Origin of the sequence: Nonomuraea indica (genome assembly GCF_002850745.1) — a bacterium.
GTDB classification, from domain to species: Bacteria; Actinomycetota; Actinomycetes; order Streptosporangiales; family Streptosporangiaceae; genus Nonomuraea; species Nonomuraea indica.
In genome coordinates this window covers 167943-225613 of sequence record NZ_PJOK01000049.1, presented here as the reverse complement: position 1 = coordinate 225613, position 57671 = coordinate 167943, and the positions used below count along the sequence as shown (strand labels likewise).

Annotated in this window: 51 protein-coding genes and 2 riboswitches (2 of these 53 cut by a window edge); of the genes, 38 read left to right on the top strand and 13 right to left on the bottom strand. The window is 71.0% G+C overall.

Going from position 1 to position 57671, the window contains the following annotated elements; translation table 11 throughout:
- The 12 genes from CXR44_RS36000 to CXR44_RS35945 all read left to right on the top strand — a co-directional run.
- A protein-coding gene (locus CXR44_RS36000; RefSeq protein ID WP_180903874.1) for an ROK family transcriptional regulator crosses the window boundary here: on the top strand, positions 1–725 show its 3' portion. Its footprint begins 418 nt before the window's first position; the window shows 725 of its 1143 coding nt (coding positions 419–1143); its start codon lies beyond the left edge, outside the window; its stop codon occupies positions 723–725.
- A 56-nt stretch (positions 726–781) separates the two neighbouring features.
- Complete coding sequence (locus CXR44_RS35995; protein ID WP_101790607.1) at positions 782–1735, top strand: carbohydrate ABC transporter permease; 954 nt, start codon at positions 782–784, stop codon at positions 1733–1735.
- Positions 1732–2652 carry a carbohydrate ABC transporter permease gene (locus CXR44_RS35990; RefSeq protein ID WP_101790606.1) on the top strand — a complete coding sequence of 307 codons (921 nt, stop codon included), beginning with the start codon at positions 1732–1734 and terminating at the stop codon, positions 2650–2652. The genes CXR44_RS35995 and CXR44_RS35990 overlap by 4 nt, the downstream gene beginning before the upstream one ends.
- Before the next feature lie 48 nt (positions 2653–2700).
- Positions 2701–4056, top strand: a complete 1356-nt coding sequence (locus tag CXR44_RS35985; RefSeq protein WP_101790605.1) for an ABC transporter substrate-binding protein — start codon at positions 2701–2703, stop codon at positions 4054–4056.
- Positions 4057–4390: 334 nt separating this feature from the next.
- A complete protein-coding gene (locus CXR44_RS35980; protein ID WP_101790604.1) occupies positions 4391–5338 on the top strand; it encodes a phage baseplate protein in 948 nt (315 codons plus the stop codon).
- 38 nt (positions 5339–5376) lie between these two features.
- Entirely contained in the window at positions 5377–5589 is a 213-nt protein-coding gene (locus tag CXR44_RS35975; RefSeq protein ID WP_101790603.1) for a hypothetical protein, read from the top strand.
- A complete protein-coding gene (locus CXR44_RS35970; protein ID WP_101790602.1) occupies positions 5582–6022 on the top strand; it encodes a type II toxin-antitoxin system VapC family toxin in 441 nt (146 codons plus the stop codon). The genes CXR44_RS35975 and CXR44_RS35970 overlap by 8 nt, the downstream gene beginning before the upstream one ends.
- A gap of 125 nt (positions 6023–6147) precedes the next feature.
- Positions 6148–7758, top strand: a complete 1611-nt coding sequence (locus tag CXR44_RS35965; protein WP_101790601.1) for an ABC-F family ATP-binding cassette domain-containing protein — start codon at positions 6148–6150, stop codon at positions 7756–7758.
- A 64-nt stretch (positions 7759–7822) separates the two neighbouring features.
- Positions 7823–8623, top strand: coding sequence for a hypothetical protein (locus CXR44_RS35960; protein ID WP_101790600.1), 801 nt, complete (start codon positions 7823–7825; stop codon positions 8621–8623).
- Positions 8624–8795: 172 nt separating this feature from the next.
- A complete protein-coding gene (locus CXR44_RS35955) occupies positions 8796–10271 on the top strand; it encodes an RNA polymerase sigma factor (RefSeq protein ID WP_101790599.1) in 1476 nt (491 codons plus the stop codon).
- A gap of 6 nt (positions 10272–10277) precedes the next feature.
- On the top strand, positions 10278–10931 hold the full coding sequence (locus CXR44_RS35950) for a hypothetical protein (RefSeq protein WP_101790598.1): 654 nt from the start codon (positions 10278–10280) through the stop codon (positions 10929–10931).
- 82 nt (positions 10932–11013) lie between these two features.
- Positions 11014–12189, top strand: coding sequence for a C40 family peptidase (locus CXR44_RS35945; RefSeq protein ID WP_245899849.1), 1176 nt, complete (start codon positions 11014–11016; stop codon positions 12187–12189).
- 4 nt (positions 12190–12193) lie between these two features.
- On the opposite strand, the gene CXR44_RS35940 is transcribed toward CXR44_RS35945, so the two are convergent.
- Complete coding sequence (locus tag CXR44_RS35940) at positions 12194–12694, bottom strand: inorganic diphosphatase (RefSeq protein ID WP_101790597.1); 501 nt, start codon at positions 12692–12694, stop codon at positions 12194–12196.
- Between the two features lie 85 nt (positions 12695–12779).
- Between CXR44_RS35940 and dacB the strand changes: the two genes are divergently transcribed.
- The 11 genes from dacB (at position 12780) to CXR44_RS35885 (ending at position 23468) form a co-directional block, all read left to right on the top strand.
- Positions 12780–14201 (top strand): D-alanyl-D-alanine carboxypeptidase/D-alanyl-D-alanine endopeptidase, encoded by a 1422-nt coding sequence (dacB, locus tag CXR44_RS35935; RefSeq protein ID WP_101790596.1) that lies wholly within the window; start codon positions 12780–12782, stop codon positions 14199–14201.
- Between the two features lie 352 nt (positions 14202–14553).
- Positions 14554–15741, top strand: coding sequence for a zinc-dependent metalloprotease (locus tag CXR44_RS35930; protein WP_180903873.1), 1188 nt, complete (start codon positions 14554–14556; stop codon positions 15739–15741).
- Positions 15742–16006: 265 nt separating this feature from the next.
- Positions 16007–17008, top strand: coding sequence for a tRNA lysidine(34) synthetase TilS (gene tilS, locus CXR44_RS35925; RefSeq protein WP_101790595.1), 1002 nt, complete (start codon positions 16007–16009; stop codon positions 17006–17008).
- Between the two features lie 10 nt (positions 17009–17018).
- Positions 17019–17570, top strand: coding sequence for a hypoxanthine phosphoribosyltransferase (hpt, locus tag CXR44_RS35920; RefSeq protein ID WP_101790594.1), 552 nt, complete (start codon positions 17019–17021; stop codon positions 17568–17570).
- Positions 17571–17807: 237 nt separating this feature from the next.
- Entirely contained in the window at positions 17808–19805 is a 1998-nt protein-coding gene (gene ftsH / locus CXR44_RS35915) for an ATP-dependent zinc metalloprotease FtsH (protein ID WP_101790593.1), read from the top strand.
- Complete coding sequence (folE, locus tag CXR44_RS35910; RefSeq protein ID WP_101790592.1) at positions 19798–20412, top strand: GTP cyclohydrolase I FolE; 615 nt, start codon at positions 19798–19800, stop codon at positions 20410–20412. The genes ftsH and folE overlap by 8 nt, the downstream gene beginning before the upstream one ends.
- 454 nt (positions 20413–20866) lie before the next feature.
- Complete coding sequence (gene folP / locus CXR44_RS35905; RefSeq protein WP_101790591.1) at positions 20867–21718, top strand: dihydropteroate synthase; 852 nt, start codon at positions 20867–20869, stop codon at positions 21716–21718.
- Positions 21715–22161: a nuclear transport factor 2 family protein gene (locus tag CXR44_RS35900; RefSeq protein ID WP_101790590.1), complete on the top strand. Its 447-nt coding sequence runs from the start codon at positions 21715–21717 to the stop codon at positions 22159–22161. Before folP ends, CXR44_RS35900 begins: the two co-directional genes overlap by 4 nt.
- Positions 22151–22516 (top strand): dihydroneopterin aldolase, encoded by a 366-nt coding sequence (gene folB, locus CXR44_RS35895; protein ID WP_101790589.1) that lies wholly within the window; start codon positions 22151–22153, stop codon positions 22514–22516. Before CXR44_RS35900 ends, folB begins: the two co-directional genes overlap by 11 nt.
- Positions 22513–23016 (top strand): 2-amino-4-hydroxy-6-hydroxymethyldihydropteridine diphosphokinase, encoded by a 504-nt coding sequence (gene folK / locus CXR44_RS35890; protein WP_101790588.1) that lies wholly within the window; start codon positions 22513–22515, stop codon positions 23014–23016. The genes folB and folK overlap by 4 nt, the downstream gene beginning before the upstream one ends.
- On the top strand, positions 23013–23468 hold the full coding sequence (locus tag CXR44_RS35885) for a DUF3180 domain-containing protein (protein WP_101790587.1): 456 nt from the start codon (positions 23013–23015) through the stop codon (positions 23466–23468). The genes folK and CXR44_RS35885 overlap by 4 nt, the downstream gene beginning before the upstream one ends.
- Here CXR44_RS35885 and CXR44_RS41875 read toward each other — a convergent pair.
- From CXR44_RS41875 to CXR44_RS35865, 5 genes are read right to left on the bottom strand one after another with little or no spacing between them, the layout of a single operon-like run.
- A complete protein-coding gene (locus CXR44_RS41875) occupies positions 23453–23602 on the bottom strand; it encodes a hypothetical protein (protein WP_281260322.1) in 150 nt (49 codons plus the stop codon). The genes CXR44_RS35885 and CXR44_RS41875 overlap by 16 nt on opposite strands.
- 60 nt (positions 23603–23662) lie before the next feature.
- Positions 23663–23770 (bottom strand): type II toxin-antitoxin system PemK/MazF family toxin, encoded by a 108-nt coding sequence (locus tag CXR44_RS41870; RefSeq protein WP_281260321.1) that lies wholly within the window; start codon positions 23768–23770, stop codon positions 23663–23665.
- Positions 23767–23964, bottom strand: coding sequence for a hypothetical protein (locus CXR44_RS35875; RefSeq protein WP_101790586.1), 198 nt, complete (start codon positions 23962–23964; stop codon positions 23767–23769). The genes CXR44_RS41870 and CXR44_RS35875 overlap by 4 nt, the downstream gene beginning before the upstream one ends.
- A gap of 23 nt (positions 23965–23987) precedes the next feature.
- Positions 23988–25112 (bottom strand): acyltransferase family protein, encoded by a 1125-nt coding sequence (locus tag CXR44_RS35870; protein WP_101790585.1) that lies wholly within the window; start codon positions 25110–25112, stop codon positions 23988–23990.
- Positions 25109–26254: an NADH-quinone oxidoreductase subunit D gene (locus CXR44_RS35865; RefSeq protein ID WP_101790584.1), complete on the bottom strand. Its 1146-nt coding sequence runs from the start codon at positions 26252–26254 to the stop codon at positions 25109–25111. The genes CXR44_RS35870 and CXR44_RS35865 overlap by 4 nt, the downstream gene beginning before the upstream one ends.
- A gap of 123 nt (positions 26255–26377) precedes the next feature.
- On the opposite strand from CXR44_RS35865, the gene CXR44_RS35860 reads away from it, so the two are divergent.
- Positions 26378–26953 carry a DoxX family protein gene (locus CXR44_RS35860; RefSeq protein WP_101790583.1) on the top strand — a complete coding sequence of 192 codons (576 nt, stop codon included), beginning with the start codon at positions 26378–26380 and terminating at the stop codon, positions 26951–26953.
- A 6-nt stretch (positions 26954–26959) separates the two neighbouring features.
- Here the strand turns inward: CXR44_RS35860 and CXR44_RS35855 are convergent, their stop codons facing one another.
- Complete coding sequence (locus tag CXR44_RS35855) at positions 26960–28297, bottom strand: aminotransferase class V-fold PLP-dependent enzyme (protein WP_101790582.1); 1338 nt, start codon at positions 28295–28297, stop codon at positions 26960–26962.
- 46 nt (positions 28298–28343) lie between these two features.
- Positions 28344–28459: riboswitch (SAM riboswitch) on the bottom strand.
- 110 nt (positions 28460–28569) lie between these two features.
- On the opposite strand from CXR44_RS35855, the gene CXR44_RS35850 reads away from it, so the two are divergent.
- A complete protein-coding gene (locus CXR44_RS35850; RefSeq protein WP_101790581.1) occupies positions 28570–29301 on the top strand; it encodes a TerC family protein in 732 nt (243 codons plus the stop codon).
- 1 nt (position 29302) lies between these two features.
- The gene (locus CXR44_RS35845; protein ID WP_101790580.1) at positions 29303–30502 is read left to right on the top strand and encodes a cytochrome P450; all 1200 of its coding nucleotides are present in this window, start codon (positions 29303–29305) and stop codon (positions 30500–30502) included.
- 116 nt (positions 30503–30618) lie between these two features.
- On the opposite strand, the gene CXR44_RS35840 is transcribed toward CXR44_RS35845, so the two are convergent.
- On the bottom strand, positions 30619–31581 hold the full coding sequence (locus CXR44_RS35840) for an SAM-dependent methyltransferase (protein WP_101790579.1): 963 nt from the start codon (positions 31579–31581) through the stop codon (positions 30619–30621).
- A gap of 459 nt (positions 31582–32040) precedes the next feature.
- On the opposite strand from CXR44_RS35840, the gene CXR44_RS35835 reads away from it, so the two are divergent.
- From CXR44_RS35835 to CXR44_RS35820, 4 genes are all read left to right on the top strand, one after another.
- Positions 32041–32931 carry a Rossmann-like and DUF2520 domain-containing protein gene (locus CXR44_RS35835; protein WP_101790688.1) on the top strand — a complete coding sequence of 297 codons (891 nt, stop codon included), beginning with the start codon at positions 32041–32043 and terminating at the stop codon, positions 32929–32931.
- Positions 32922–33749, top strand: a complete 828-nt coding sequence (gene panC / locus CXR44_RS35830) for a pantoate--beta-alanine ligase (RefSeq protein WP_101790578.1) — start codon at positions 32922–32924, stop codon at positions 33747–33749. The genes CXR44_RS35835 and panC overlap by 10 nt, the downstream gene beginning before the upstream one ends.
- A gap of 77 nt (positions 33750–33826) precedes the next feature.
- Positions 33827–36343, top strand: coding sequence for an L-aspartate oxidase (locus CXR44_RS35825; RefSeq protein ID WP_101790577.1), 2517 nt, complete (start codon positions 33827–33829; stop codon positions 36341–36343).
- 4 nt (positions 36344–36347) lie between these two features.
- Complete coding sequence (locus tag CXR44_RS35820) at positions 36348–37130, top strand: type III pantothenate kinase (protein WP_101790576.1); 783 nt, start codon at positions 36348–36350, stop codon at positions 37128–37130.
- A gap of 54 nt (positions 37131–37184) precedes the next feature.
- Here CXR44_RS35820 and CXR44_RS35815 read toward each other — a convergent pair whose 3' ends face one another.
- Positions 37185–37691, bottom strand: a complete 507-nt coding sequence (locus tag CXR44_RS35815) for a hypothetical protein (RefSeq protein WP_101790575.1) — start codon at positions 37689–37691, stop codon at positions 37185–37187.
- Between the two features lie 159 nt (positions 37692–37850).
- On the opposite strand from CXR44_RS35815, the gene lysX reads away from it, so the two are divergent.
- On the top strand, positions 37851–39332 hold the full coding sequence (gene lysX / locus CXR44_RS35810; protein WP_281260320.1) for a bifunctional lysylphosphatidylglycerol synthetase/lysine--tRNA ligase LysX: 1482 nt from the start codon (positions 37851–37853) through the stop codon (positions 39330–39332).
- Positions 39333–39382: 50 nt separating this feature from the next.
- Here the strand turns inward: lysX and CXR44_RS35805 are convergent, their stop codons facing one another.
- Positions 39383–40426 carry a C40 family peptidase gene (locus CXR44_RS35805; RefSeq protein WP_101790686.1) on the bottom strand — a complete coding sequence of 348 codons (1044 nt, stop codon included), beginning with the start codon at positions 40424–40426 and terminating at the stop codon, positions 39383–39385.
- A gap of 5 nt (positions 40427–40431) precedes the next feature.
- A riboswitch (cyclic di-AMP (ydaO/yuaA leader) is annotated at positions 40432–40581 on the bottom strand.
- Between the two features lie 265 nt (positions 40582–40846).
- Here CXR44_RS35805 and CXR44_RS35800 point away from each other — a divergent pair.
- The 6 genes from CXR44_RS35800 to CXR44_RS35775 all read left to right on the top strand — a co-directional run bounded on the left by CXR44_RS35800 (position 40847) and on the right by CXR44_RS35775 (position 50313).
- Positions 40847–41416 (top strand): amino-acid N-acetyltransferase, encoded by a 570-nt coding sequence (locus tag CXR44_RS35800; RefSeq protein WP_101790574.1) that lies wholly within the window; start codon positions 40847–40849, stop codon positions 41414–41416.
- 85 nt (positions 41417–41501) lie between these two features.
- Positions 41502–43808, top strand: a complete 2307-nt coding sequence (locus CXR44_RS35795; protein ID WP_101790573.1) for an RDD family protein — start codon at positions 41502–41504, stop codon at positions 43806–43808.
- 110 nt (positions 43809–43918) lie between these two features.
- Positions 43919–44401 carry an RDD family protein gene (locus CXR44_RS35790; protein ID WP_101790572.1) on the top strand — a complete coding sequence of 161 codons (483 nt, stop codon included), beginning with the start codon at positions 43919–43921 and terminating at the stop codon, positions 44399–44401.
- A 514-nt stretch (positions 44402–44915) separates the two neighbouring features.
- Entirely contained in the window at positions 44916–45248 is a 333-nt protein-coding gene (locus CXR44_RS35785) for a histone-like nucleoid-structuring protein Lsr2 (RefSeq protein ID WP_101790571.1), read from the top strand.
- 1048 nt (positions 45249–46296) lie between these two features.
- Positions 46297–48801, top strand: coding sequence for an ATP-dependent Clp protease ATP-binding subunit (locus CXR44_RS35780; RefSeq protein ID WP_101790570.1), 2505 nt, complete (start codon positions 46297–46299; stop codon positions 48799–48801).
- Between the two features lie 573 nt (positions 48802–49374).
- Positions 49375–50313, top strand: a complete 939-nt coding sequence (locus tag CXR44_RS35775) for a TIM barrel protein (protein ID WP_101790569.1) — start codon at positions 49375–49377, stop codon at positions 50311–50313.
- 13 nt (positions 50314–50326) lie between these two features.
- Here CXR44_RS35775 and CXR44_RS35770 read toward each other — a convergent pair whose 3' ends face one another.
- Positions 50327–50794: a MarR family winged helix-turn-helix transcriptional regulator gene (locus tag CXR44_RS35770; protein WP_180903871.1), complete on the bottom strand. Its 468-nt coding sequence runs from the start codon at positions 50792–50794 to the stop codon at positions 50327–50329.
- A 60-nt stretch (positions 50795–50854) separates the two neighbouring features.
- Here CXR44_RS35770 and CXR44_RS35765 point away from each other — a divergent pair, with 60 nt between their 5' ends.
- Entirely contained in the window at positions 50855–51235 is a 381-nt protein-coding gene (locus tag CXR44_RS35765; protein WP_101790568.1) for a cupin domain-containing protein, read from the top strand.
- A 6-nt stretch (positions 51236–51241) separates the two neighbouring features.
- On the opposite strand, the gene CXR44_RS35760 is transcribed toward CXR44_RS35765, so the two are convergent.
- Both CXR44_RS35760 and CXR44_RS35755 read right to left on the bottom strand, forming a co-directional pair.
- Positions 51242–53599: a SpoIIE family protein phosphatase gene (locus CXR44_RS35760; protein WP_101790567.1), complete on the bottom strand. Its 2358-nt coding sequence runs from the start codon at positions 53597–53599 to the stop codon at positions 51242–51244.
- A gap of 59 nt (positions 53600–53658) precedes the next feature.
- Positions 53659–57671, bottom strand: the 3' portion of a protein-coding gene (locus tag CXR44_RS35755; RefSeq protein WP_245899846.1) for a HAMP domain-containing protein. Its footprint extends 310 nt past the window's final position; 4013 of the gene's 4323 nt are visible here — the last part of the coding sequence; its start codon lies off the right edge, out of view; it ends in the stop codon at positions 53659–53661.

Here is a 57671-nt window from a genome sequence, read left to right as displayed (position 1 = left end):
TCGGCATCAGCCTGGCCGGCACCGCCACCCCGAGCGACCCCGTCGTGCACACCTCCCCGTTCCTCGGCTGGAGCCAGTTGCCGCTGGGCAGCCTCGTCGAGGAGGCCGTCGGCGTGCCGACCGTGCTCGACAACGACGTCCGCGCGCTGACCCGGGTCCAGCAGTGGTTCGGCGAGGGCGTCGGCCACTCCTCCTTCGCGCTGATCACCGTCGGCGCGGGCATCGGCTGCGGCCTCGTCATCGGCGACCGCCTGGTGACCGGGCAGGCCGGAGCCGCCGGGCTGGTCGGTCACCTGGCGATCGACGACCGGGGCCCCATGTGCGAGCTCGGCCACCGCGGCTGCGCGCGCGCCTACGTCAGCTCGCCCGCCATCCGCCGCTCCGTGGCCGGGACGCTCGACCGGCCCGACCTCACCTTCGACGACTGCCTCGCCCTGGCCCGCGACGGCCATCCGGTCGCCCGCCGCGTGTTCGACGAAGCCGGATCAGCCCTGGGGCAGGTGGTGGCCACCGTCGCCAACATCACCGGCCCCGAGCTGGTCATCCTCTCCGGCGAGGCCGTCCACATGTACGCGGTGTGCGCCGACGCCTTCCAGACCGCGCTCGCCCGCCACACCCACTGGACTTCCACTCCCGTCCGGGTGGTGGTCAAGCCGTTCGCCTTCAACGAATGGGCCAGGGGAGCGGCGGTCACCGCTCTCCAGCACCAACTGCTGCACGGCTGATCGGGCGCGGCCGGGCCCTGGTCCCGGCCGGTGACCGACCGGCACGAGGAGGTCAAATGACCAGCGAGACCGTCAACGCCGCGGCTCCCCCGACCGTCGAGGCCGCGTCCCGCGGAACCCCGCCGCCCCCCACGAGACGCCTGGGTGACCTTCCCGTCGCGGTCCTGTTCGTCCTGCCGGCGGCCATCGGCTTCGTCGTCTTCTACCTGTGGCCGGCCCTGCGCGGCCTGTACCTCAGCCTGACCAAGTACAACGTGCTGACCCCGCCCCGCTTCGTCGGCACGGCGAACTACGAACGGCTGCTCGGCGACCACCTGTTCTGGAACGCGCTCAAGGTCACCGCCGAGTACGTCGTGATCAACATCGGCACGCAGACCGTGGCCTCCGTCCTGCTCGCCGTCCTGCTGCACCGGCTGACCAGGTCGCTGCTGGTGCGCGGCGTCGTGCTGCTGCCCTTCCTGGTGGCCAACGTGGTCGTCGCCCTCTTGTGGTTCTGGATGCTCGACTACCAGCTCGGCGTCGTCAACCACGCCCTCGACTGGCTCGGGCTGGAGCGGGTGGCGTTCTTCGGCGACTCCGACCTCGCCATCCCCACCGTCGCCCTGGTCAACACCTGGCGGCACCTCGGCTACACGGCCCTGCTCATCTACGCCGGGCTGCAGATGATCCCGCCCAGCGTGTACGAGGCCGCCGCGCTCGACGGCGCCTCCGAGTGGCGGATGTTCTGGCGGGTCACCCTGCCCCTGCTGCGCCCGGTCATGGCGATGGTGATGGTGCTGACCGTCATCGGGTCCTTCCAGGTCTTCGACACCGTCGCCGTCACCACGGCCGGCGGGCCCATCAACGCCACCCGGGTCATCTACTTCTACATCTACGACCTGGCCTTCAACCGGTTCAACTTCGGCTACGCCGCCGCCCTGTCGTCCGTGCTCTTCGTGATCCTGGCCGGCGTCGCCTACCTGCAGCTTCGCCTCACCCGGGCGGGCGAGTCCGACCTGAAGGGAGCATGATGGCCGCCACCACCGCCCTCGTCGGCCGGCCCCGGCACGGCCGCGTGATCCCCTGGGGACGGATCGCCGGCTGGGCCGTGCTCGTCCTCGTCATGGCCGCGACGCTCTTCCCGTTCTACTGGATGCTGCGCACGTCCTTCTCCAACACCCGCTCGCTGGCGGCCGGGGCCGCCGACCTGCTGCCGGCGGACTTCACGCTCGGGGCTTACCGCCGGGTGCTCGGCCTGTCGAGCACCGCCGAGGCCGTCGCCGAAGGCGGGTCGGGCGGCTCGGTGAACTTCTGGCTCTTCCTGCGCAACTCGATCGTGGTGGCGACCAGCGTGACCGTCGGGCAGGTGTTCTTCAGCGCGATGGCCGCCTACGCCTTCGCCCGGCTGCGCTGGCCCGGCCGGGACGCCGTCTTCCTGCTGTTCCTCACCGCGCTGATGGTGCCGCCGATCTTCACGACGCTGCCCAACTTCGTGCTGATCAAGGAGCTGGGGCTGCTCAACACCTACCTCGGCATCGTGCTGCCCCACCTGCTCATGACCCCGTTCGCGGTGTTCTTCCTGCGGCAGTTCTTCCTCGGCGTCAACGCCGGCCTCGAAGAGGCCGCGCGCATCGACGGCGCGGGGCACGTGCGGATCTTCTTCCGGATCATCCTGCCGGTCAACCGGGGACCGATCACCACCCTGGCCATCCTCACCTACATCACGAGCTGGAACGACTACTTCTGGCCGCTGCTCGTCGGCAAGGACGAGAGCGTGCGGGTGCTCACGGTCGCCCTCGGCATCTTCCGCTCCCAGACCCCGCAGGGCAGCCCCGACTGGGCCGGGCTCATGGCCGCCACCCTGTTCGCCGCCCTGCCCATGATCATTCTCTTCGCCGTGCTCGGCCGCCGGATCATCGACTCCATCGGCTACACCGGCGTCAAGTAAGGCCTCCCCCCTCCCCCCACCTCTCGCAACGCAAAGAAGGTCGCTGTGATGAAGAGTCCCCTGCGCTCCCTCGCCGCCGCCGCGGCGGCGACGCTGCTCCTGTCCGCCTGCGGCGGCGGCCAGGACGCCGGCGAGGGCGCCGCCGCCGGACCCGTGACGATCGACTACTGGCTCTGGGACACCGCCCAGCAGCCCCAGTACCAGGCCTGCGCCGACGCCTTCACGAAGGCCAACCCCGGCTACACGGTCAAGATCACCCAGTACGGCTGGGACGACTACTGGAACACCCTCACCACGTCCTTCGTCTCCGGCACCGCCCCCGACGTCTTCGTCAGCCACCTCTCGCGCTACCCCGAGTTCGCCGCCCAGGGCCAGCTGCTGCCCATCACCGACCGGGTGACCACGGACAAGATCGACCTGTCCCAGTACCAGGACGGCCTGGCCGACCTGTGGGTGGCCAAGGACGGCCAGCGCTACGGGCTCCCCAAGGACTTCGACACCGTCGCCGTCATCTACAACACCGACAAGCTCAAGGAAGCGGGCATCAAGCCCGAGGAGATGACCAAGCTGACCTGGAACCCGCAGGACGGCGGCACCTACGAGGACGTCATCGCCCGGCTGACCGTGGACGTCAACGGCAAGCGCGGTGACGAGCCGGGCTTCGACAAGAAGCACGTCGCCACCTACGGGCTCGGACTCGCCGGCAGCGGCGCCGGCTTCGGCCAGACCGAGTGGAGCATGTACACCATGAGCAACGGCTGGCAGTACGGCGACCAGAACCCGTGGCCGACGACGTTCAACTACGCCGACCCCAAGTTCAAGGACGCGATCAGGTGGTTCACCTCCCTGATCGACAAGGGCTACATGCCCACCATGGAGATCGCCTCCGCCGGCACCGGCCAGATCGACGCCTACGGCGCCGGCAAGTACGCGATGGTCACGGAGGGAAGCTGGAACACCAAGACCTACTGGGGGCTGAAGGGCGTCAAGTCGGCCCTCGCCCCGACCCCGATCGGCCCCACCGGCAAGCGGGCCAGCCTGCTGAACGGCCTCGCCGACAACATCTCCGCGGGCACGGACAACCCCGACGCCGCGTGGGCCTGGACGAAGTTCCTCGCCTCGCCGGCCTGCCAGGAGGAGATCGTGGCCAAGGAGGCCGTCGTCTTCCCGGCCATCAAGAGCGCCAAGGCCAAGGCGGAGCAGGCCTTCGCCGACGCGGGCATCGACGTCAAGCCCTTCACCATGCACGTCCAGGACGGCACGACCCATCTGGCGCCCATCGCCGAGCACTGGGCCGACATCACGGCGATCATGACCGAGACGATGGACTCCGTCTTCTCCGGCAAGAGCGACGTCAACGCCCTCGACGAGGCCAACACCAAGGTCAACGCCCTGCTCGGCTAGCTGTACTGCCCATAGAGGTTGAGTACGGGGGCGACACGGAGCGGATGATCGTGTGAAGGGGTGAGGGCCTTCAGCCTGGTGTGGATCGCGACATCTACCCGCCAACCCGAAAGGCCCTCACGCCCCGCCGTGACGCGCCGCTGACCGAACTCCGCCGCCCTCGCCCTGCTCGCGTCCCTGCGCCGCCCGTCAGCAGGGCTTACCGCTCGGTGCCGCGATGGTTCACGAGGCCGCCGCGCCCGCCGGGCCGCCTGATCGCGGGCTTGGCCGCTCCACGTGCGGCCATTAGGGTGTGGGCTTCCCGGGACCACTGTGAAACAGGAGCATTCCTGAGATGTCGCCACTCATCACCCGGCGCGGCCTGCTCGTGGCCGGCGCGGGAGCCGCCGCCACCGCGCTCGTCGGCGGCGAGCCCGCCGCTGCCGCCGCGGGCCGGTTCGACCTGACGGCGCCCGCCACCGGCCTCATCTGGAAGAAGGCGCTGCGCGACGAGACCGTCCTGCAGTCGTTCGCCTTCGACAACGCGCACGGCCACATCTACGCCGTACAGGTCAAGAACGGGTCCGGCTCCGCGGCGGCGGGCCACCTGTGCCTGACCAAGCTCAGCCTCGGCGGCGCCGTCCTCGGCCACATGTACCTCATGGGCTTCGGGCACGGCGTCTCGATCGGCGTGGAACGGTCGGGCGGCACGACGTACCTCTGGACCGAGACGAACGCGGTCAGGGACGGCGCGAACGCCTGGGGCAACAGGCTGGCCAGGTTCGCCTTCACCAACGGCCGGACGATCACCCCGTCGTCCAGCGGCGTGACCCGGTACGCCCCCGTGACCGGCGCGACCAACACCACCTGCGCGATCGACCCCTCCACCAACCGGCTCGTCATGCGCTACCACAAGGGCGGCGGCTTCCGTTACGCGGTCTACACCCTGTCGGCGGTCAAGTCGGGCTCCCGCCGCCCCCTGTACGACGTCGCCCAGCCGTCCGGCCTGGGCGTCTTCCAGGGGTACGCGTCCTACGGCGACCACCTCTACCTGCTGGAGGGCAGCGCCTACGGCCCGTCCAACCCGGCGCCGGGCAACACCTACATCACCAGCGTGGACCTGCGCACCGGCCGCAGGGTGCAGCGCGCCCTGACCCAGGCGGGCAAGTCGCTCGACTACCGGGAGCCGGAGGGCATGGCGATCCAGCTCGCCGGCGGCAGACCCCGGCTCTGCCTCGGCCTCGCCTCCGGCGGCTCCGGAGCCAGGAAGGCCAGCATCTTCTACAAGTCCGCCCTCGTCTGACACCCGTGCCGATCACCGCTGGAACGTAGACTGCGTGCATGAGTGAGATGCGTGCCGAACTTCACTCGTTGGTGGACCAACTGCCCGAGGATCAAGTGGTGCCGGTGCTCGCGCTCGTTCGGGAGAACGTCCTGTCATCGCGCCGGCGCGAGCGGGCCGTTGCCTCTCTGGCGAGGGTCCGGGAGCGGATGCGTGGAGTGACCGGCGTGGACGAGGAACTGGACAGGCTCCGGGAAGGGTCGCGTGGCTGACGCCTATCTCGTCGACACCGGCGTCTTTCTGCGATGGTTCGTCGATCAGCCTGGATTCCAACATGCTCAGGAGGTCCAGGAGGCGTTCCTGAACGGCCGGGTCCGATTGGAGACGGCGGACTTCGCCCGCATTGAGGTGGCTGGGGTCCTACGGAAGAAGGGACTTCTCTCAGGCCGCCTGACACCCGAGGAGTTCGTCTCGGCTGTCCGGGTCATCGACGAATTCGGAGTGAAGGTTCATCAGGTCGACGCGGATCGGTTGGAGGGGGCTGCCGCTCTGGCGGTCCGCCTGTCGCTGCGCATGTATGACGCGGTCTTCGCCCACCTGGCCCTCGTCCAGGGGATTCCCCTCCTGACGACGGACGCCAAGCTCTGTCACGCCGTCGAGGGAGTCGTCGAGGCAGAGCTGCTCCGAGGAGTCGCACAGAGCTGAACGTGGCGGCGGTCACGTCGGGCTTCCGGCAAGTCCTGTACGACAGACGCCTCCCGCGGAAAAGCGGATGCCGGCCCGCGAGACCGCCGGGTACCCTTCGCGAGAATCGCAGGAGGGGAAGAACCGTGGCACACGTCGAGATCGCCCATCTGACCTACGTGCTGCCCGACGGGCGGCCGTTGCTCAACGACGTGTCGTTCCGGATCGGCGACGGGGTCAAGGCGGCGCTCGTCGGACCCAACGGAGCCGGCAAGACCACGCTCCTGCGGCTGGTCGCGGGCGACCTGCGGCCCGTCGAGGGGTCCGTCACCAGCTCCGGCGGGCTCGGTGTGATGCGCCAGTTCGTGGGCGGGCTGCGCGACAGCAGCACCGTGCACGACCTGCTGCTCAGCGTGGCGCCCCCGGCGGTGCGGGAGGCCGCCGGGCGGCTGGAGCAGGCCGAGCTGGTCATGATGGAGCGCGACGACGAGAAGGCGCAGATGCGCTACGCGCAGGCCATCACCGACTACACCGACGCCGGCGGCTACGACATCGAGGTGCTCTGGGACACCTGCACCGTCGCCGCTCTCGGCGCGCCGTACGACCGGGTGAAGTACCGCGAGGTGTCCACGCTGTCGGGCGGCGAGCAGAAGCGGCTCGTCCTGGAGGCGCTGCTGCGCGGCCCCGACCAGACGCTCCTGCTGGACGAGCCCGACAACTACCTCGACGTGCCGGGCAAGGAGTGGCTGGAGCAGCAGCTCAGGGAGACGTCCAAGACGGTCCTGCTGGTCAGCCACGACCGCCAGCTCCTGGCCAACGCCGCCGACCGCATCGTCACGGTCGAGTCGGGCGACGTCTGGATCCACGGCGGCGGCTTCGCCACCTACGCCGAGGCGCGCCGGGCGCGCAACGAGCGCCTCGACGAGCTGCGCAGGCGCTGGGACGAGGAGCACGCCAAGCTCAAGGCCCTGGTCAACATGCTGAAGAACAAGGCGCGCTACAACGACGGCATGGCCGCCGCCTACCACGCCGCCCAGACGCGGCTGCGCAGGTTCGTGGAGGCGGGCCCGCCGCAGGAGGCGCCGAGCGACCAGCACATCAGCATGCGGCTCAAGGGCGGCCGCACCGGCAAGCGCGCGGTCATCTGCGAGCAGCTGGAGCTGACCGGTCTGATGCGGCCGTTCGACCTGGAGATCTGGTACGGCGAGCGGGTCGCCGTGCTCGGCTCCAACGGCTCCGGCAAGAGCCACTTCCTGCGGCTGCTCGCGGGCGAGCCCGTCGCCCACAGCGGGGCCGGCCGGCTCGGCGCCCGCGTCGTGCCCGGGCACTTCGCGCAGACGCACGCCCGGCCCGAGCTGCTCGGCCGCACGCCGGTCGACATCGTGATGTCCGAGCACGCCCTGGACAAGAGCCAGGCCATGAAGCGGCTGGCCCGCTACGAACTGGCCGGGCTGGTCGCCGAGCAGCGCTTCGACACGCTGTCCGGCGGGCAGCAGGCGCGCCTGCAGATCCTGCTGCTGGAGCTGTCGGGCGCCACGCTGCTGCTGCTCGACGAGCCGACCGACAACCTCGACCTGGCCAGCGCCGAGGCGTTGCAGGCCGGGCTCGACGCCTTCGACGGCACGGTGCTCGCCGTGACCCACGACCGCTGGTTCGCCGCCGACTTCGACCGCTACCTGGTCTTCGGCTCCGACGGCCGGGTCTACGAGTCGCCACATCCGGTCTGGGACGAGTCCAGGGTCGTCCGCGCGCGTTAAAGAGTTGGTACGGCTGGCGCGTGTCCCGTGCCAGCCGTGCCCATGCACGGGCTATCACGGCAAAGTGATCCCGCGTAGCCTTACCGTCGGCCTCCTCGCACTCGGCGCGACCTGCCTGGCCGGGTGCTCGACCGAGGAGCAGCCCCAGCAGCAGCTCAAACCGCTCGCGCTCAAGGAGCAGGTGTCCCACGTCGTCAAGTCGTCCGACGGGTACGTCGTCAACTGGGCGGGCGTCCTCGCCAACGGCAACCCGTGGCATTTCGGCGAGCACGTGGTGGCGACCGTGGTCGCCCGCGACGCCGGCGGCCGCGAGGTCGTCCGGCTGGACCAGCCCCTGGACGCCGTGCCACCGGGCGGCTCGCTGCCCTTCACCGGGCAGGCCACCGCCGCGCAGAAGCCCGCCAAGGTGACGATCGACTACCGGCCCGCCCAGTGGCGGCCGGCGGCGCGCATCGCCTCGGCCTTCCAGCAGTTCCCGGTCTCACGGGTGCAGACGCTGCGCCAGAAGGACGGCTCCTACCTCGTCACCGGCTACGTCGCCAACCCGTACCAGCTGCCGGCGAGCAGCCTGGTGGTGAACGCGCTGCTGCGCGACGCGGCGGGCAAGCTGCTGGGCGGCGCGAGCACGTTCGTGGACGACGTGCAGGCAGGCCGGCCGCCCCGGTTCATCCTGACCGTCGAGGGGCTGCCGGACCGGGCCAAGGTCGCCAGGACCGATGTGACGGCCCGTACGTGGGGCTCCACGGCGCGGCCGTACGAGGAGCTGGCGCTGGGGGGAGCCGTGCCGTTGCACACCGTCAAGCCGACCACCCAGCCGTTCGCCGTGGACCGGGGCAGCGCGATCCTGACGGGCCGCCCGCAGTGACCGTACGGACCTGAAAGTAATTCAAATAGGCCGATAAATCGGGCAGGGTGTGAAATTTCGCGCCCGATGCCCGGCGGAAAGGCGCGACGATATCGCGCCGCCTGACGGCAAGCGATGGCATTCACGCAGAATCGGTAGAACTACTAGTTACCAATCCATTACATTCGGTCACATGAATGACCGCGTCCTGGTCCAGGCGCTGCGCGCCGACGACCCGGGTGCCCTCGCCGAGCTGTTCGACTCGCACGCCGAGAGCATCTATAGATACTGCTGGTCCCTTCTTCACCATTCCGACAACGCGCAGGTGGCCCTTCGCGACACTTTGATCGCGGCGCACGCCCACGCCGGTTCGCTGTCCGATCCCGGCCGGCTGCGGCCGTGGCTCTACGCGCTCGCCAGACGCGAATGCCTGCGCCGCCGGCTGGGCGCGCCCGCCGGCGACGCGGGCGCCGCGGAGCCGCGGCCGGGCACCGGCGCCGACGCCGACCTGCGCGTCATGGCCTGGAACGCCACCCGGAGCCTGTCCGCCGCCGACCGCGAGATCCTGGAGCTGTCGGCCGTGCACGGGCTGTCCGTCCGGGAGATCGCCGCGGTGCTCGGCCTGCCGTCACGCCAGGTGGAGGCGGCCCGTGACGAGGCCCGCGGGCGGCTGCGCGACGCGATCACCGCCGAGGTCCTGGCCGCCAAGGGGCCCTACGACTGCAAGGTCAGGGCCGCCGTCCTCACCGGCTTCACCGGGCGGCTGACACCGCGGATGCGCGAGGAGCTCGTCCAGCACCTGCCGGGATGCGCCACCTGCTCGCCGCACCGCTCACGCCAGGTCTCCGAGGCCAAGGTCTTCGAGCTGCTGCCGCAGGTCACCCCGCCCGGCGCGCTCAAGGTCAGGGTGCTGAGCTACTTCGCCGACCCCGAGCTGACCCCGTACCGGCGCTACGTCGCCCGCCGCTCCGGGGCGCTCGACTCCGGCGGGTTTCCCCTCGCCGCCGACCAGAAGGCGCGCCGCTGGCCGCACGCCCTGGCGTGCGCGCTGGCGGCGGTCGCGACGGTGGTGGCGATGGGAGTGATCTTCACCAGCTTCGGGGGCGGGGCGGGCGGCCTGCCGGGCGTCGCCTCCGCCGCCCTGCCCACGGGCCCCGTCGTCCACCCACCGGGCGGGCCGCCGACCGCTCCGGACGCCAGGGCGCAGGGCCGGCGGCCCGACGGCTCGCAGGCCGAGGTCCTGCCCGTCGCCAACGCCTCACCGGCCTACCCCGTCGGCATGGTGCACCCGAGCACCCCGGCCAGCGCCCCCGTGGCCTGGCCCACGCACGGCGCCGCCACCACGGCCGCCACCACGGGCGCCGCCACGCCGCCCCGCACCCCGGCGGGCAGCGGCACGCCGTCGCTCACCCCGCCCGCCCACCCGGGCGGCCCGCCGGACGACCGTCCCCGCGAGCACCAGAGCCGCGGCCCCGGCGCCACGCCCTGCCCCACCGGCAAGCCGACCCGCACGCCGCCGCCCCGGCCGACCCGCACGCCCCGGCCCACCTCCAGCGCCACCCCGCCCGCGTCGGCCACGCCGACCGTGACGCCCACCCCCACCCCGACGCCCACCACCCCGGCGACCGGCGCCCCCGCGCCCAGCTCGTCCGGGTCGGCCGCCCCCTGACCCCGGATGCGGGCCTACGAGCTGCGCGAGGACCCCCTCCTCGGATGCCGCGTCTGCCCGCTGCCGGTCCGCGGCGACCTGGCCGACCTCGTGACACGGAGCCACCGCGTCGCCTGGCCCACCTGGCTCGACCGGGGGCCGCGGATGCTCCGCCACATGCTCGACCTCTGCCGCCTGCGCACCGCCCGCGGCCTCGCCCTGCTGTCCTGGCTGGCGGTGGGCGAGCCGCCCGGCGACCTCGACTGGTTCTGGACCGCCCGCCGCCTGACCGGGCCGCGCCAGGACCGCATGTACGGCGCGGCGGCCGAGGTGCCCGACCCCGTGCTGGGGCTCGTCCTGGCCAACTGGACATGGGCGCTCGGGAGCTGCCACGCCGGCCGCGTCACCGCCCCCTACCTGGCCGGCACCGCCTACCCCGGCGACGGCTACCAGGCGGCCGACGCCACCATGACCCTCTACCAGACCTACGACCGGCACCCCGAGGCCCGCCCGGCGATCGCGGCCGCCTGGGCGACGGCCCGCGTCGGGGCCGACTGGTGCAAGGCGGCCGACCTGCGCGCCGCCTACGGGGCCGGGACGCCGGTCTTCACCTACCCGCGGGGCCCCAGGCCCGCGGTGGCCGGCGTCCGGCCGTGGATCGAACGCCTCTTCCGCCTGTGATGACTACGCTGCGTGAGTGAAAGGTGTGCGAACTGTAACTGCTGGGAAAGGTGTGCACAGAGTCGCCTTGTGAGGGGGATCCATGCGCACCGTCTCCATGCGCACCGTGAGGGCGGGCGTGGCCGCCTGGCTGGTCCTCGCCCTGTGCTCGCCCGCCCACGCCGATCCCGGCCACCGCGACGGGCCGTCCAAGCACGACGTGCGCGAGGCCCGGCAGACCGCGCGCGAGCGCACCAAGGAGCTCGGCGTGGCCAGCGCCGCGCTCGCCACCGCCGAGTCCCGTCTCGACGACCTCACGGCGGGCGTCGAACGTCTCGTGGAGGCCTACAACGGGGAGCAGGTCCGGCTCGCCCACGCCCAGCGCGCCTACGAGCAGGCCCAGGCCAGGCTCGCCGCGGCCGACACCGAGGTGGAACGGGCACGGCAGGCGGTCTCCGTCGTCGTCGCCGAGACCTACGCCGGCGTCGACCTGCGCCACCCGTACATGCTGATGATGAACGACACCGGCGGCCCCGACGGCTATCTCCACCGCGCCGGCGTGCTGGAGCAGCTCGCCGGCGAACGCATCGGCGTCCTCGACCGCGTGCGCGACGCGCAGGAGGTCTCCGCCATCCTGCGGCGGCAGGCCGCCGACGCCTACGCCGACCACCAGGCGGCAGCCGAACGGGCCCGCCTCGCCAAGATCGCCGCCGAGGAGGCCGTGGCCGGCCAGCAACGCCGCACCCGACTCCTCGAACGCCGGCGCGACGCGCTCGAAGAACGCGTCGACGCCGCGCGCACCAGAGCCCAGCGCCTGGCCCGGGCCCGCGAGGAACGCCGGCAGGCGAGGCTCGAACGGCTGGAGGCGCTCGGCGGCTACAGCCAGGAGGAGCTGACGGCCAAGGGCGCGACCGGTGGCGACGCCGCGGCCAACTGGGCGCTCACCCAGCTCGGCAAGCCGTACGTGTGGGCGGCCGACGGCCCCGGCAGCTACGACTGCTCAGGGCTGACGATGCGCGCCTGGGAACGCGTGGGCGTGCGGCTCGACCACTGGACCGGCACGCAGTGGACCTCGGGCCCGCACGTGCCGCTCGACCAGCTCCGCCGCGGCGACCTCGTCTTCTTCGGGCACATCAGCGACGACCCGGGCACGATCCACCACGTCGGCATCTACGTCGGGGAGGGCATGATGGTGCACGCCCCGCAGACCGGCGACGTGGTGCGGGTCGCCTCGATCCACCGGTCGGACCTGGTGGGCGCCACCAGGCCCGCCGCCTGACCCGTCAGTGGCCGTGGCCGTAACCCTGGTCCTTGGCCCGCTGGAACGACCGCTCGATCTCGGCCTCAGCCTCCATGCGGCCCACCCAGTTGGCGCCCTCGACCGACTTGCCCGGCTCCAGGTCCTTGTAGACCTCGAAGAAGTGCTGGATCTCCAGCCGGTCGAACTCTGCGACGTGGTGGATGTCGCGGATGTGCTCCATCCGCGGGTCCGTGGCGGGGACGCACAGGACCTTGTCGTCGCCGCCCTTCTCGTCGGTCATCCGGAACATGCCGACCGCCCGGCAGGTGATGTAGCAGCCCGGGAACGTCGGCTCCTGCAACAGCACCAGCGCGTCGAGCGGGTCGCCGTCCTCGCCGAGGGTGTTCTCGATGAAGCCGTAGTCGGCGGGGTACTGCGTGGAGGTGAACAGGAGCCGGTCAAGCCTGATCTTCCCGGTCTCATGGTCCACTTCGTACTTGTTCCGTTGTCCCTTGGGAATCTCAACGACAACGTCGAACTCCACCGCGGTTCCTCCGCTCAACCCACCGGGCACCCCCGGCTGGGCGTTAATGTCTCGTAGGCGAACACCAGGAGAGAGGGCAGGCGACGTGGCGCGGCACGAGCGGTGGGTGATGCTGACCACTCTCGCCCTGCTGCAGATCGTCACCATCGTCACCGGCGTCTACCTGGTGAGCGACGACGCGAACCTGAGCGCGTTGACGAGGCAGTCGTCACCGAACGAGCCGGCAGCGTCTCCTGCGGAGCCTCCGTCCGCCCCCGTGGTCACCGCGGGCCCTGTGCTGGCCGGGCTGCCGGCGAGGGCCGGGGGAGGACCTCTCCCGACTAAGGGTACTTTGACGCGGCAACTCACCGTCGCCCTGGGTGACAAAGCGCTCGGAAGCCGGGTCGGCGCGATCGTCCTCAACGCCGCCACCGGCGAACGCCTCTTCGCCGCCGGCGCCGACACCGGCATCACGCCCGCCTCCACCACCAAGGTCGTGACGTCCGTCGCCGCGCTCGCCTCGCTCGGCCCGGACACTCGGCTGGCCACACGGGTCGTGCAGGGCGCCTCACCCGGCGCCGTCGTGCTGGTCGGCGGGGGCGACCCGCTGCTGGCCGGCCCGTCGGCCAGACCCGGCGCCTACCCCAAGCAGGCGTCGCTGGCCACCCTCGCCTCGCGCACCGCCGCCGCGCTGAAGGCCAAGGGCGTCACCAAGGTCACGCTCTCCTACGACGCCTCCCTCTACACCGGATCGCCGATCTGCTCCTGCTGGAAGCCCAACTACGTGCCCGACGGCGAGATCGCGCCGGTGTCCGCCCTGGCGATCGACGAGGGCCGCCGCTACCCCGGCCAGCCCGCGCCGCGCGTCTCCGACCCGCCGCGGTTCGCCGCCGCCGCCTTCGCCCGGCTCCTCGCCCGCCACGGCATCGGGGTGGCCGGGGCCGTCCGGTCGGCCAGGGCCCCTGCCGGGGCCGCCGAGCTGGCCCGCGTCGAGTCGGCGCCCGTGTACGCCCTCGTCGAGCACACGCTGACGCACAGCCACGACGACCTGGCCGAGGCGCTGGCCCGGCAGGTGGCGGTCAAGGAGGGTCAGCCCGCCTCCTTCGACGGCGCCGCCGCCGCGACCCTGAAGGTGCTCGAACGGCTCGGCCTCGCACGCGGCGTCCACCTGCGCGACGGCAGCGGCCTGTCGCCCCACAACCGCATCAGCGCCGACGCGATGGCCCGGGCCATCGCCGCCGCAGGCGACCCCGCCCGCCCCCACCTGCACGCGGTGGCCTCCGGCATGCCCGTCGCCGGCTTCTCCGGCACGCTCGGCAACGGCAGGCGCTTCACGGGCGCCGACAGCAGGGGCCAGGTCGGCCTGGTCCGTGCCAAGACGGGGACGCTCAACAACGTCAACACGCTGGCGGGGCTGGCGACCACCAAGGACGGCCGGCTCGTCACCTTCGCCTTCATGGCCGACCGCGTCCCCCTCAACGCCGAACCCGTCCTCGACCGCCTGGCAGCCATCGTCGCCCGCTCCTGACAACCCGCCCCCACCCCGCCGTCCGGCCGCTCCTCCCTCACCGTCCGGTCGCTTCGCTCCCTCCCTCACCGTCCGGTCGCTTCGCTCCCTCCCTCACCGTCCGGTCGCTTCGCTCCCTCCCTCACCGTCCGGTCGCTTCGCTCCCTCCCTCACCGTCCGGTCGCTTCGCTCCCTCCCTCCTCAGTCCGGAAACCGGCGCTTCTTCGCGTTCTTCCGGCGATCCTGCGGATCGCGGCTCCGTCGCTGGATCCGGTGTCCTCCCTCGTCGTCCGGTCGCTTCGCTCCCTCCCTCCTCAGTCCGGAAACCGGCGCTTCTTCGCGGGGCGGAGGTGGAGCACGTACGGTGGACGGTATGCAGGTGATCGACTGGGATCTGGCCGTCACGACCGGCACGCGCCTGGTGCGCTCCGGTCCTCAGGTGAGCCGGGAGGAGGCCAGGCAGGCCGTCACCGAGCTCCGCACCCTGTCCCGCGAGGCCGAGGGGCATGTGCGGGAGTTCACCAGGATTCACGCCGAGGCGGCTCCCCAACCGGCGACCATCGTCGACCGGCCGGGCTGGATCAGGGCCAACGTCGAGGGATTCCGCGTCGTGCTGGAGCCGCTGACCCAGCGGGTCGGCAACGGCGCCAACCCGCCGCCGCCCATCGTGGCCGCCGTGGGTTCCCGCATCACCGGCGTCGAGGTGGGGGCCGTGCTGGCCTTTCTCGCCTCGCGGGTGCTGGGCCAGTACGAGCTGTTCCTGCCGCCCGACCCGACCGGCCGCGAGGCGACGGGCCGCCTGACGCTCGTCGCCCCCAACATCGTGCACGCCGAGCGCGAGATGAACGTCAACCCGCACGACTTCAGGCTCTGGGTGTGCCTGCACGAGGAGACCCACCGGGTGCAGTTCACCGGGGTGCCGTGGCTGCGCGAGTACATCCGCTCGCAGATGACCGAGTTCCTGCTGGCCTCCGACCTCGACCTCACCACCCTCCTCGAACGGCTGCGCAGCGCCGCCGACACGGTGGCCGAGGTGGTGCGCGGCGGCGACGGCAACCTCATCGACGCCATCCAGACGCCCGGCCAGAAGGCGATCCTCGACCGGCTGACGGCCGTGATGACCCTCGTGGAAGGCCACGGCGACTACGTCATGGACGCCGTCGGGCCGTCGGTGGTGCCCTCGGTGGCCGACATCCGCGCCAAGTTCGCCGCGCGCCGCGAGGGCGGCTCCCGCCTCGACCGCACCGTCCGCCGCCTGCTCGGCATCGAGCTGAAGATGAAGCAGTACGCCGAAGGGTCCGCCTTCGTCCGCACCGTGGTGGGCAAGGTCGGGATGGATGGCTTCAACCGGGTCTGGACCTCGCCGGAGACTCTCCCGACGAGCGCCGAGATCTCCGACCCGGACTCCTGGATCCGCCGCGTGATCGGCTCGCCCGCCCTGCCCGCCGCCGACACTCCCGCCGACCAGAGCTCCACCGGCGAGAGCTCCACCGACGAGGGCCCGACCGGGCAGGGCGCCGCCGGCCCGTCTGCTGCCGAGGAGCCCACCGACCCGGCCTGACCGGCAGGCCTCGCCCGGCACCGGCAGGCCTCGCCCGGCACCGGCAGGCCTCGCCCGGCACCGGCAGGCCTCGCCTGGCACCGGCACGCTGCGTCCGGCACCGGCACGCTGCGTCCGGCGACGACGCGCCGCCCACCGGTGCACGGCGCCACGCCACGGTCCGGCGCGGATCGCCTCTCATCGGCGGACCCGTCACACCCCGCGCCCGCCACGGCCGAGCACCCGGCAGGTCCGGCGGGGCCGGAGGCGGGTGCGGCGGTGGACAATGGGGCCCGTGGGTCCGCATCCAGCCGTAGCCGACGTCCGCAGGGCCGTGCGTGAGGCGCTGGCCGACGTCCCCGAGGGCGGGCTGGTGCTGGCCGCGTGCAGCGGCGGCGCCGACTCGCTCGCCCTGGCGGCCGCCCTGTCGTTCGTCTCCCCCCGCGCCGGCCTGCGGGCCGGCCTGCTGACCGTCGACCACCAGTTGCAGCCCGGCTCGGCCGAGCGGGCCGCCCAGGTGACCGGGGTCGCCGAGACCCTGGGGCTCCGGCCGGCCGAGGTCCTCACCGTCGAGGTGGGCAGGGAGGGCGGCCCCGAGGCGGCGGCCAGGCAAGCCCGCTACGGCGCGCTGTCGGAGGCGGCCGACCGGCTGGGGGCGGCCGCGGTGCTGCTCGGGCACACCAGGGACGACCAGGCCGAGACCGTCCTGCTCGGGCTGGCCAGGGGCAGCGGCCTCAGGTCGCTGTCCGGCATGGCGGCCACGGCCGGCCGCTACCGGCGGCCGTTCCTGGAACTGCCCAGGACGACCACCGTGGCGGCCTGCCGCGCGCTGGGGCTCGCCCCGTGGGACGACCCGCACAACGCCGACCCCCGCTACACCCGGGTCCGCGTCCGCGCCCGGGTGCTGCCCGTCCTGGAGGCGGAGCTGGGCCCGGGGGTGGCCGAGGCGCTCGCCAGGACCGCGCGGCTGGCGCGGGACGACGCCGACGCCCTCGACGCGTGGGCCGACAGGGCGTACCACGATTGCGCTCTTAGCGATATCGCGGGTTCGGTGACGCTGGCCGTGGAGGCGCTGGAGGGCCTGCCCGGCGCCGTGCGGCGGCGGGTGCTGCGGCGGGCGGCCCTCGCGGCGGGGGCGCCGTCGGGCGCGCTGTCGGAGACCCACGTCCGGGCCGTGGAGCGGCTGGTCACGCACTGGCGCGGCCAGAAGGCCGTCGACCTGCCCGGGGGGCTGGCAGCCGTGAGGCGGTATGGCACCCTGATAGTCGCCATCAGTCCCATCCCGTAAGGAACCACACGTGGACGCTGCCGACATGGGCAAGGACCTCGAGAAGGTCCTCATTCCAGAGGACGAGCTCCAGGCCAAGATCCGAGAGCTCGCCGGGCGGATCGACGAGGATTACGCGGGCAAGGACGTGCTGCTCGTGGGCGTGTTGAAGGGCGCGGTCATGGTGATGGCCGACCTGGCCAGGGCGCTGCGCGTGCCCGTCCAGATGGACTGGATGGCGGTGTCCTCCTACGGCGCGGGCACGAAGTCGTCCGGTGTCGTGCGGGTGCTGAAGGACCTCGACACCGACATCATGGGCCGCCACGTGCTGATCGTGGAGGACATCATCGACTCCGGCCTGACCCTCCACTGGCTGCTGGAGAACCTCAAGTCGCGCGACCCCGCCTCGCTGGAGATCTGCACCGCGCTGCGCAAGCCCGACGCGGTGAAGGTGCCGATCGACGTCAAGTACGTGGGTTTCGACATTCCCAACGAGTTCGTCATCGGATATGGCCTCGACTACGCCGAGCGCTTCCGCAACTTGCCTTTCATCGGCACCCTGGCGCCCCACGTCTATAAGTAGCAATCTCGACAGGGGCCGGGAACACCGTGCAACCTGACGTACGTTGGTAGGGCAAGACCGGTTTGGCGCGCGGTCCCTCCGCGCGCCGTGCCGGTGTACCTTCTGACTTCTGAAGGGTGACCCCGCGTCCTCTTCGGGTAGTCAGAAGTCGCGGCGCCGGATGCCGCGGCCCCGGGCCGCACCGGGGTTCAAGGCCATGGTCAGGAAGGGACGGGCCCGCAAGGGGTTCCGCATCGGATGGATCTCAAGCGATTTACACGTGGGCCACTGCTGTGGATCCTGGGCATCGTCGTGCTGCTCCTGCTCGTCACTCAGCTCTGGAGCGGCGGGGGCAATTACAAGCAGGCCGACACGTCCACGGTTCTTCAGCAGATTCGTGCCGGAAACGTCAGCAATGCGAAGATTATCGACAAGGACCAGCGGATCGAGCTCTCGCTCCACAAGGCGATCGCGGTCCGGCAGGGCGACACCCCCACCAAGACGATCCAGGCCGACTGGGTCACCGGCTACGGCACCAAGCTGACCGACGAGCTGCAGGCTCAGGTCGACGCGAAGAAGACCACGAGCTACACCATCGAGGTCCCCACGGAGAACTTCCTGGTCAGCCTCCTGGTGAGCTTCCTGCCGTTCGTCATCATCGTGCTGATCTTCCTGTTCATCATGAACCAGATGCAGGGCGGCGGCTCGCGGGTGATGAGCTTCGGCAAGTCCAAGGCCAAGCTGATCACCAAGGACACTCCCAAGACCACCTTCGCCGACGTCGCGGGGGCCGACGAGGCCATCGAGGAGCTCCAGGAGATCAAGGAGTTCCTGCAGGCGCCGGCCAAGTTCCAGGCGATCGGCGCCAAGATCCCCAAGGGCGTGCTGCTCTACGGCCCGCCCGGCACCGGCAAGACCCTGCTGGCCCGCGCGGTCGCGGGTGAGGCCGGGGTGCCCTTCTACTCGATCTCCGGCTCCGACTTCGTCGAGATGTTCGTCGGCGTCGGCGCCTCCCGCGTGCGCGACCTGTTCGAGCAGGCGAAGGCCAACGCCCCGGCGATCATCTTCATCGACGAGATCGACGCCGTCGGCCGCCACCGCGGCGCCGGCCTGGGCGGCGGTCACGACGAGCGCGAGCAGACCCTCAACCAGCTGCTCGTCGAGATGGACGGCTTCGACGTCAAGGGCGGCGTGATCCTCATCGCCGCCACCAACCGGCCCGACATCCTCGACCCGGCGCTGCTGCGTCCCGGCCGCTTCGACCGGCAGGTCACCGTCGACCGTCCCGACCTGGAGGGCCGCAAGGGCATCCTGCGGGTGCACGGCCGCGGCAAGCCGTTCGCGCCCGACGTCGACCTCGACGTCATCGCGCGCCGCACGCCCGGCTTCACCGGCGCCGACCTGGCCAACGTGGTCAACGAGGCCGCGCTGCTCACGGCGCGGGCCGACCAGAAGCTGATCACGATGGAAGTCCTCGAGGAGTCGATCGACCGCGTCATGGCGGGCCCCGAGCGCAAGTCGCGGGTCATGTCCGACAAGGAAAAGAAGATGATCGCCTACCACGAGGGCGGTCACGCGCTGGTGGCGCACGCGCTGCCCAACTCCGACCCGGTTCACAAGATCACGATCCTCTCCCGCGGCCGCGCCCTCGGTTACACGATGACGCTGCCGATGGAGGACAAGTTCCTGGCCACCCGGTCGGAGATGATGGACCAGCTCGCGATGCTGCTCGGCGGCCGCGCGGCGGAGGAGCTCGTCTTCCACGAGCCCACCACCGGCGCCTCCAACGACATCGAGAAGGCCACGGCCGTCGCCCGCCGCATGGTGACCGAATACGGCATGAGCGAGCAGCTCGGCGCCCGCAAGTTCGGCACCGGCCAGGCCGAGGTCTTCCTGGGCCGCGAGATGGGCCACGAGCGCGACTACTCCGAGAAGATCGCCTCGACGATCGACGAAGAGGTCCGCCGCATGATCGAGACGGCGCACGACCAGGCGTGGGACATCCTGGTCCAGTACCGCGACGTGCTCGACAACCTGGTGCTGGAGCTCATGGAGAAGGAGACCCTGTCCCGCGAGCAGGTGCTCCAGATCTTCGCACCTGTCGTGGTCAAGGAGCACCGCCCGTCCTACGCGGGCTACGGCAAGCGCCTGCCCTCCGACCGTCCGCCCATCCTGACCCCGAAGGAGAAGCAGTCCGCCAACGGCTCGCTCACCACGGGCCAGCAGGGGGCGCTCTCCGCCGGAGACGGTGCGTGAGGCAGCACCAGCACGAGGACACAGAGTGACACAGCACGACGTAGACCTGGGCCGGATCGAGAAGGCCGTCCGCGAGATCCTCTACGCCATCGGCGAGGACCCCGACCGTGACGGCCTCCTCGACACCCCGGCCCGGGTCGCCCGGGCCTACGCCGAGCAGTTCTCCGGCCTCGGCCAGACGCCCGAAGACGTGCTCACCAAGGTCTTCGACGTCGACCACGACGAGATGGTGCTCGTCAAGGACATCGAGGTCTACTCGACCTGCGAGCACCACCTGGTCCCGTTCCACGGTTTCGCCCACGTGGGCTACATCCCCAACGACCGCGGCCAGGTGACGGGCCTGTCCAAGCTGGCCCGCCTGGTCGACGTGTTCGCCCGTCGCCCGCAGGTCCAGGAACGGATGACGTCGCAGATCGCCGACGCCCTGATGCGCGTGCTGGAGCCGCGCGGGGCGATCGTGGTGGTGGAGTGCGAGCACCTGTGCATGACCATGCGCGGGGTCCGCAAGCCGGGTGCCAAGACCGTCACCTCGGCCGTCCGGGGCGACTTCCGCACCAGCGAGAAGACTCGCTCCGAGGCGATGGCCCTCATCCTCGGCCGCCTCTGACCGGCGTCACCCCTCTTCCACCCCCATCCTGTACGGCACGGCCAGGCGGCCCGCCACCCGCCGTACGTGGCTGAGTGCCTCCAGGAGGATGCCCGCCGACCGGGTGACGGTGGCCCCGTGGCGCCGCCTGCCGAGCCCCTTCTTCGCTGCTCCTCAGCAGGGTTCCGGCAGGCGGATCGAGGCCCGGTTCACGCAGCGCCCGGTCGCGAGCCGCCCGACCCCGGCCCGCACCGGGCCGGTCGCGGGCTCGCAAACAGACCGCCCGGAATCCCCCCGAACCCCCGCCCCGCGGCGACATCGGCGTGCCGGTGGGTAGTGATGGGCTTGCCGGAAGGGGAGTAAAAAGGCGTCCAAGAGGAGAGGACCGGCGGCAAGCGCGGTCGCGTGGGATTCGTTATGCACAATGGGGGACCCATGACATCAACAGGTATGGGCAAGCGCCTAGGCTTGGCCCATGACTAGCGTGCCGGGTCTGTCCGCCGAGAAGCGGTGCCTCGTCATGGGCGTGGTCAACGTGACGCCCGACTCGTTCTCCGACGGCGGGCTGTGGTTCGACGAGCGGGCCGCCATCGAGCATGGCCTGGAGCTGGTCGAGCAGGGAGCCGACCTGGTCGACGTGGGCGGCGAGTCCACCCGGCCGGGCGCCGCACGGGTGTCGCGGGAGGAGGAGCTGGCCCGCGTGGTGCCGGTGATCCGGGCGCTCAGCGCGGAGGGCGTGGCGGTCAGCGTCGACACGATGCGGGCCGAGGTCGCCAGGGCCGCCGTCGAGGCCGGGGCGCGGCTGGTCAACGACGTGAGCGGCGGCCTGGCCGACCCCGAGATGCCGCGCGTGGTCGCCGCCACCGGCGTCCCCTACGTCGTGATGCACTGGCGCGGTCACAGCCATGACATGCAGAGCCGTGCCGTCTACGCCGACGTGGTGACCGAGGTGCGCGAGGAGCTGGCCAAGCGGGTCGATCTGGTGCTGGCCGAGGGTGTGGCCGAGGAGCAGATCGTGCTCGACCCGGGCCTGGGCTTCGCCAAGAACGCCGAGCACAACTGGGCGCTGCTGGCCGGCATGCCACAGCTGGCCGAGCTGGGCTATCCGCTGCTCATCGGGGCCTCGCGCAAGAGGTTCCTGGGGCGGCTGCTGGCCGGCGCCGACGGCGCCCCCCGCCCGTTCGACCAGTGCGACGACGCGACCCTGGCGGTCACCGCGCTGGCGGCGAGGGAGGGCGCGTGGTGCGTCAGGGTTCACCAGGTCGGTCCCAGCGCCGACGCCGTACGCGTGGCCGCCGCATGGAAGAGAGCCGGAGCCGATACATGAGCGTCGACACTGCCGCCATCGAGACGGTCAACCAGGACTTCTACACCGCGATCGAGGCCGGCGACCTCGACCGGATGACGGAGATCTGGGCCGAGGACACCGCCGAGGAGCGGGTGACCTGCGTCCATCCGGGCTGGACCCTGCTGGCCGGCCGGTCCGAGGTGCTGCGCTCGTGGGCGCTCATCATGGCCAACACCACCTACATCCAGTTCGTGCTGACCGACGTCAACACGACGGTCCTCGGCGACGTGGCGGTGCTCACCTGCGTCGAGAACATCCTCACCGCCGGGGAGGAGGGCGAGGCCAGCTTCGCCGCCGGCAAGGTGGTGGCCAGCAACGTCTACGTGCGCACGCCGCAGGGCTGGCGCCTGTGGATGCACCACGGCTCCCCGGTGTTGCAGGGCGACGAGGACGAGGAGGAGGACGGCGAGCTTGAGCGCTGACCGCATCGCGCTGAAGGGGTTGCGGGCCCGTGGCCGGCACGGTGTGCTGCCTGCCGAGCGCGAGCTGGGGCAGGAGTTCGTGGTGGACGCCACGCTGTTCCTCGACACCGCGCCCGCCGCGGCGACCGACGATCTGACCCGGACGGTCCACTACGGCGAGCTGGCCGAGGCGCTGGTCAAGGTCGTGGAGGGCGAGCCCGTCCAGCTGGTCGAGACGCTCGCGCAGCGGCTGGCCGACGTGTGCCTGGCCTACGAGCCGGTGCTCGCGGTGGAGGTGAGCGTGCACAAGCCGGCCGCCCCGATTCCCCTGCCGTTCGACGATGTGATCGTGACGATCGAGCGGAGCCGCCCATGAAATGCGTCCTTTCTCTCGGCAGCAACCTCGGCCGGCGTTTCGAGACGCTGCAGGGAGCCATCGACACGCTGTTCGACGCGCCCGGTCTGGAGTTCGTGGCGGTGTCGCCCGTCTACGAGACCGCCCCGGTGGGCGGGCCCGGTGGCCAGCGTCCCTACCTCAACGCGATCGTCATCGTCGAGACCAGCCTGCCGCCCCGCACCTTGCTGGAGCGGGCGCAGAGCGTCGAGAACGCCTTCGGCCGCGAGCGTCTGGAGCGCTGGGGCCCGCGCACGCTCGACGTCGATCTGATCATGGTGGGTGACGTGGTCTGCGACGACCCCGATCTGACGCTGCCGCACCCGCGGGCGCACGAGCGGGCCTTCGTGCTGGTGCCCTGGGCGGAGGCCGACCCCGAAGGCCGGCTGCCCGGACACGGTCCGATCAGCGAGCTGCTGGCCGGCCTCGACCAGCAGGGCGTGTCGCTGCGCGGCGACCTCAAGCTGCAGAGGCCCGATTGAGGGCCACTCGTCCCGGCGTGCTCGTCGGCATCGTCCTCGTCGTGACGCTCGTCACGTGGATCCTGGTCAGGCAGTTCTACTCGGAGCTGCCCATCATGCCGTGGACCGCCATCCCCACGGCGTTGCTGCTGGCCATCGGCGAGGCCTACAGCGCGTGGGCGACCAAGGCGCGCATCGACCGCAGGCCCGGCACCAAGCCGGTCGAGCCGTTGGCGGTGGCGCGTCTCGCGGCGCTGGCCAAGGCGTCGGCCTACGCGGGGGCGGGGCTCGGCGGCGTCTTCGCCGGCTTCGCCCTGCACACGGTGCAGCTGTTCACGCGGGAGACGCCGCGCACGGAGTTCTTCGTCGCGACGGGCTCGTTCCTGGCGTTCGTGGCGCTCGTCTGCGCGGCCCTGTGGCTGGAGAACTCCTGCCGCATCCCGAAGGACCCGGAGGATCAGAGCCCGAGATAGCGCGCCACGGCACGCTCGACCTCCGCGATCTCGTCCCGCCCGAGGTAGTGGACGGGTTCCCCGCGGACGAACGAGGTGTCGACGGTGCGGATCTGGTCGGCCAGGAACCGCGTCCGTTGTCCGCCGAACTCCACCTCCGGCCGGAAGACCGAGGGCTGCGCGCTGGTGGAGCCGGGGACGATGGTGACGACCGTTCAGGACATGTCGGTAGGGCTGAGCACCAGGCCAAGACGCCGCCCGCGCTGCTCGTGCCCTCGCTCGGCGTCGCCGAGGTCCACCCGGTAGACCGCGCCCCGGATCACCAGGCGTCCGCTTCGTCCGACAGGTCTTCCGTCGCCAGGCGCCGGGCGTCGGCATGCGCCTGCTTGAGCCAGATCTCCCGCTCCAGCAGGCGGAGAGCGCGCCGGATCACGTCGCTGGTCCGCTCGCCCTCCTCCATGGCGGCCCTGATGATTCTCTCGTCCTCGGGCGTCGCCCGGAAGCCGATGTTCGCCATGCTTCCCCGGGATAGGACGTTGTTCAACGTTTGTCGTGCGCTTGTTCGGCACGTGGGCGGCGGCGGCCGAAGAGGTAGATGACCGGCAGGGTGCAGACCAGCGGGCCCAGGACGGCGATCGGGCGTTCCAGCCACCACCACAGGTCGGGCGGCACCTTCTGGCCCAGCGAGCCGAACAGCCACCAGGAGATCCCGAGCGCGATCGCCATCCCGGTGGTGTGGAAGAGGTAGAGCGGGAGCGCGAACCGGTTGATCGTCTCGTTGACACGCCGCCAGCCGGGCTTGTCCAGCAGGCGCTCCATCGCCGGCCGCAGCACCTCGACGATGCCGATCTGGAAGATCAGCAGGGCCACGATGACGAACGTCGGCGGCGCCATGTTCGACCACTTGTCGCCCGGCACGCCCACCATGGACCCGGGGTAGATGCCCGAGTACACCAGCCCGAACAGGGCGAACAGCCCCGTCCAGAGCACGCCGACGTCGTAGCGGCGGGGGAGCGCGACGATCCGCTCGTAGAAGAACCCGGCCTGGTGGGCGAGGCCCCAGACGACGACCATGTTCAGCCAGCCCACCCAGCCGACGCCGTACCGGAACCGCACGACGTCGACCACCAGCGCGGCGCCGCCGAGCCAGACGAGGGCCAGCACGTCGTAGCGGCGGTGCAGCCACAGCGCGACCGGCAGCAGGGCGATGAGCACGATGTAGACGCCGAGGAACCACAGCGGGCTGAGCACGAGCAGCACCACCCGCCACATCCAGTCGATCGGGACCGCCCAGGTCACGATCGCGCCGGCGGCGGCCCAGACGCCCGCCAGGGCGAGCGCGGGGACGGCCAGCGCGCGGATGCGCCGCCAGACGAACGCCCCGATGCCGGTCCCGCGTGCCCCGGCGCGGCGCCAGGAGAGCAGGTGCACGTGCCCGCCGACGTAGAAGAAGAGCGGCAGCACCTGCAGCAGCCAGGTGAGGATCCACAGGCCCGAGGTGAAGCCGAGCGGGCTCGTCGGCTCCGGGCCCCCGGGCCCCCACTCCAGGATGGTGAACGCCCAGTGCCAGACCACGACGACGATGAGGCTGAGCGCGCGTAACCAGTCGACGTACTTGTCGCGCGGCGCCACGGCGGCGCCCGGGGGCTGCTCTCGGGTGGTCACTTGTCGATGTCGCCCACGACGAAGAACATCGAGCCGAGGATGGCCACCATGTCGGCGACGAGGTGGCCGGGCAGCATCTCCCGCAGCACCTGGATGTTGCCGAACGAGGCGGAGCGGAGCTTGAGCCGCCAGGGCGTCTTGTCGCCCTTGGAGACGAGGTAGTAGCCGTTGATGCCGAGGGGGTTCTCGGTCCAGGCGTAGGTGTGGCCCTCGGGCACTTTCAGCACCTTGGGCAGGCGCTGGTTGATCGGGCCGGGCGGCAGCGAGCGCAGCCGGTCGACGCACGCGTCGGCCAGGTCGAGGGCGACCTTGAGCTGCTCGAGCAGCACCTCGAAGCGGGCGTGACAGTCGCCGGCGTCACGGGTGACGACCTTCACGGGCAGCTCGGGGTAGGCGAGGTACGGCTCGTCGCGGCGCAGGTCGATGTCCACGCCGGAGGCGCGGGCGATGGGCCCGCTGACGCCGTACTGCATGATCTGCTCGCGGCTCAGGACGCCGACGCCCCGGGTGCGGGCGAGGAAGATCTCGTTGTGCAGGATGAGGTCCTCGATGTCGGGGACGCGGCGGCGCGTCTCGGCGACCGCCTCCGACACGCGGTCGAGCCACCCGGACGGGAGCTCCTCCTTCAGCCCGCCGACGCGGTTGAACATGTAGTGCATGCGGCCGCCGGAGATCTCCTCCATGACGGCCTGGATGCGTTCGCGCTCGTTGAAGGCGTAGAAGACCGGAGTGATCGCGCCCAGTTCCAGCGGGTAGGAGCCGAGGAACATCAGGTGGCTGAGCACCCGGTTGAGCTCGGCCAGCAGCGTGCGCGACCAGACGGCGCGGACCGGCGGCTCCATGCCGAGCATCCGTTCGGCGGCGATCACCACGCCGAGCTCGTTGGCGAAGCCGGACAGCCAGTCGTGCCGGTTGGCCAGCATGATGATCTGCCGGTAGTCGCGCACCTCGAACAGCTTCTCGGCGCCCCGGTGCATGTAGCCGATGATCGGTTCGGCGGCGGTGATGCGCTCGCCGTCGAGGGTGAGCCGCAGCCGGAGCACGCCGTGGGTGGACGGGTGCTGCGGGCCGATGTTGAGGATCATGTCCTCGGTCGCCAGCTCCTTGGCGCCCGCGCCGATGCCGACCACGCGTTCCGTCATAGAGCCATGCTGCCACCGGTCAACAGGGCGATCCAGCGCGGGGGAGGGTCAAGGAACGGTATGGACGCGCTTCCCGGATCCCGGCAGGGGGACATATACCAGGAAACGGGGGGAGAAACCACCATGAAGAGGTTTGTGTTCGACGTCGCCGCGCTCGTCGCGCGCGTGACGCTCGGCGTGATCCTCGTGGCGCACGGCTGGCAGAAGTGGCAGAGCGGTCTGGAAGCCACGACGCAGCAGTTCACCCAGACCGGGGTGCCGCTACCCGAGGTCGCCGCCGCGTTCACGATCGCCGCCGAGGTGATCGGCGGCATCCTGCTGATCATCGGTTTCCTGGTACGGCTCGCGGCGCTCGCCTGGTTCGTCGTGGGGCTCGGCGCCATCGCCTTCGTCCACGCCCCGAACGGCATGTTCGTCAACGAGGGCGGCTGGGAGTTCGCCGCCGGGCTGGCCGCGCTCTGCCTCATGCTCGTGGGAGCGGGCGGTGGCCGGATCGGGATCGACGGGATCATCCACGGCGCCTGGTCGCGCAAGAGGGAACGGCGCCGCCTGGACAGGGAGGGCGTCCCGGCGGGCGGGGGCGGCGGTGTGCCGCCGCAGGGCACCGCCCCACGGGGTGACCTGACCCGCGAGGACATGAACGCCATCGACTCGATGTTCACCGACGACCCCACCAAGCGCAGGCCACCCAACCGCTGAGCCGGGCTACCCGCGCGAGGCCAGGTCGCGCACGGCCGCGACCAGCCGGTCGACGTGCTCGTCGGTGGTGCCGATGCCGATCGACGCCCGCACCGCGGACGCCGTGCCGTCCTCGCAGCCGCCGCCGGACTCGCCCAGCAGGTGCCGCAGGAACGGGTGCGCGCAGAACTTCCCGTCGCGCACGCCGATCCCGTACTCGGCGGACAGCACCTCGGCGACCTCCCGCGCCGGGATGCCGTCCACGGTGAAGGAGACGATGCCGACGCGCGGGTGGTCAGGCCCCCACAGCGACAGCTCGCGCACCCCGTCGACGGCGGCCAGCCCGGCGCGCAGCCGGGCGACGAGCCGCTCCTCCTCGCGCACGAGCGCGGTCCAGCCGGTGGCGGTCAGCGCGTCGCAGGCGGCGGCGACGGCGATGGCGCCCAGCACGTTCGGCGTGCCCGCCTCGTGCCGCGGCTCCGGGTCGTCGTGCCAGTCGACGCCCTCCGGCCCCTCACCGGGGGTTCCCACCGCGCGGACCGCGCCGCCGCCCTTGAGGTACGGCTCGCCCGCCGCGAGCCAGTCACGCCGCCCGATCAGCACGCCGGCGCCGAACGGCGCGTAGAGCTTGTGCCCGGAGAAGGCGACGTAGTCCAGGTCGAGAGCGGTCAGGTTGAGCCGCCGGTGCGGCACGAGCTGGGCGGCGTCCACCAGGATGCGGGCGCCGTGGCGGTGCGCGATGTGCGCCAGGGCGGCGATCGGCCACAGCTCGCCGGTGACGTTGGAGGCGGCGGTGACCACGAGCAGCTTGGGCCCGTCGACGGCGGCCAGCGCCTCGTCGGCCGCGCGCACCGCCGCACCGGGGAACGCCGGCGGCGCCAGCCGTACGGACCGCTCCCAGGGCAGCAGGGAGGCGTGGTGCTCGCTGTCGAAGACCACCGTGGTGGTGCCCTCGGGCAGGCAGCGGGCGAGCAGGTTGGTGGCGTCGGTGGTGTTGCGGGTGAAGATCACGGCGTCGTCGGGGCGGGCGCCCGCGAACGCCCGTACGGTGTGGCGGGCCTGCTCGTAGCGGGCGGTGGTGAGCTGGGAGGCGTACCCCGCGCCGCGGTGCACGCTGGAGTAGGCCGGGAGCGCGGCGGCGACGGCGGCGCTGACCGGCTCCAGACAGGGGGCGCTGGCCGCGTAGTCCAGGTTGGCGTACCCGACCAGCCGGCCGCCCTTGACCGGCACCTCCAGGTCGGCGCCCAGCACGGCGGGGACGGGGCGCGGCGCGGCGGGCTGGGCGTCCTGGGGCGCGGCGGGCTGGGCGTCCTGGGACGCGGCGGCCTGGGCGGGCACGGAACCGAAGATCGTCAGAGTGGACACGGCGAAACCTCCTACGGGGCCATCGGGCCCCCGGAAGTAGCCATGGAGCCCGCGCTTGCCCGCCACACCTCGTGACGGACCAGGTCCTCACCCGGGGCACCCCGCCGCGGACGCGAGGGTTGCCGGCCAGCGAGCCGGGGCTTGGCGCTGGCGCTCATGACCTACGAGCTGCACTATAACCGACACCCGCCCGTGACTCGCAACCGCGAACTATCGGGAGGCTTCAGACGTTGCCCTCGGGTACACCCCCCTAAGAGCAACGGAGGTAGGACATGTTGGACTGGGTGACAGACCCGCAGATCTGGATAGGGTTCTTCACCCTTGTGGCCCTGGAGATCGTGCTCGGCATCGACAACATCATCTTCATCTCCATCCTGGCCGGGAAACTGCCGCCCGAGCAGCGCGACAGGGCGCGGGTGCTGGGTCTCGGGGCCGCGCTGATCTCGCGGCTGCTCCTGCTGCTGGCGCTGTCGTGGGTGGTGCGGCTGACGGAGCCGTTGTTCGAGGTGTTCGGGCAGGAGATATCGGGGCGCGACCTCATCCTCCTGCTGGGCGGGCTCTTCCTGCTCGCCAAGAGCGTGACCGAGATCGGGCACAGCATGGAGCTGAAGGGAGACGACGGCAAGAAGAGGGCCGCCACCTCCTTCGCCTCGGTCATCGTCCAGATCATGATCCTGGACGTCGTCTTCTCCCTCGACTCGGTGATCACCGCGGTCGGCATGGTGGACGAGCTGGGCGTGATGGTGGCGGCGGTGATCGTGGCGGTCCTCGTGATGCTCGTCGCCTCGGGGCCGATCAGCAGGTTCGTGGACCGGCACCCCAGCATCAAGATGCTGGCCCTGGCGTTCCTCGTGCTCATCGGCGTGGTCCTCATCGCCGAGGGGCTCGACCAGCACATCCCCAAGGGCTACATCTACTTCGCGATGGCGTTCTCGGTCGTCGTCGAGATGCTCAACATCCGGATGCGGAGCCGGCACGCCAAGCAGCGGCAGGTCACTCCGTAAGATGCAGGGTGTGCGCTTTGACCCCTGGAATCCGGATTTCGTCGCCCACCCCTACGACGCCTACGCCGAGCTGCGGCGTGCGGCGCCCGTCAGCTACTTCGAGCCCACGGGACAGTGGCTGATCCCCCGGTACGCCGACGTCAACGCCCTGCTCAGGGACCGCCGGCTGGGCCGGTCCTATCTCCACGTGGCCACGCACGAGGAGTTCGGGCGGGCGGCGGAGCCGGACTTCCAGGAGCCGTTCTGGCGGGTGGTCAGGGCCGGCATGCTCGACGTCGAGCCGCCGGTCCACACCCGGCTGCGCCGTCTGGTCTCGCGGGCGTTCACGCCGCGCATGGTCGAGTCGCTACGGCCCCGGGTCCGGGCCATCGCCGCCGGCCTGGTCGACACGTTCGTGGAGAAGGGCGGCGGCGACCTGATCGCCGAGGTGGCCGAGCCGCTGCCGGTGACGGTCATCGCCGACATGCTGGGCGTGCCCGAGGCCGACCGCCCGCTGCTGCGCCCCTGGTCGGCGGACATCTGCGGCATGTACGAGCTCAACCCGTCGCCCGAGGCGCAGCACACGGCGGTCCGGGCGGCGGACGAGTTCGCCGGCTACCTCAGGGAACTGGCCCGTGAGCGCGCCGCCCGCCCCGGCGACGACCTGATCTCGGCCCTCGCCCGGATCGACGAGCTGACCGAGGACGAGCTGGTCGGCACCTGCGTGCTGCTGCTCAACGCGGGCCACGAGGCCACCGTGAACGTGACGGGCAACGGCTGGTGGTCGCTGTTCCGCAACCCCGCCGAGCTGGCCCGGCTGCGCGCGGACCGGAGCCTGCTGCCCACGGCGGTCGAGGAGCTGATGCGGTGGGACACCCCGCTGCAGATGTTCGAGCGGTGGGTGCTGGAGGACATCGAGGTGCACGGCACCCGGATCCCGCGCGGGACCGAGGTGGCGCTGCTGTTCGGCTCGGCCAACCGGGACCCCGAGGTGTTCGCCGACCCCGACCGGCTCGACGTGGGTCGCGCCGACAACCCGCACATCTCGTTCGGCGCGGGCATCCACTTCTGCCTCGGCGCGCCGCTGGCCCGCATCGAGCTGATCGAGTCGTTCGGGGCGCTGCTGGACCGGGCCGACCGGCTGGAGCTGGTCCGCGAGCCGGAGTGGAAGCCCGGTTACGTCATCCGCGGGCTCCACTCGCTGGACCTCGCGGTCTCCTAGCGGCCTCGGGAGCGGATCACCGGGTCTGGGCGAGCCGGCCGAAGCCGCCCAGCCCGTTCGGGTCGATCACCGGGTCTGGGCGAGCCGGCCGAAGCCGCCCAGCCCGTTCGGGTCGATCAGCGGGTCTGGGCGAGCCAGCCGAAGCCGCCCAGCCCGTTCGGATCGATCAGCTCTCCCTCCTGCGAGGCGCGCGCCAGCGCCCGCAGGTAGCCGTGCGGATCCTGCCGCGCCAGCTCCAGAGGCGGGCGGCTGCCGGTGAGGCCCAGCGCCCGCAGCGCCGCGCGCTGTGTGGACAAGGTTGTGGATATCGCACCGGCCCGCTCGCCGGCCTCGGCGCAGGCGTCGAGCGCCACATGCGCCGTGATGTCGCAGGTGCCGTCCGGTATGGGCGTCACGACCGAGCCGTCACGGTATCCGGTGAGCGTCCCATGTGCCGGACGGTTATCCACAGGGTGTGCATAATCGATGGCGATCGCCCGGCCCCGGACGAGCCGGGACACGACCGACGCCCAGGCGGCGTCCCTGGGCCCGCCCAGCTCGGCGCGCGCGCCCAGGGCGGTCAGCGGCCACCATCGGTCGAGCCACGCCCGCTCGGCGGGTCCCGGCGGGTCGCCGAGCCGCTCCTCGCCCGTACGGGTGTCCACCATGACCAGGCGCGGCCCGTCGGAGGTCTGCTCGGCCACGTCGAGCGGGATGTTGTCCAGCCACTCGTTCGCGATGGCCAGCCCGTGGATCCGGGGCGGGACGGTGGCACTCCAGGTGATCTGCTCGGGCAGGCCGGCGGGTCGCGGGGACAGCTCGACGGCCGTGACGCGCAGCCGCTCGCGCAGCTTCGGGTCCGCCGCCTCCAGCACGTGAACCGCCAGCAGGCCCTCGCCGGCGCCGATGTCGACCAGGTCGAGCACGGGCGGCCCGCCCAGCTCGGCGTCCACCTCCATCAGCAGCCCGAGGACCGCCCCGGCGAACGCCGGGGAGGCGCTGACCGAGGTGCGGAAGTGACCCGAGGGGCGTTCGCGCAGGTAGAAGCCGTCCTCGCCGTAGAGCGCACGCTCCATCGCGGCACGCCAGGTGAGCCACATGCCTGGACTATCTCATGATCAGCCCGGCCACGTGACGCGTTCACATGACCGCGCGTTGTGGTGCTCGTACGGCCGGCTTTGCGATGCCCCCGTGATGTCGCCCGTGGCGTCGGCTGAGAGGTCGTCGCGGGACGGCGCGACAGGACGGGGAGCCCGGGCCGTCGGCGGATCCGGGCTCCGTCCTCGGGCCGGCCCGGTCGGCGGCCGGCCGGCCGCGAGCGCGCACCTCCCGAGGGGCCCCTGGTCAGGGGCGGGCGTCGGGTCCGGCGGTGAACTCGGCGCCCGCTGCCATCCGGTCAACCCCTCTCCTCATCTCTTCCGACAGGGGGTGCACCGACTCGTCTTCCCTTGTCGCATTTGTCGCTAACTCAACATGCGGCAAAACCCCCGTCACGTGCGCAGTCAGGCTGGGCCGTTACGCTGGGCGGCAGTGCCATCAGGTCGACAGGGGTGGACGTCATGGACGCAAACGATCGGCCGGCACGGCTGGCCGTCGGGGTGCTGGGAGCAGGTCGTGTGGGCTCCGCGCTCGGCGCGGCGCTCGCGCAGGCGGGACACCGGGTCGTCGCGGCGAGCGGCGTGTCCGACGCCTCGATCCGCTGGGCCGCCGAGCGGCTGGGTGTCGTGCCGGTACGGCCCGAGGACGTGGTCGCGGCGGCGGAGCTGATCCTGCTCACGGTGCCCGACGACGTGCTGCCCGACCTGGTGAACGGGCTGGCCGCCACCGGGGTCGAGCTGCGGGGCAAGCTGCTCGTGCACACCAGCGGCGCCTACGGCCTGTCGGTGCTGGAGCCGGCCTCCAGGATGGGGGCGCTGCCCTTCGCGCTGCATCCGGTGATGACGTTCACCGGCCGCGACGACGACCTCAACCGGATCACCGGCTGCTCCTTCGGGGTGACGGCGCCCGACCAGCTGCGGCCCATCGCCGAGGCGCTGGTCATCGAGATGGGCGGCGAGCCGGTGTGGATCGCCGACTCCGACCGCGCCCTCTACCACGCGGCGCTGGCCGGGGCGGCCAACCACATGGTCACGCTCATCGCCGAGTCGTCGGAGCTGCTGCGGCGCATCGGCGTCGACCATCCCGGCCGGATGCTCGGCCCGCTGCTCGGCGCGGCCCTGGACAACGTGCTGCGGCTGGGCATCGCCGGGCTCACCGGCCCCGTGGTGCGCGGCGACGCGGGCACCGTGCGCAAGCACGTGGACGCGCTCATCCTCGCGGCACCCGAGGCGGCGGACGCCTACGTCGCGCTCGCTAGGCTCACGGCCGACCGCGCGCTCGCCGCCGGGCTGCTCAAGCCCGAGGAGGCCGAGCGCCTGCTGGACGCGCTGGGAGGCAACATATGGACCTGATCGTCGCCGAGGACCGGTCCGACCTGGTCAAGGCCCGAGGGGAGGGGCGGGTGGCGCTGGTGCCCACGATGGGCGCGCTGCACGAGGGCCACCGCGCGCTGATCCGCGCGGCCCGCGGTCGTGCCGCCCAGGTCGTGGTGAGCATCTTCGTCAACCCGCTGCAGTTCGGGCCGAACGAGGACTACTCGCGCTACCCCCGTACGTTCGACGCCGATCTGGAGGCGTGCCGGGAGGAGGGCGTGAGCGTGGTGTTCGCCCCCTCGGTGGAGACCATGTACCACCCCGACCGCCAGGTCGGGGTCAGCTCGGGCGTCATGGGCACGCTCGTGGAGGGCGCCAGCCGGCCGGGCCACTTCGACGGCGTGCTCACGGTCGTGCTCAAGCTGTTCCATCTGGTGGGCCCCGACCTCGCGGTCTTCGGTCAGAAGGACGCCCAGCAGCTCGCCCTGATCCGCCGCATGGTCGCCGACCTCGACCTGCCGATCGAGATCCTCGGCGTGCCCACCGTCCGCGAGCCCGACGGGCTCGCCCTGTCGAGCCGCAACCGCTACCTGTCCGCCGGCGACCGAGGGGTGGCCCTGTCACTGTCGCGCGCCCTGAGGGCGGGCGCCGGGCAGTCCACGCCCGCTGCGGTCCGGGCGGCGGCGCGGGCGGTGCTGGACGAGGCGCCCCCGGCGCTGGCCGTCGACTACCTGGTGCTCGTCGATCCGGCCACGTTCACCGAGGTGCCCGACTCCTACGCCGGGGAGGCCGTGCTCGCGGTGGCCGCCAAGGTCGGCACCACCCGTCTCATCGACAACGTCGTCGTCACGCTGTAGCCCCTCCCCGGGGTCGGGGCATCGGACGGCAGGCGTTATCGTCATTGTGACGAAATCACGCTGACAAGGGGACCCCCATGAGTGCACCCGCGATCCCGCTGCGGCTGACCGCTCCCGCTCCCGGCTGGGTCGCGGAGGCCGACGTGGTCGTCGTCGGCTCCGGTATCGCCGGGCTCACCGTGGCGCTGCGGTACGCCGAGCTCGACCCCACCGCCAAGGTCCTGGTCGTCACCAAGGACGTGCTCTCCTCCGGCTCGACGCGGTGGGCGCAGGGCGGCATCGCGGCCGTGCTCGATCCCGACGACACCCCCGAGGAGCACCTGAACGACACGCTGCTCGCCGGCGTCGGCCTGTGCGACGTGCGGGCCGTGCGGACGCTCGTCACCGAGGGGCCCGACGCCCTGCGACGGCTGATGGCGCGGGGCGCGCGCTTCGACCGGACCGACGGCGGGCGGCTGCAGCTCACCCGCGAGGGCGGGCATCGGCGCGACCGCATCGTGCACGCCGGCGGAGACGCCACGGGCGCCGAGGTGCAGCGCGCCCTGGTCGAGGCGGTGCGGGCGAGCGCAATCGAGGTCGTCGAGCACGCTCTGGTGCTCGACCTGCTCAAGGACGCGGAAGGCCGGGCCAGGGGCGTGACGCTGCACGTCATGGGCGAGGGCGCGCGCGACGGCGTGGGCGCCGTGCACGCCGGCGCCGTGGTCCTGGCCACCGGCGGCATGGGCCAGGTCTACTCCGCCACGACCAACCCCGTCGTCTCCACCGGTGACGGCGTGGCGCTGGCGTTGCGGGCCGGGGCGGTCGTCCGGGACCTGGAGTTCGTCCAGTTCCATCCCACGGTGCTCTGGCTCGGCGAGGGCTCGACCGGCCAGCAGCCGTTGATCTCCGAGGCGGTCCGGGGCGAGGGCGCGATCCTCGTCGACCACGACGGCACGGCGTTCATGCGCGACGTGCACGAGCTGGCCGACCTGGCCCCGCGTGACGTGGTGGCCAAGGCCATCATGCGCAAGATGCGCGAGAGCGGGCGCGACCACATGCTGCTTGACGGCCGTCACTTCGGCGAGGAGCGGTGGCGGTCCAGGTTCCCCACCATCTACGCCGTCTGCCGCGAGCACGGCATCGACCCGGTCCACCAGCCGATCCCGGTCGCCCCGGCCGCCCACTACGCCAGCGGCGGCGTCCGTACCGACCTGAGGGGGCGCACGTCCGTCGAGGGCCTGTACGCGTGCGGCGAGGTCGCCTGCACCGGCGTGCACGGCGCCAACCGGCTGGCGTCGAACTCGCTGCTGGAGGGGCTGGTGTTCGCCGAGCGCATCGCCGCGGACATCCACGCCGCAGGCCGGCCGGAGCGGGGCGAGCCCGTCGCGAGCCCGGCGCCGGGCGGTCTGGTCGACCCCCGTGCCAGGACCCGGATCCAGGCGCACATGAGCAGCGGAGCCGGTGTCCTGCGGGCCCGCGACTCCCTGGCCGGCACCGCCAGGGCGCTGCGCGACGCCCTCTGGACGCCCGTCCGGGTGGCGCCCTGCACCGAGTCCTGGGAGACGACGAACCTGCTCACCGTCGCCACCGTGCTCGCCGCCGCCGCGGCCGCCCGGCTGGAGACGCGCGGCTCGCACTGGCGAGAGGACCACCCGGAGCGGGACGACGACGAATGGCTGGGTCACCTGGACGTGACCCTGACCGAGGAGGGGCTGCAGATGACCTACACGCCGCACGTCGACACCGTCCCGGCGCGCCTGGCCCAGGAGCTCACCTCCGCCGGGCTCGACCCGGCGGAGGTGAACGCGCTCCTCGACCGGGCGCTCGCCGAGGACCTCCAGGAGGCCGGCGACGTGACGAGCCTGGCGACGATCCCGGCCGGGCAGCGGGCGGCGGCCGACGTGGTCGCCCGCGCCGACGGCGTCGTGGCCGGGCTCGCCGTCGCCGAGGCCGTCTTCGTCCGGCTGGGCGCCGACCGTGCCGAGCGCCGGGCCAAGGACGGGGAGCGCGTCAGGAGGGGCGAGGTGCTGATGACCGTCGAGGGCCCCGTCCGCGGCCTGCTGACGGCCGAACGCACGGCGCTCAACCTGCTGACGCACCTGTCGGGCGTCGCCACGCTCACCGCCAGGTGGGTGGCGGAGGTCGAGGGCACCCGGGCGCGCGTGCGCGACAGCCGCAAGACCCTGCCGGGGCTGCGGTCGCTGGAGAAGTACGCCGTGCGCTGCGGAGGCGGGGTCAACCACCGGATGTCGCTGTCGGACGCGGCCCTGATCAAGGACAACCACGTGGTGGCCGCGGGCGGCGTCGCCGAGGCGTTCCGCGCGGTCCGCGACCGCTACCCGGACCTGCTGATCGAGGTCGAGGTGGACCGGATCGACCAGATCGAGCCGGTGCTCGCCGAGGGCGCGGAGGAGATCCTTCTCGACAATTTCACTATCAAGGACCTAGCTCTTGCCGTTCAAATCGTGAAAAATCGGGCGCGACTGGAGGCGAGCGGGGGGTTGACCTTGGAATCGGCCCGTGATGTGGCCGAAACTGGCGTCGACTACCTTGCGGTGGGAGCGCTCACCCACTCGGCGCCGGCCCTTGACATCGCACTGGACCTACGGGGGTAATCGGATGCTGCTCACGATCGACGTCGGCAACACGCACACGGTGCTCGGCCTGTTCGAGGGAGAGGACGTCATCGAGCACTGGCGCCTCGCCACCGACCCGCGCCGCACCGCCGACGAGATCGCCGTCGTGCTCCAGGGCCTGCTCGGACAGTCCCCGCTGCTCAAGGGAGCCGACATCAGCGGCATCGCGATCTGTTCCACCGTGCCGAGCGTGCTCAACGAGATGCGCGAGATGTGCCGCCGCTACTACGGCGACGTGACCGCCGTCATCGTGGAGCCCGGAGTGCGCACCGGCGTGCCGGTCCGCATGGACAACCCCAAGGAGGTCGGCAGCGACCGCATCGTCAACGCGCTGGCCGCCATCGACCAGTACGGCGGCCCCTGCGTCATCGTCGACTTCGGCACCGCGACCTCCTTCGACGCCGTGTCGGCCAAGGGCGAGTACGTGGGCGCCGTCACCGCCCCCGGCATCGAGATCTCCGTGGACGCCCTGGCCGCGGCGGGCGCCCAGCTGCACAAGGTCGAGCTGATCAGGCCCCGCTCGGTCATCGCCAAGAACACCGTCGAGGCGCTCCAGGCCGGCATCATCTACGGCTTCGCCGGCCAGGTCGACGGCATCGTCGAACGGATGGCGGCCGAGCTGGCCGACGACCCCGACGAGGTGACCGTGGTGGCCACCGGCGGGCACGCGGGCCTGGTGATGGGCGAGGCCCGCTCGATCGACGTCCACGAGCCGTGGCTGACGCTCATCGGCCTGCGGCTCATCTACCAGCGCAACACCTCCTGACACGCGACGAGCGGCCCCCCGCTCGGGAAGGGGGCCGCTCGTGGTCCTCGACGGCTACTCGGTCTCGGCCGTGTAGAGGTAGCTCCAGTGACCGCACCGGGTGGGGTGGCCGCCGTGCGGGCCCACCTGGCAGACCTTGGCCCGCAGGCTGAAGACCTCGTCGGTCTCGAACTGGAACTTCTTGTAGCCGGGGAAGCCGCAGTACTTCTTGGTGTAGACGGTGGACCAGTCGTGGTCGAAGTCGGCGGCCTGGAACTTCACGTACGCGCACTTGCCGCCCTTGGCGTAGGTCCGGTTGTCCAGGTCGTACAGCCGGCCCCTGACGTGGACCGTGTTGGACTCCTGCTCGTCGTCCCACTCGACGCCGATCCAGCCCTGCGCCTTGGCCAGGCCGTGCCTGGCGTGGACGGGCCCCCAGGAGTCGGCGAAGTCGTAGCCCGCGGACGTCGCGGAGGCGGCGGTGGTGGCGGTCGTGGTGGCGCCGGCGGCGGACGGCAGCGCCAGGGCCATCGCGGTGGTGGCCGCGACGGCCAGCAGACCGGTCGCGATCTTCTTCATCATGATCTCTCCTCCGACTCTCCACCGGGCCGGCACCCTGCCGGTCCCCCCCAGGAGTCCCTGAGTCATGGGTACGCGAGAGGTCTTGCAGCGCCCCTTCAGCGCTCCTTCAGTGGCCCGACGAGCCCTTGCAGTTCGCCATATCCCCTACGCTTTGATGGTGTGAGCGACGAACTTCCCGAGCAGATGCGAATCCGGAGGGAGAAGCTCGACCGCCTTCGCAGCGAGGGCGTCGATCCTTACCCGGTCAACTTCCCGCGCACCGCGACCAACGCCGAGGTCCGGGAGCGCCACCAGGGCCTGGAGCCCGACACCGCCACCGGCGTCACGGTCGCGGTCGCGGGCCGCGTGATGCTCAACCGGGTGGGCGGCAAACTCTGCTTCGCCACGCTGCGCGACGGCAGCGGCGACCTCCAGGTCATGATCTCGCTCGACAAGGTGGGCGAGGAGTCTCTCGCCGCCTGGAAGCGCGACATCGACCTGGGCGACCACGTGGGCGTGGTCGGCGAGGTGATCACATCGCGCCGCGGCGAGCTGTCCATCCTGGCCGACCGCTGGGAGCTCACCGCCAAGTGCCTGCGTCCCCTGCCGGAGAAGCACATCGGCCTCACCGACCCCGAGGCCCGCGTCCGGCAGCGCTACGTCGACCTCATCGTCAACGACGAGGCCCGGCAGATGGCCCGCGTGCGCAGCGCCACCGTGCGCGCCGTACGCGACTTCTGGCACGAGGAGGGCTACCTCGAGGTCGAGACGCCGATGCTCCAGCCGATCCACGGCGGCGCGGCGGCCCGGCCGTTCCGGACCCACATCAACGCCTACGACATGGAGCTCTACCTTCGCATCGCGATCGAGCTCTACCTCAAGCGGCTGGTCGTCGGCGGCATCGAGAAGGTCTTCGAGATCAACCGCAACTTCCGCAACGAGGGCGCCGACTCGACGCACAACCCCGAGTTCACCATGCTCGAGGCCTACGGCACCTACCTCGACTACCACGACATGGCCGACCTGACGCAGCGGATGTACCAGAAGGCCGTGGTCGCCGCGCTCGGCACCACCGTGGTCAGGCACGGTGACACCGAGGTCGACCTCGGCCTGGAGCGGTGGCCCCGGGTGCCCCTCTACACCCTCGTCTCCGACGCGGTCGGCGAGGAGATCACCACCGGCACCCCGCTGGAGCGGGTGCGCGCGCTCGCCGACAAGCACGACGTCCACTGGGACCCCAAGTGGGGGCAGGGCAAGGTCGTCCAGGAGCTGTTCGAGGAGCTGGTGGAGCACACGCTCGTCCAGCCCACGTTCGTGATGGACTACCCGCTGGAGACCTCGCCGCTGGCCCGCACCCACCGCGACGACCCGCTGCTCACCGAGAAGTGGGACCTGATCGGGTTCGGCACCGAGCTGGGCACCGCCTACTCCGAGCTCAACGATCCGATCGAGCAGCGTCGCCGCCTGGTCGAGCAGTCGCTGCTGGCCGCCGGCGGCGACCCCGAGGCCATGCAGCTCGACGAGGACTTCCTGCAGGCCCTCGAGTACGCCATGCCCCCGACCGGCGGCATGGGCGCCGGCATCGACCGGATGATCATGGCCTTCACCGGCCGGAACATCCGGGAGACCATCCTCTTCCCGCTGGTCAAGCCGGCCCACTGAGCGCGGGCGGCGGGACACCCAGCCCGGTGTCCCGCCCCACCGGGCGGTGCTCAGTCGGCGATGCGGACGGCTCCCGCGTACGGGCGCCGGGCGATCGAGGCCACGCGCACCACGTCACCCGTGCGCGGCGCGTGGACCATCAGCCCGCCGCCGATGTAGATGCCGACGTGGTGCAGGTCGTTGTAGAAGAACACCAGGTCGCCGGCGCGCAGCTCCTCCTTGGAGATGTGCCGGCCGGAGGTCCACTGGCTGCCGGTGTAGTGCGGCAGCGAGATGCCGACCCGCTGGTAGGCCGCCATGACCAGGCCCGAGCAGTCGTAGGAGCTCGGGCCCTCCGCGCCCCAGACGTACGGCTTGAGCTGCTGCGTGAGCGCCCAGCGGGCGGCCTCGGCGGCCTTGCCGGAGCCGATCACGGGCAGGCTGACCCGCGTGGCCCTGGTGCCCGGCCGGCCGGCCTCGCCGACCGCGCGCCGGTAGAGGTTGCTCTCGACCTTGGCGACCATCGTCACGATCTTGTCGCGCTTGGCGCCGAGGTCGGCGACGAGCTTGCTGACCTCCGCCATGCGGGCACCGGCCTCGTCCCTGGCCCGCCTGGCCGACTCCATGGCGTCGAGGACCTGCTTGAGCTGCTCGCTCTGCTGCTGGGCCAGCGCGTACGAGGTGGCGGCGTGGTCGAGGAACCGCTCGGGGTCGCTGGAGCTGATGAAGGGCAGGGCCCGCCCCATGGTGCCGGAGATGTACTGGCTCTCGACCATCTGGGCGGCCTTGGCGCGCTTGGCCGCCAGGTCGGCCTCGCTGGCGGCCAGCGTCTTCCTGGCGGCCTCGGCCGTCTTCTTGGCGGACTTGAGCTTCTCCCGCTGGGCGTTGTACTGCTCGGCCAGCTTCTCGATGTCCACGTGCATCTGCTCGACCTGCTTGGCGAGCGAGTTCAGGGACGGCTCGGGGTCGGCCGCGGCAGGGGTGGCGCCGGCGAACAGAGCGGTGGCGGCGACGAGGGCGGTGCCGAGAAGGGCGAGACGGCGCGGGCCGGTCTGTTGCGGAGGGCGGGCGTGTGTGCCCGCTGAGGTCCTCTCGCGACCGCGCGTACGCTTCACCAATCGGCTCCTCTCATCGACGCCTACCGGGTTAGCTGACGGGTTCGGGCCGGAGCAGCCCTACCGAGCCGGAGCTCGGACTCACCCCGGACGGCGCACGGGCGCCGTCGGCGGGTCCCCGGTTCCCCGCACCGGGGATTGGGCGCGTCTCCACGCGGGACGCGCGGGTGACATCGTCGCTGGACACTAGTGCACGTTGGGTTGGTGCTCAACCAGAACTGCCAACTCTGTAGAGGTTCAGCCACTGAAGAGTCACAAGGTGGTGTCCTGTCCCGTCGCTCACGGGCGACTTTACGCCCTGTTTGCCCCTGCTTGGGTCGCAGGTGGTCTCCGTGGTGTACGCCAGAGCGATATGCCGGATGGAGCGGGACAGGTGGGATTTTGGTAGGAGCCGTAATGGGATCTGTACGCTGGTAACCCATGGAGCAGGTCGCCGCAGTGACAGTCCCTGACACCGAGGTCGTGGTGCGGCGTGCCCGCACGTCCGATGTCAGGACGATCAGGCGCCTGGTCGACACCTACGCCGGTGCGGGCCAACGCCTGCTGGAGAAGGCCACCGTCACGCTGTACGAGGACATCCAGGAGTTCTGGGTGGCCGAGCGGGGCGGGCAAGTCGTCGGATGTGGCGCGCTGCACGTTCTCTGGGAGGATCTGGCCGAGATCCGCACGGTCGCCGTGGACCCCGCGTCCCGGGGGCTGGGGATCGGGCACCGGATCGTCTCCGCGTTGATTCGCACGGCGAGGGATCTGGGGCTCAGGCGGGTTTTCTGCCTGACTTTCGAGGTCGACTTCTTCGCCAGGCACGGGTTCCGTCCCATTCAGGGCACCCCCGTCTCACCCGAGGTCTACGCCGAGCTGCTGGCCTCGTACGACGAGGGCGTGGCCGAGTTCCTCGATCTCGAACACGTCAAGCCGAACACCCTGGGCAACACCCGCATGCTGCTCCATCTGACATCGGGTGACACAGACCTTGACCGACTGGAAAGGTGATTGTTGATACCTATGTCGATACGTTGGGCGGCACAGGCATGTGTCCTGACACGTGCCACATGCGCACGCGAAGCGAGGTGACACGGTGAGCACCGGACAGCCGCCGTATCCACAGGACGATTCCGGCGAGCACGCTCCCGGGTCTCCTCCCTACGGACAGCACAACCCCAACCGCTCCCACGGCGAGCCCGACCCCGACGCGACGATCGTGGGCTACCGGGCCGACGACTACGCCCAGCCCGGCTACGGTCAGCAGGCTCAGTCCCAGCCCGGCTACGGCCAGGCGCAGCCCCAGTACGGTCAGCCCGGCCAGCAGTACGGTCAGCCCGGCTACGGCCAGCAGGGCCAGCCGCAGCCCGGCTACGGCCAGCAGGACCCCTCCGGCCAGCAGTACGGGCAGCAGGGCTACGGCCAGCAGGGCTACGGCCAGCAGTCGCAGTATGGTCAGCAGCCCGGTTCGCAGCCCGGCTACGGCCAACCCGACTACGGTCAGCCCGGTCAGCAGTACGGTCAGCCCGGCTACGGCCAGCAGGCGCAGTCCCAGCCGGGCTACGGCCAGCAGGACCCCTCCGGCCAGCAGTACGGGCAGCCGTCCTCCGGCCAGCAGTACGGCCAGCCCGGCTACGGCCAGCAGCCCCAGTACGGTCAGCAGCCCGGTTCGCAGCCCGACTACGGCCAGCCGAGCTACGGCGGCCAGCAGGGCCAGCCCGGCTACGGCCAGCAGCCGCCTTCGGGCCAGCAGTACGGGCAGCCCGGTTACGGCCAGCAGCCGCCTTCGGGTCAGCAGTACGGCCAGCCGGGCTACGGTCAGCAGGACCCGTCGGGTCAGCAGTACGGCCAGCCGGGCTACGGTCAGCAGGACCCGTCGGGTCAGCAGTACGGCCAGCCGGGCTACGGTCAGCAGGACCCGTCGGGTCAGCAGTACGGCCAGCCGGGCTACGGTCAGCAGGACCCGTCGGGTCAGCAGTACGGCCAGCCGGGCTACGGTCAGCAGGACCCGTCGGGTCAGCAGTACGGCCAGCCGGGCTACGGTCAGCAGGACCCGTCGGGTCAGCAGTACGGCCAGCCGGGCTACGGTCAGCAGGACCCGTCGGGTCAGCAGTACGGCCAGCCGGGCTACGGTCAGCAGGACCCGTCGGGTCAGCAGTACGGCCAGCCGGGCTACGGTCAGCAGGACCCGTCGGGTCAGCAGTACGGCCAGCCGGGCTACGGTCAGCAGGACCCGTCGGGTCAGCAGTACGGCCAGCCGGGCTACGGTCAGCAGGACCCGTCGGGTCAGCAGTACGGCCAGCCGGGCTACGGTCAGCAGGACCCGTCGGGTCAGCAGTACGGCCAGCCGGGCTACGGTCAGCAGGACCCGTCGGGTCAGCAGTACGGCCAGCCGGGCTACGGTCAGCAGGACCCGTCGGGTCAGCAGTACGGCCAGCCGGGCTACGGTCAGCAGGACCCGTCGGGTCAGCAGTACGGCCAGCCGGGCTACGGTCAGCAGGACCCGTCGGGTCAGCAGTACGGCCAGCCGGGCTACGGTCAGCAGGACCCGTCGGGTCAGCAGTACGGCCAGCCGGGCTACGGTCAGCAGGACCCGTCGGGTCAGCAGTACGGCCAGCCGGGCTACGGTCAGCAGGACCCGTCGGGTCAGCAGTACGGCCAGCCGGGCTACGGTCAGCAGGACCCGTCCGGTCAGCAGTACGGCCAGCCCGGTTACGGTCAGCAGGACCCGTCGGGTCAGCAGTACGGCCAGCAGCCCCAGTACGGGCAGCAGCCCCAGCAGGGCTACGGGCAGCCCGGCTACGGCCAGCCGGGCCAGTACGGGCAGCAGGGTTACGGGCAGCCCGCCTACGGCCAGGCGTACGGGAAGCCGGTGGGCGTGCAGCCTCCCGGCGCTCCCGCGCCGCTGGCCGAGTGGTGGCAGCGGCTGGTGGCGCGCATCATCGACGGCGTCATCTTCGGCGTGGTGACCTTCGTGGTGACAGCGATCTTCACGGGTCTCTTGGTCGCCACCTACAACTACGACAGCGGGCCCACGTCCGGCATGAGTGTCTTCCTCGTCGGGATCCTGGTGGCGCTGGTGCTCACGGCCATCTACATCGCCTACGAGTTCTTCATGACGAAGGCCAAGGGGCAGACCGTCGGCAAGATGGTCATGGGCATCAAGATCGTCCCTGTCGGCGGGCCGATGCTGGACGGTGGCCTGGCCACCGACGTGGCGCTCAAGCGGGCCGGTGTGACGTGGGGCGGTTACCTCCTGGCCGCGCTGCCCGTCACCTTCCTCGCGACGTTGCTCGCCTGGCTGGTCGTGGCCCTCAACGGCGCCTCCCAGCTCTGGGACAAGCCGCTGCAGCAGACCTTCGCCGACAAGGCCGGCGGAACGGTGGTGGTGAAGGTCAAGTAAGCCCTCCGGGGCACCGGACAGAGGTCGGCTGCTGGCCGGCCTCTGTTTTGTGTACCGGGGCCGTACCAAAATGGGAGACTGCCGGGTACGCCGATGGGCGGGGTGAGGTTATGGCCGGGACGCCGGCGGGCGCGGTGCCCGCGGAATGGTGGGAACGGCTTGCCGCGCGGCTCATTGAGGGCCTGGTCTTCGGAGTCTTCTATTACATTCTGTTCATCACGCTGTGGGGGGTCTTCCGGACTGTAGGGGTCCTGGACGTCTTCCACGGCCGGTTGCCGGGCATGTTCGCCTGGCTGCTCGCGGGGCTGGGTTATGCCGGCTACGACTGGTACGCCGTTTCCCGGGACGGGCGCACGTTCGGCAAGGCGATCATGAAGATTCGCGTCGTGCCGGACGACGTTCCGCGGTCGGCTCTGCTGAAACGCTCGCTTGTGTATCCGGGACCTGCCATGCTGATGGGCATTCCGGGCGTCAATGTGCTGGCCGGAATCTTCGCCTTCGCGGTCGGGATGCTCATCTTGATCGACAAGCCGCTGCAGCGTGGGCCCCATGACAGGCTTGCCGGAACGCTGGTCGTCAAAGATCTTCGTTGACCGGCGGGGATGCTGCCGGGGCTCCTTTCCGCAAAATTTTCGCTTGATCCGGTAAGGAGCCTGGAGAGACTGGCATTAGGCTATGGGGCATCTGGGTCGTCGATGTGGCGTCCCTGGCGCGCGTAGCCGCTCGGGCTGCCGCTATCGTCGGGTGCAGGCGGTTGTCGCCTAGTGCTGCATGAGGGCTGCTCATGCTCTGCCGCACCGCGTGGGCTTTAAGGGCGGCCCGGCCAAACCCCGTCCGCTGTGGAGGCGAGGACGAATGCAAGCCGTAACAGAGGTATTGTCAGCGCTCATCCCGCCGGCGGTCGTCGGGGGAGCCTTCATCTTTGGCGCGGTGAAGTTGCTGCGCGCCGAGGGGTCCTGGCGGCGTCCAAACCACCGGGATCAGGCCGAGTAGGGGCGACTGATCAGCGAGTCAGGGGAATCTCCGTACCGCTGAATTGTCTCCGCGCCTTTCCGGGTATATGTTTGGGCCAGCGAATGAACAATGCTCCGGGAAAGGATTGCGTAGATGGCCAAGCAGATCCAGGAGATTCTCATCGATGACCTCGATGGTGGCGAGGCCAATGAGACGGTCAGCTTCGCTATTGACGGCGCCTCCTATGAGATTGACCTCAGCGACCTTAACGCCAAGAAGCTCAGGGACGCCCTCTCGCCTTTCGTGCAGCACGCCCGCCGGGCCGGCGCCGTGTCCGCGCGGAAGAAGGGGCGTGGCGGGCAGCGTGCGATGAGCCGCGAGAAGAGCTCGGAGATCCGTCAGTGGGCCAAGGCTCACGGCCTGCCCGTGAGCGAGCGGGGCCGTATCGCCTCCACCGTCGTCGAGAAGTACGAAGCGGCTCACTGAACCGGCCGCTCGCGCTGACCATGCGCTTATGCCGCTCGCCTCGGACCCCGGCGAACGCCATAAGCGCATGATCATTTTCAGGGACCGTCCCGAATGCTGGACAGTCGATCGGTGAACGATCTTCAACTGCCCGTCTTTTGCGGGTTTTGGGCCTCCCGTCGTTCTCCTTCCCGTCCCCGAATGCCGTAGGCGCAAGCTCTTTTGCTCCGGCGCTCCACAAAAGACGTTTCTTCGGTCTGTCCCGTTCCAGGCGAGTCGACGTCGGCGGGCGACCCTTCCAGGGCACCGCCGTTCTGCGCGGCGCCACTCTCTTCCCCGCTCCCGTACGCTCCCCCTCCCGCCGGCTCGGGACGTCCGCCGAAGGCCACCCGGAACGGAAGGTGGGGCTCGTACGGACTCGTCACCGGCCGTTGGCGTTCCACCCACGCGGCACTGCCCGATTCCCCGGCGCGCTCACGCGAAACCGACGGGAATCTCGCGCGTCACTCCCTCAGCGCCCACAAGGCTGCTCCAGCGAAGGCCACCCGCCACCCACGACGGCTCCCGCGGTGAACCCTGGACGGCATGGGCGCGCACCCGTGAGACCAGGGCCGTGCGAGGCGAGAGACCCCCGGGTGCCCGCGCAGGCGACCTGCCGCCGGCAGCGTTCCGGGCCTTATCTCGATCGGATTGGCGGGGATTTGGGTCCGGCACGTAGGATGAGAACGTATGGGTTACGGACGCGACATCTCCGATGTACGAGCGAGGGCCGCCCTGGGTTTGCTCGCTCAAGCGTCCGAAGGCGATCCGTGTTGATCTGCCCGCGCCGAAGTGGTGATTTGCGACCACTTCCCCGAGATCCCCTAAACATCGTTCGCTTGCGGCGTATCGGGAACACGTCACGCCCGAACGGTAGTTGGATAGAGGGTGAACGCCCTGCTCTCGGGGAACGTCTCTGCTATAGAGCGTGTCAGCGGCAGTGGGCACGGTTCGCCGAGCCAGGGCTAGCATGCGGGATGACGGGACCGGATTAACCGGCCTGACTGACCGCTCTGTGAGGAGCGACGAGATGTTCGAGAGGTTCACCGACCGAGCGAGGCGGGTTGTCGTCCTGGCGCAAGAAGAAGCCAGGATGCTCAACCACAACTACATCGGCACTGAGCACATTCTTCTTGGTTTGATCCACGAAGGAGAGGGCGTAGCCGCCAAGGCTCTGGAGAGCCTGGGCATCAGCCTTGAGGGTGTGCGTCAGCAGGTCGAGGAGATCATCGGCCAGGGCCAGTCGGCTCCGTCGGGGCACATTCCGTTCACCCCGCGGGCCAAGAAGGTTCTTGAGCTGTCGCTCCGTGAGGCTCTGCAGCTGGGTCACAACTACATCGGCACCGAGCACATCCTGCTCGGGCTCATCCGCGAGGGTGAGGGTGTGGCGGCCCAGGTGCTGGTCAAGCTTGGAGCCGATCTCAACCGTGTCCGGCAGCAGGTCATCCAGTTGCTCCACGGTTACCAGGGCAAGGAGCCGGCCGCGGCCGGCGGTCCGCAGGAGTCGGCCCCGTCGACGTCCCTGGTGCTCGACCAGTTCGGCCGCAACCTGACCCAGGCCGCCCGCGAGGGCAAGCTGGATCCGGTCATCGGCCGCGAGAAGGAGATCGAGCGGGTCATGCAGGTCCTCTCCCGGAGGACCAAGAACAACCCCGTTCTCATCGGCGAGCCCGGCGTCGGCAAGACCGCCGTCGTCGAGGGGCTGTCGCAGAAGATCGTCAGGGGCGAGGTGCCCGAGACGCTGAAGGACAAGCAGCTCTACACGCTTGACCTCGGTGCTCTGGTGGCCGGTTCGCGCTACCGCGGTGACTTCGAGGAGCGCCTGAAGAAGGTCCTCAAGGAGATCCGCACCCGCGGCGACATCATCCTGTTCATCGACGAGCTGCACACGCTCGTGGGTGCGGGCGCCGCCGAGGGCGCGATCGACGCCGCCAGCATCCTCAAGCCGATGCTGGCCCGCGGCGAGCTGCAGACCATCGGCGCCACGACTCTTGACGAGTACCGCAAGTACCTCGAGAAGGACGCGGCGCTGGAGCGCCGGTTCCAGCCGATCCAGGTGGCCGAGCCCTCGCTCAGCCACACGATCGAGATCCTCAAGGGTCTGCGCGACCGCTACGAGGCCCACCACCGGGTGTCGATCACCGACGGTGCGCTGGTGGCCGCCGCGCAGCTGGCCGACCGCTACATCAGCGACCGCTACCTTCCCGACAAGGCGATCGACCTCATCGACGAGGCCGGCTCGCGGATGCGCATCCGCCGGATGACCGCTCCGCCGGACCTGCGCGAGTACGACGAGAAGATCGCCAACGTCCGCCGCGACAAGGAGTCCGCGATCGACGCGCAGGACTTCGAGAAGGCGGCTGCCCTCCGCGACCAGGAGAAGCAGCTCCAGCTCAAGCGCGAGCGGCGGGAGAAGGAGTGGAAGGCCGGCGACATGGACGTCGTGGCCGAGGTCACCGAGGAGCTCATCGCCGAGGTCCTGGCCACCGCCACCGGCATCCCGGTCTTCAAGCTGACCGAGGAGGAGTCGCAGCGCCTGCTCCGCATGGAGGACGAGCTGCACAAGCGGATCATCGGTCAGGACGACGCCATCAAGGGTCTGTCCCGGTCGATCCGCCGCACGCGTGCGGGCCTGAAGGACCCGCGCCGTCCGGGTGGCTCCTTCATCTTCGCCGGCCCGTCCGGTGTCGGTAAGACCGAGCTGTCCAAGGCCCTGGCGGAGTTCCTCTTCGGCGACGAAGACGCTCTGATCAGCCTGGACATGTCGGAGTTCATGGAGAAGCACACCGTCTCGCGGCTGTTCGGCTCGCCTCCCGGCTACGTCGGCTACGAGGAGGGCGGCCAGCTCACCGAGAAGGTGCGGCGCAAGCCGTTCTCCGTGGTCCTCTTCGACGAGATCGAGAAGGCCCACCCCGACATCTTCAACTCGCTGCTGCAGATCCTGGAGGACGGTCGCCTGACCGACGCCCAGGGCCGCGTGGTGGACTTCAAGAACACGGTCATCATCATGACCACCAACCTCGGCACCCGTGACATCTCCAAGGGCATCGGGGTCGGGTTCGCCAAGTCCAACGACACCGAGTCCAACTACGAGCGGATGAAGGCCAAGGTGCAGGAGGAGCTCAAGCAGCACTTCCGGCCCGAGTTCCTCAACCGTGTCGACGACATCGTGGTCTTCCACCAGCTGACGCCGGTCGAGATCATCCAGATCGTGGATCTGATGCTCGCCCAGGTCGACGCCCGGCTCAAGGACCGCGACATGGGCCTGGAGGTCTCGCCCGAGGCCAAGCAGGTGCTCGCCGACCGTGGTTACGACCCGGTGATGGGCGCCCGTCCGCTGCGCCGCACCATCCAGCGGGAGCTGGAGGACGCGCTGTCGGAGAAGATCCTGTACGGCGAGCTCCGTCCGGGGCAGGTCGTCAAGGTCACCATCGAGGGCGAGGGCGACAACGCGAAGTTCATCTTCACCGGTGAAAACGCGTCCACCCACGTCCCCGACTCGGCCGCGGCGATCGCCGGCTCGATCCAGAACTGACGGCCGCAGGTTCGTCCGAAACCCCCGGGTGATCATTCACCCGGGGGTTTTCGCTTTCCCTCTGGCGTGGGGTGGGTGCTTCACCTGGCCGGGGTCGGTCTGGCCGGGCGCACCGCCTTGCTGGCCGCGACGACAGCGCCGGGTGGCGTCCGCGAGCCGGTCGCGTACGAGGGGCGGGCCGGTGCCCGACCGCTCCAGCCGGCCCGCTGGAGGGCTTGCCGAGCGGTGGCGCCGCATGCCGAACCTTGCCGAACCACGACCGCTATCGTGACCTGATCGTGATCCTGCGCTCCGTGTCCAGTCGGTCACGGAGAGAGGCAGTGTTGCCGAATTGTTGGACGGGAAGGTGATTTGCGACGCCGGGTAGTACTACACTGCGTAGAGCGCTGCCAAGCCTGTCCCAAATAGGCCACAAGATCGCTTGTCTGGGATGAGGCTGCTCCCTGGGGAGTATGCGGCAGTCAACCCAGGGCGGACGCGTTGCTTCGCCCCGATCGGGCAAGCTCGACAGGTCCCGCGCGATCCCGAGACGGGCCGCTGGGACGCGACAAGCTCAAGCCGTGGAGGAAACCGATGCGCCTGCGTCACGACGACGGAACGCTCGTTCACCTCGCCTACAACGCGGGCGTACACCCAGCCGAGGACCTGGAGAACCTGATCGCGCACCTGACCCGCTACGCGGTGCCGGTGCGCAAGCGGCTCGGGGTCGAGCGGATGGGCATCGGTCTCTGGCTGTCGCCCGCCGTGGCCGACCACCTCACGGCCGACCGGATCGAGCTCGTACGGCTGCGCCGCTCGCTGGAGGAGCGCGGCCTGGAGGTCGTCAGCCTCAACGGCACCGGCGGCCGCAACCAGGAGGTGCCGGGACCCGACTGGGCCAAGCCCGAGCGCTACCGCTACACGATGGCGCTGGCCAAGATTCTGGCGTTCCTGCTGCCGGAGGACGTGCGGTTCGGCAGCATCTCGACCATCCCGATCGGCTGGCGGCGTGACTGGCCGGCCGACCTGCACGCCATCGCCACCCGCCGCCTGGAGCGCCTGGCACGTGAGCTGCGCGGCATCTACAGCGTGACGGGCAAGACGATCCGTGTCGGGTTCGAACCGTGGCCCGGGTGCGTCCTGGAGACCACGGAGCAGGCGCTGGAGCGGGTCTGCGGGATCGACTCCGAGCATCTCGGCGTCTGCCTGGACGCCTGCCACCTCGCGTGCGGCTCCGAGGAGGCGGGTGAGGCCCTGCGCGGGCTCGCCGCGGCCGGGGCGCCGGTGGTCAAGCTGGGCCACGTGCACAACCACACCGGTGAGACGCCCAGCACGGGCGCGGTGCTGCACGACACGCTCACGGCCATGCTGTCGGGAGCGGTGAGCGGCAACGCCCACATCGAGGTGGAGACGCACAACCTGGTCGTTCCGGGGCGGGCCAAGGGGCCCGGGGCGCTGGTGTCGGTGCTGGCGCAGGAGCTCGACTGGGCGCGCACCAACCTCACCGGCCTGGGTCTGCAGCTCGCCGCCTGACCCGTTCGCCCCGTCACAGGCTGCCGAACCAGCCGGGCGTGTCGAGGCGGAAGAGGTCGGGCGGGGTGACCTTGCGCAGGTCGGCCTCCAGCGCCAGCAGACGCTCCTCGCCGAGCTCGTCGGCCCAGCGGCGGCGGAGCACGTCGAAGCCGTGGGCCGACAGGCGCAGGGCGTCGAGGCCGCGCGGGGTCAGCCGGACGAGCTTGCGCCGGGTGTCGGCCGGGTCCACGGCGCGTTCGACGTAGCCGGCCCGTTCCAGGGTCTCGATGGTCTTGCCGGCCGCCTGCTTGGAGACGCCGAGCGTGCGGCCCAGCTCGACGGCTGTCGTGCCGCGGCCGATGGCCTGCATGACGAAGCCGTGCATGGGCCGCAGCTCGGGATGGCCCTGGCGGGCCAGCTCGGCGTGCAGCTCGTCGATGAGCACCCGGAAGCCCAGGAGGAGCAGGAGCGGCAGCTCGAAACCGGGGGAGTCGCTTGACACGATAGACAACCTGGTTAACTATATGGACAACGTTGTTGTCTATCGTAGCGGGAGAAGCACATGACTGTCATTCGTGGCACCGAGGCGCGCAGGTCGGAGACGGCGAACGGGGTGATGACCACGTTCGCCTCGCCCACCCAGGGCGGCGCGTCCCGGTCGCTGTGGCGGGTGGACGCCAGGCCGGGCGCCGAGGGACCGGCGCACGACTTCGACGCCGAGCAGGTGTGGACCTGGCTGACCGGGTCGGCCACGGTCGAGCTGGGCGGCGAGACGTACCAGGTCACGGCCGGCGACACCGTGGTGATGCCGGCCAGGACCGTCCGGCGCGTGCTGGCGGACCCGGACGAGGGCTACGCCGCCGTCGTCACCGCGCCGGCCGGAGCCAGGGCGCTGGCCGCCGACGGCGACGGCGACTACGGCGTGCCGCCGTGGATCGCCTGACGCCGGTCAGCGGAGCTGGATGCCGATGACGCAGGTGTCGTCGTCGGTGTCGGACTTGCTGTAGGTGAGCAGGTGGTCGAGCCGCTGTTCGAGGGACGGCACGGCGGCCGTGGCCACGCTGAGGAGCTGCCGCTGCGACTGCTCCAGGCTGCGGTCCTTGCGCTCGATCAGGCCGTCGGTGTACATGAGCAGGACGTCCTCCTTCTCCAGCCGGAGGCTGCCCTCCTCGTAGTGCGCCTCGGACAGGGCGCCGAGGAGCACGCCGTCGATCATCGGCAGCTCCCGGGCCTCGTCCGCGCGGACCATGATCGGCGGGAAGTGGCCGGCCCTGGCCCAGCGCAGCGTCCGGGTCTCCGGGTCGAACAGCGCGCAGATGGCCGTGGCGGTGACCTGCTCGGTCAGGTGGTGGGCGACCAGGTTGAGCCAGGTCAGCAGCTGCGCCGGGCCCGCCCCGGTGGCGGCCAGGCCGCGCAGCGCGTTGCGCAGGATGACCATGCCGGTGGCCGCGTCGATGCCGTGGCCGGCCACGTCGCCGACCGACAGCAGCACCTGCTTGGACGGCAGGATCACGCAGTCGTACCAGTCGCCGCCGACGAGGTGCTCCTCCTCGGCCGGCCGGTACCGTACGGCGATCTTCAGGTCGAACGCCTCGATCGGGCCGTGCGTGGGCGGCATGATGGCGTGCTGGAGCTGCAGCGCGAGACGGTTGCGCTCCGCGGCCTGCTGCTCGGAGTGGGCGAGCTGGTCGCGGGTTGCGGCCAGCGCCACCTCTGTCCAGTGCTGTGCGGAGATGTCCTGGTACGCGCCCCGGATGCTGCGCAGCGCGCCGTGGGCGTCCAGCACCGGCTCGGCGACCACGCGGATGTGCCGGGAGACCCCGTCGGTGCGCTGCATCCGGAAGGCCGTGGACGCGGGCAGACGGTGGTGCAGCAGCGTGCGCAGGAACCTGCGGATGGCCACCCCGTCGTCCGGGTGGGCGTGCTGCGGCAGCAGCTGCAGGGAGATGGGGCTGGCAGTGGGCGGCAGGCCCAGCAGGGTGTAGAGCTGGGCGTTCCAGGTGATCTCGCCGGTGACGACGTTCTCCTCGAAGCCGCCGATCCGGCCCAGGCGCTGGGCGTGCTGGAGCAGGCCGGCCACCCGGGCCGCCTCGTCCAGGACGCGCCAGATCAGCAGCACGCTCTCGCCGTGCCGGCTGATGCTGACGTCGGCGACGGCGGTCAGCGGCACCTGGTCGATCAGCGCCATCAGCGGCATCCGTTCGGCCCGGAACGGCTCGCCGGTGGCGTGCACGTGCTCGATCTTCTCGTACAGCCCGCCCTCGCCGGCGGCCATCGGATACGCCTCCAGCATCAGCGCGCCGCTGACCGCGCTGCGGGGGCGACCGGCGAAGTCGACGAAGTCGGTGTTGAGGTGCTGGATGCGGAAGTCGGCCAGCTCGCCCTCGTCGGTCAGGTGCGGGCGCAGGATGAGCGCGGGGTCGTGCAGGCCGTTGGCCAGGTCCACCAGCTCGGTGTCGGGCGGCTGCGGCGCGATCACCGGATGCGACTCCAGCGTGTGGGCCACCAGCTCCGCCAGCGCCTCCACCTGCCGGCGGATCGCCGGTGGCTGCGGCGACAGGGGATGCGGCCAGCCGATCTCCAGGACGCCCAGGATGCGCCCCCCGGTGCCGGCGGGCACGGTGACCCGGCCGGCCCGGTCGCCGGGCTGGTGGCCGATCGACGGCAGGCCCACCTCCGACAGGTCCTCGAACCACACCGCCGACCGGTCCACCAGAGCATGCCGGGCGGGTGTGGCGACCCCCGGCGGCACGTACCGCCAGCGCATCGCCTGCCCCGAGGCGAACCCAGCCGAGCCGGCCAGGGTGAGCGAGCCGTCCGTGCCGGCGGCCCACACGGCGACCACCGACGCGCCCAGCGGGGCGAGCGCGTGCTGCAGCAGCGACTCGCTGACCGCCTGGGTGTCGCGCGCGGCCAGGACGCCGCTCTCGGCGGTGCGCAGCCGTACGGCGAGGGAGGGGTCGGCCTGCTCGGCGGGCTCGCCCGCCGGCGCGCCGGGCTCGACGGCGGCGACCACGAAGTGGCTGGCGACCTCGGTCAGCTGGTCCTGGGCCGCCTGGTTGACGATGTCGGCGGCGAGTTCGAGCTGGGAGAGCTGGGCCTGCTCGGCGAGCGCGGAGAGCTGGCGGGCCGCCTCAGCGGGGTTGCACCGCAGCCGCTCCACCAGGATGCCCTTGGCCAGCTCGATCAGGGCCCGGCCGTCGGCGGCGGCGTGCGCCTCGCGCACCTCGCGGCGCAGCCGCTCCACGGTGGCGGCCAGCCGCCCGAGGCCGGCGCCCTTGTCGGGGCGTTGTTCGGGCTCGTGCACGTGCTACTCCTCGGGCGGTGGATGGGCGGCTTGCTGGGCGGGAGACAGGTCGCCCGGTGCTACGACGTCAGCCAGCGCTGGATGCGGGCGAGCAGGTCGCTCGCGTCCACGGGCTTGGTGACGTAGTCGCTCGCACCGGAGGCGAGGCTCTTCTCCTGGTCGCCCGGCATCGCCTTGGCCGTCACCGCGATGATGGGCAGCTCGGCGTACTGGGGCATCTGGCGGATGGCGGCGGTGGCCGCGTAGCCGTCCATCTCGGGCATCATGACGTCCATCAGCACGATGTCGATCTCGGGGTGCGAGGTGAGCACCTCGATGCCCTTGCGTCCGTTCTCGGCGTGGAGCACCTGCAGGCCGTGGATCTCCAGGATGCCGGTCAGCGCGTACAGGTTGCGCGCGTCGTCGTCGACGACCAGCACCGTGCGTCCGGCCAGCGTGTCATCGACCCGCTGGGCGACGGGCCGGTGCACCTCCTCGTGCCGCACCAGCGGCAGCACGTCGCCCGGCTCCTCCGCCGACAGGTGCAGCGCGATCCGCTCGCGCAGCTCGTCGAGGCTGGACAGCAGCTCCAGCGGCTGGGTGCCGGTGCGTGCCTGCAGGTCGGACTCCTGGCGGGGGTCCAGCCGCCAGTTGTTGTAGGCCAGCACCGGGACCCCGCTCAGGGCGGAGTCGCCGTCCATGTCCTCCAGGAAGCGCAGCGCCGCCCCGTCGGCCATGTCGAGCTCCAGCACGATGCAGTGGTAGGCCTGCGCGGCCAGCGCGGCGGCGGCCTCCTGGACCCCGACGGCGGTGACGACCTCGATCGGGCCGCGCATGTCGCCCAGGTCGCGGTTGTTGGCCAGGTCGCCCACCGCGCTCTCGGCCACCAGCGACAGCAGACCCCGGTTGCGGTCCTCGATCACCAGGAGCCGCCGCTGCTGCTGGTGCTGCGGCTGCGGGGCGGGCGGCAGGGCGGACACCGTCTCAGCGCCGCGGGCGGGCCGCTCGGGCCCGGCGGCGCCGGACGGCAGCTCCTCGAAGTCGGGCCGCGCCACCGGCAGGTAGAGGGTGAAGACGCTGCCCTTGCCCGGCGCGCTCTGGGCGGTGATCGCGCCGCCGAGCAGATGGGCGATCTCCCGGCTGATCGACAGGCCCAGCCCGGTGCCGCCGTACTTGCGGCTGGTGGTGCCGTCGGCCTGCTGGAAGGCGCCGAAGATGGCTTCGAGCTGCGGCTCGGCGATGCCGATGCCGGTGTCCTTGATCCGGAAGGCGATGGAGGCGCCGTGGGCGCGCACCGGCGACGGCACCTCGCTCGGGGCCGCCGGCTCGATGTGCAGCTCGACGCTGCCCGCCTCGGTGAACTTCACCGCGTTGGACAGCAGGTTGCGCAGGATCTGGCGGAGCCGGGAGTCGTCGGTCAGCACGTCCACCGGCACGCCGGCCGCGGTCGAGACGACGAAGTCGAGGCTCTTCTGCGTGGTCATCGGGCGGAAGGTGGCCTCGATGTCGTCGAGGAGCTGCCGCAGCGGGACCCGTTCGGGCGCGATGTCCATCTTGCCCGCCTCGACCTTGGACAGGTCGAGGATGTCGTTGATGAGCTGGAGCAGGTCGGAGCCGGCCGAATGGATGATGCTGGCGTACTCGACCTGCTTGGGGGTGAGGTTGCGCGTGTGGTTCTGCGCCAGCAGCTGGGCGAGGATGAGCAGGCTGTTGAGCGGGGTGCGCAGCTCGTGGCTCATGTTGGCCAGGAACTCGCTCTTGTACTTCGAGGCCAGCGCGAGCTGCTGGGCGCGCGTCTCCAGCTCCTGCCGGGCCTGCTCGATCTCGAGGTTCTTGGTCTCGATGTCGCGGTTCTGGCTGGCCAGCAGGGCCGCCTTCTCCTCCAGCTCGGCGTTGGAGCGCTGCAGCTCCTCCTGCTGGTTCTGCAGCTCCTCCGAGCGAGCCTGCAGCTCGGCGGTGAGCCGCTGCGACTCCACGAGCAGCTCGTCGGTACGGGCGTTGGCGATGATCGTGTTGACGTTGACGCCGATGGTCTCCATCAGCTGGTCCAGGAACGCCCGGTGCACCGGGGTGAAGGCGTAGAGCGAGCCCAGCTCGATGACGCCGAGCACCTGCTCCTCCACCACGATCGGCAGCACGATCACGGAGGCGGGGGTGGTGTGGCCGAGGGCCGAGGAGATCCGGACGTAGCCGGCCGGCACGTCGTCCATCGCGATCGTCCGGCGGGCGCGGGCGGCCTGGCCGACCAGCGACTGGCCGAGCTTGAAGCGGGTGGGCCGCTCGGCGTCGTCGCTGTAGCCGTACGCGCTGATGAGCTCCAGCTCGACGCCCGCGGGCGCGTCCTCGGCCAGGAAGAACGCGCCGTACTGGGCCGAGACGAGCGGCGCCAGCTCGTTCATCACCAGCTCGGCCACGGCCGACAGGTCGCGGTGGCCCTGCATGAGGCCGGAGATGCGGGCCAGGTTGGACTTGAGCCAGTCCTGCTCCTGGTTGGCCCGCGTCGTCTCGCGCAGCGAGCCCACCATCGAGTTGATGTTGTCCTTCAGGTCGGCCAGCTCGCCCTCGGCGTCGACCGTGATCGACCGGGTCAGGTCGCCCGAGGTGACGGCGCTGGTCACCTCGGCGATGGCGCGCACCTGGCGGGTGAGGTTGCCGGCCAGCTCGTTGACGTTCTCGGTGAGCCGCTTCCAGGTGCCGGAGACGCCCTCGACCTCGGCCTGGCCGCCCAGCCGGCCTTCGCTGCCCACCTCGCGGGCCACGCGGGTGACCTCGGCGGCGAACGAGGAGAGCTGGTCCACCATGGTGTTGATGGTGGTCTTGAGCTCCAGGATCTCGCCGCGGGCGTCCACGTCGATCTTGCGGGTCAGGTCGCCCCTGGCGACGGCGGTGGTGACCTGGGCGATGGAGCGCACCTGGTTGGTCAGGTTGTCGGCCATCGAGTTGACGTTGTCGGTGAGGTCCTTCCAGGTGCCGGCCACGTTCGGCACCCGGGCCTGGCCGCCGAGCTGGCCCTCGGTGCCGACCTCGCGGGCGACGCGGGTGACCTCGTCGGCGAACGCCGACAGCGTGTCGACCATCGTGTTGATCGTCTGGGCCAGCGCGGCGACCTCGCCCTTGGCCTCGACGTTGATCTTCTGGGAGAGGTCGCCCTTGGCCACCGCGGTCGCCACCTGGGCGATGGAGCGCACCTGCCCGGTGAGGTTGGAGGCCATGAAGTTGACGTTGTCCGTCAGGTCCTTCCAGGTGCCCGACACGCCGCGGACGGTGGCCTGGCCGCCGAGCTGGCCCTCGGTGCCGACCTCGCGGGCGACCCGGGTGACCTCGTCGGCGAACGCCGACAGCTGGTCGACCATCGTGTTGATGGTCTCCTTCAGCTCCAGGATCTCGCCCCGGGCGTCGACCCGGATCTTCTGCGACAGGTCGCCCTTGGCGACGGCGGTGGTGACCTCGGCGATGCTGCGCACCTGGGCGGTCAGGTTGTCGGCCATGACGTTGACCGACTCCGTCAGCGCCTTCCAGGTGCCGGAGACGCCCTTGACGTCGGCCTGACCGCCCAGCCGGCCGTCCGTGCCGACCTCGCGGGCGACGCGGGTGACCTCGTCGGCGAAGGAGGACAGCTGGTCGACCATCGTGTTGAGGGTGTTCTTCAGCTCCAGGATCTCGCCCCGGGCCGAGACGGTGATCTTCTGCGACAGGTCGCCGCGGGCCACCGCCGTCGCCACCTGCGAGATGTTGCGCACCTGGGCGGTGAGGTTGCCGGCCATGTAGTTGACCGAGTCGGTGAGGTCGCGCCAGGTGCCGGCCACGCCCTTGACGTCGGCCTGGCCGCCGAGCTGGCCCTCGGTGCCGACCTCGCGGGCGACGCGGGTGACCTCGTCGGCGAAGGAGGACAGCTGGTCGACCATCGTGTTGACGGTGTTCTTCAGCTCCAGGATCTCGCCCCGGGCGTCCACGGTGATCTTCTGCGACAGGTCGCCCTTGGCGACGGCCGTGGTCACCTCGGCGATGCTGCGCACCTGGCTGGTGAGGTTGCCGGCCATGGCGTTGACCGACTCGGTGAGGTCCTTCCAGGTGCCGGAGACGCCGGGAACCT

Excerpts from the sequence above, each read along its gene's own strand:
- CXR44_RS35790 (WP_101790572.1), top strand. The coding sequence starts at position 43,919 with ATGGCCGGGACGCCGGCGGGCGCGGTGCCCGCGGAATGGTGGGAACGG.
- ftsH (WP_101790593.1), top strand. The coding sequence starts at position 17,808 with ATGGATCTCAAGCGATTTACACGTGGGCCACTGCTGTGGATCCTGGGC.
- CXR44_RS35985 (WP_101790605.1), top strand. The coding sequence starts at position 2,701 with ATGAAGAGTCCCCTGCGCTCCCTCGCCGCCGCCGCGGCGGCGACGCTG.
- CXR44_RS35850 (WP_101790581.1), top strand. The coding sequence starts at position 28,570 with ATGTTGGACTGGGTGACAGACCCGCAGATCTGGATAGGGTTCTTCACC.
- CXR44_RS35975 (WP_101790603.1), top strand. The coding sequence starts at position 5,377 with ATGAGTGAGATGCGTGCCGAACTTCACTCGTTGGTGGACCAACTGCCC.
- CXR44_RS35815 (WP_101790575.1), bottom strand. The coding sequence starts at position 37,691 with ATGATGAAGAAGATCGCGACCGGTCTGCTGGCCGTCGCGGCCACCACC.
- CXR44_RS35800 (WP_101790574.1), top strand. The coding sequence starts at position 40,847 with ATGGAGCAGGTCGCCGCAGTGACAGTCCCTGACACCGAGGTCGTGGTG.
- CXR44_RS35950 (WP_101790598.1), top strand. The coding sequence starts at position 10,278 with ATGCGGGCCTACGAGCTGCGCGAGGACCCCCTCCTCGGATGCCGCGTC.
- CXR44_RS35980 (WP_101790604.1), top strand. The coding sequence starts at position 4,391 with ATGTCGCCACTCATCACCCGGCGCGGCCTGCTCGTGGCCGGCGCGGGA.
- CXR44_RS35825 (WP_101790577.1), top strand. The coding sequence starts at position 33,827 with ATGAGTGCACCCGCGATCCCGCTGCGGCTGACCGCTCCCGCTCCCGGC.
- CXR44_RS35785 (WP_101790571.1), top strand. The coding sequence starts at position 44,916 with ATGGCCAAGCAGATCCAGGAGATTCTCATCGATGACCTCGATGGTGGC.
- panC (WP_101790578.1), top strand. The coding sequence starts at position 32,922 with ATGGACCTGATCGTCGCCGAGGACCGGTCCGACCTGGTCAAGGCCCGA.
- CXR44_RS35820 (WP_101790576.1), top strand. The coding sequence starts at position 36,348 with ATGCTGCTCACGATCGACGTCGGCAACACGCACACGGTGCTCGGCCTG.
- CXR44_RS35865 (WP_101790584.1), bottom strand. The coding sequence starts at position 26,254 with ATGACGGAACGCGTGGTCGGCATCGGCGCGGGCGCCAAGGAGCTGGCG.
- CXR44_RS35775 (WP_101790569.1), top strand. The coding sequence starts at position 49,375 with ATGCGCCTGCGTCACGACGACGGAACGCTCGTTCACCTCGCCTACAAC.
- CXR44_RS35875 (WP_101790586.1), bottom strand. The coding sequence starts at position 23,964 with ATGGCGAACATCGGCTTCCGGGCGACGCCCGAGGACGAGAGAATCATC.
- tilS (WP_101790595.1), top strand. The coding sequence starts at position 16,007 with ATGGGGCCCGTGGGTCCGCATCCAGCCGTAGCCGACGTCCGCAGGGCC.
- CXR44_RS35930 (WP_180903873.1), top strand. The coding sequence starts at position 14,554 with ATGCAGGTGATCGACTGGGATCTGGCCGTCACGACCGGCACGCGCCTG.
- CXR44_RS35860 (WP_101790583.1), top strand. The coding sequence starts at position 26,378 with ATGAAGAGGTTTGTGTTCGACGTCGCCGCGCTCGTCGCGCGCGTGACG.
- CXR44_RS35900 (WP_101790590.1), top strand. The coding sequence starts at position 21,715 with ATGAGCGTCGACACTGCCGCCATCGAGACGGTCAACCAGGACTTCTAC.
- CXR44_RS35955 (WP_101790599.1), top strand. The coding sequence starts at position 8,796 with ATGAATGACCGCGTCCTGGTCCAGGCGCTGCGCGCCGACGACCCGGGT.
- CXR44_RS35845 (WP_101790580.1), top strand. The coding sequence starts at position 29,303 with ATGCAGGGTGTGCGCTTTGACCCCTGGAATCCGGATTTCGTCGCCCAC.
- folK (WP_101790588.1), top strand. The coding sequence starts at position 22,513 with ATGAAATGCGTCCTTTCTCTCGGCAGCAACCTCGGCCGGCGTTTCGAG.
- CXR44_RS35840 (WP_101790579.1), bottom strand. The coding sequence starts at position 31,581 with ATGTGGCTCACCTGGCGTGCCGCGATGGAGCGTGCGCTCTACGGCGAG.
- CXR44_RS35780 (WP_101790570.1), top strand. The coding sequence starts at position 46,297 with ATGTTCGAGAGGTTCACCGACCGAGCGAGGCGGGTTGTCGTCCTGGCG.
- CXR44_RS35945 (WP_245899849.1), top strand. The coding sequence starts at position 11,014 with ATGCGCACCGTCTCCATGCGCACCGTGAGGGCGGGCGTGGCCGCCTGG.
- folP (WP_101790591.1), top strand. The coding sequence starts at position 20,867 with ATGACTAGCGTGCCGGGTCTGTCCGCCGAGAAGCGGTGCCTCGTCATG.
- CXR44_RS35835 (WP_101790688.1), top strand. The coding sequence starts at position 32,041 with ATGGACGCAAACGATCGGCCGGCACGGCTGGCCGTCGGGGTGCTGGGA.
- CXR44_RS35990 (WP_101790606.1), top strand. The coding sequence starts at position 1,732 with ATGATGGCCGCCACCACCGCCCTCGTCGGCCGGCCCCGGCACGGCCGC.
- CXR44_RS35995 (WP_101790607.1), top strand. The coding sequence starts at position 782 with ATGACCAGCGAGACCGTCAACGCCGCGGCTCCCCCGACCGTCGAGGCC.
- CXR44_RS35765 (WP_101790568.1), top strand. The coding sequence starts at position 50,855 with ATGACTGTCATTCGTGGCACCGAGGCGCGCAGGTCGGAGACGGCGAAC.